Genomic DNA, 57,671 nt, shown 5'->3' with positions numbered 1-57,671 from the left:
GGCTTCATGCACGCTCATGTCGATCTCGCCGGCCAGGGCGACAGTGCAAACGGCGCCGTCACGGCTGACCATGCAACTCCAGATATCGTCGATGGTCATCGCCCTCCCTCCCGCTCATCGCAGCCCTCGGCCCATGATGGCACCACGACGAGCAAGCCGATATGGGTACGCGCCCGCCGTGTCACTCGTGTAAACCAGGCGAGTTGACGGCTGCGACATCCACCGGCGCTAAGCGAACAAAACGCGTCGGGTTCCCGGCTACCCGTACTGGTACGGGCGGGATGGCGGATTCCAGGTGGCGGCGATCCGGCTCGAGCGCAGTCGTTTCTTCTCCGCGTCGCCGGCCTACGAGCCGCTCAACGGATTCGCCATCGGGCTTCTCGTCCTGGCGGTCGCCCAGGCGACGCACGCCAACCTGTTCCTGGCCGCGTTCGCGGCCGGGATCACGGTGGCGACGTTCGGACCACGGCAGCGCGCGGCGTTCGAGCACTTCGGGGAAAACGTCGCCGAGCTGTTCGAACTGGCCGCGCTGCTGGTCTTCGGCGCACTGATCTCGCTGGAGTTCCTGGCCGACATCTCGTGGCAGGGCTGGTGTTCGCCTTCCTGGCCATTGTCGTAGCCCGTCCGGTGGCGTTGTGGCTGTCGTTCCTGCGCTCCGGCCTGGATCTGAAGGAACAGGCCGCGGCGATGTGGTTCGGCCCCAAAGGCTTCGCCTCGGTCGTCTACGGGCTGCTGGTGCTCGAATCCGGCATCACCGCCGCCGACGAGGTCTTCCACCTGGTCGCGCTCACGATCGTCCTGTCGATCGTGCTGCACTCCTCGACGGACGTGGTGGTCGCCCGCTTCTTCGACGACGAGGCGGACGTGCCGGCCTGGCACGGCGTGCTGCGCCGCACGATCCGCTCGGCGAAGTCGCGCTGAGGCCGGTCCGCGTATGGTGGATCACGTGCGAGGAGGCGCTTGTGCACGCTCGTGATGTGGCGGTTTCGATGAGCACCGTGGCCGAGGATCTGCCGGCCCGGGAGGCCGTGCGGGTGCTGGCCGCGCAGGATCTTCCAGGCCTGGTGGTGGTCGACGGCAAAGGGCGGCCGTTGACGGTGCTGGCCGGTACTCAGGTGTTGCGGATGGCGTTGCCGGCGTACTGCCAGGACGATCCGGCGCTGGCGCGGGTGATCGACGAGGCTGCCGCGGACGTCATCCTGGACGGTGTCGGCGACCGCACGGTGGCCGACCTGCTGCCGCGCAACCGGCCCGAGCTGCCGGCGGTGCGCGGGAGCGCCACGGTCCTGGAGGTGGCGTCGATGATGGCTCGATCGAACGTGCCGTTGGTCGCGGTGGTCGACGGGTCCGGTGTGATGACCGGGGTGATCACCCTCGATGGGCTGTTGGACCGGATGCTCGGCACTTAGAAGAACCTGAACCAGAGGTACGGCACGGCGAGCGCCACAGTGATGGCGGTGACGATGAGCCCGTACTTGGTGAAGCCCCAGAAGGTGATTTTGTGGCCGGCGCGGTCGGCGAGGCCGAGCACGACGACGTTGGCTGACGCGCCGACGGCGGTGGCGTTGCCGCCGAGGTCGGCGCCGATGGCCAGGGCCCACCAGAGCACCTGGGCGTGGTCGTTGCCGCCGGAGGCGTCGACGAGCTCGCTGACGATGGGGCTCATCGTGGCGACGTACGGGATGTTGTCGACGATCGCCGAGAGCCCGGCCGAGGCCCAGAGCAGCAGCAGGGTGGCGGGCCAGAGTTTTCCTTCGACGGCGCCGGTCGCGGCGTGGGCGAGTTCGTCGATGACTCCGGTGGTGACCAGGGCGCCGACCATGACGAACAGGCCGGCGAAGAAGATCAGCGTCGGCCATTCGACCTCGCGGGCCACCTCGGTCGCGTCGACCCGGGACAGGGCGAGCAGCAGCAGCCCGCCGAGCAGCGCGACGACGGACGGTTCCAGCCCGAGGACGGTGTGCAGGGTGAAGGCCACCAGCACGGCGCCGAGCACGCTGAGGCTGAGCACGGCCAGCCGGGGATCGCGGATGGCGTCGCGCTCGCGCAGGGCCATCACCTTGGCGGCGCGTTCGGCGTCGTACCGGAAGGCCTTGCGGAACATGATCCGGCACAGAACGACCAGCACGACCAGGACGAGGAGCACGAACGGTGCGAGCACGCTGAGGAAGTCGTTGAAGGTCAGCCCGGAGCGGCTGGCGATGATGATGTTCGGCGGGTCACCGACCAGTGTCCCGGCGCCGCCGATGTTGGAGGCGAAGACCTCAGCGATCAGGAACGGGACCGGTGGTACGCCGAGCCGGTCGCACACGAGCAGGGTGACCGGTGCGACCAGCAGGACGGTGGTGACGTTGTCCAGCGCGGCCGAGACCACGCCGGTGACGGCCACGAGGATCACCATGATCGGGAACGGGCGGGCCCGGGCCTTCTTGGCCGACCAGATGGCCACGAACTCGAACAGGCCGGTGCGTTTGAGCACGCCGACGATCAGCATCATGCCGAGCAGCAGGAAGATGACGTTCCAGTCGACGCCGGAATCTTCGGAGAAGAAGGCGTGCTCGGCGTCGGTGGCGCCCAGCGCCAGCATGATCGAGGCCCCGCCGAGCGCGACGGCGACCCGGTTGATCTTTTCGGTGGCGATCAGGACGTACGCTCCGGCGAACACCGCCACCGCGATCCAGGCGATCGTGCTCACGCGTGTCCTCCGGTTCCGCCCAGCCGTCATCGACCGCCGACCAGACTTCCCGGCACACCAGAGATCAACCTAGCAGTGGCGGCAACACCACGATCAGGTGCTCAGTCAACCGAGGGCTCAGTCCTTGGCCGCGCGGCGGGTCACGGGGCGAGGCGGGCGAGATCGACGGTGATGTCGGCTTTGATCGCGACGGTCGGTGGGAGGACCTCGGTTATCCGGTTGAACAGCTGGTCCCGCTGGGGAGGTGGCAGTTCCAGGTAGGCGGAGATGGTCGAGAGGTTGCCGACGTAGTCGTGGGTGGTCATGGTGAAACGGCGTTCGATCACGTGGTGCTGGAGGTCGGTGAAGCGGCCGGACGGGCTGACCCGCGTGTCGGCGCCCGGCAGGGGGACGTCGTCGTCCTCCAGGAACGGGGACCGGGCGGCTCGGACGGCGTCCTCCACCTCCGGGTCGGCCAGGTCGATCGGGCCTCCGAAGGCCGCGAAGACGCCGCCCGGGTTCAGCAGCGCGGCCATGCGTGACCAGCGGGTCTCGGGGCGGGTCCAGTGCAGGGAGGCCGCCGCGTAGACCAGGTCGTAGCGCTCGTCCAGCGGCAGGTCCTCGAAGGCGGCCTCGACGGTCTTTGTTTTCGGTGGTACGTGTTTGCGCAGCTCCGCCAACATGCCCGGGTCCGGTTCGGTGGCGGTGACCGTGATGCCGGGGCGGGCGAACAGGCGGGTCGCCTTGCCCGTGCCGGCGCCGATCTCGAGGGCGGTTCGGACGGGCTTCCCGGCGTACCCCGTCACCAGGTCGAACAGTTCGGGAGGGTAACCGGGGCGGAACCTCTCGTAGGCCTCCGCCACGGCGCCGAAGCTCAGGGCACGACTCGACATGGCGATCATCATGCCGGATAGGGTGAGACACGTGATCCCGGACGTCGACCTTGTGCTCGTGGGTGGTGGGGGAGCGGCGTCGCTGGTGCTGGCCGCCCTCGGGCGGGAGCGGCTTCCCGGCGTACGGCTGGCGATCGTCGATCCGGTACGCAAGCGCGGGCAGGACCGGACGTGGGCGTTCTGGGGAACGCCCGGCACCGCTTTCGACCAGCTGCTGAGCGCGAGCTGGGACCGGGTCGACGTGGTGACGCCGGAGCGGCGGCGGGTGCTCGAGCTTCAGCCTTTGCGGTACGCGATGTTGCGCTCGGCGCCCCTCTACGAGCTGGCCGCCGAGGTCGAACAGCGGCTCGGCGCCGTGCGGATCACCGCGCCGGCCGGGCGTGTGGCCGACGACGGTGATCGCGTCACCGTGCTGGACGCGGACGGGACGCCGTTGGTGCGGGCGGGCTTCGCGCTCGACTCGCGGCCCCGCAAGCCGGCGCGGCCGGGGCGGACCAACTGGCTTCAGCATTTTCGCGGGTGGTGGCTGGAAGCCGACCGGCCGGTCTTCGATCCGGAGTCCGCGGTGCTGATGGATTTCCGTACGCCGCAACCGGCCCGTGGTGTTTCCTTCGGTTACGTGCTGCCGGTCAGCGACCGGTTCGCCCTCGTCGAGTACACCGAGTTCTCGCCGGCCGTGCTGGACGGGGACGCCTACGACGCCGCTCTGCGCGGCTACGCCGATCTGACCGGCCTCGACCTGGGGGCGCTGCGGGTCCGTGAGGTCGAGGACGGCGTGATCCCGATGACCGACGGCGTCTTCGAGGCTCGGCCCAGTGCGCGGGTGGTACGTCTGGGGACCGCCGGCGGGGCGACGCGGCCGTCGACCGGGTTCACGTTCTCGGCGATGGTCCGGCAGGCCGATGAGGTGGCCCGCGCGGTGGCGGCCGGTCGTCCGCCCGTACCCAAGCCGGCTTATCCACTCCGCCACCGCTGGATGGACGCCGTGCAGTTGCGGGCCCTGGACCGCGGCCTGGTCGACGGGGTGGCCTTCTTCGACCGCCTCTTCGACCGCAACCCGCCCGACCGGGTCCTGCGGTTCCTCGACGGCACCACCTCGTGGGCCGAGGACCTGACTCTGATGGCGTCGAGCCCGCTGCTGCCGATGACGCGGGCCGCCGCCGGTGACGCCGCGGGCCGGCTCAGCGCGGGCAGGCGCCCACGTGGGTCGGCCCGTTCCGGACCAACAGGCGGGTAGCCAGCACCTCGGCCGCCACACCCCGGCCCGTGGACAGGCCGGCCTGATTGCTGAACTCGAAGTGCTGACCGCCGTACACCCGGGAACGCCCGGCCTCCGCGGCCGCGGCCGAGAAACCGGGGTAGGAACGGGCGGCACCGCCCGGCGCCGAATCTGTGACGTGGGTGAAGGCGATGCCGTCGTCGCAGAAGTAGCCGGCCAGCAGGGCCGCGCCGGCGCCGCTGTAGGAGCTGTGGCCGGACGTGTACTCGGGCGTGCCGCCGACGCTGCCGGCCCGGGCCGTCCACGCCGGATCGGTCGTCTCGCGGATCGCCGTGGTCGGGCGCCAGTGGCGGTAGCGGTATTTCGTGCCGACCGTGGCGACCGTCGTGTCGGCCAGGCCCATGCTCAGCAGCGCGGTCAGCCGGGCCTGCTCGGCCAGCGGCAGATGGCGGGCCGTGGCGACGCCCAGGCCGATCCGCAGCCACTCGCCGGGCGGCTGGTCCGAGCCGGCCGGCAGCGACCAGTACTGATAGGTGGCCAGCAGGTCGGCGTCGGGCCGGGCGGCATCGCCGAGCACCGCCACCTCGGCCCGGGCGGCGGCGTAGGGCACGCTGGTCAGCGCGGGTGGACCGGCCGGGATGTAGCGGCCCGGGTCGGCCACGGCGAACGGCCGCACGTTGCGGTACTGGGTGCCCGGCCAGGCGGCCCGGAAGACGCCCGGGCCCTCGCCGGCGGGCTGGGACTCGACGGGCGTGGAGCCGTCGTCGGCCCGCGCCGCGACGACGGCCTGCCCGACGTGCCGGCCCCAGGCGGCGCCGGACCCCGGGTGGGTGAGGCGGGCCAGGTCGGCCGTGAGCCGGGCGTCGTAGGTGGCCGCGCGGGCCGGGTCGAGGGCGACCAGCACCTCGTGCGCGGCGGACGCGGCGGCGGCCTGCGGGTCGGCGTGGCGCGGTCCCGGGCCGGGCACGAGGGCCGAGGTCCGGGACCGCCCGCCGGCCAGGCCGTTCACCGCGTCGTACATCGCGACATTCACCATCGCGTACATCCGGGCCGCGTCCGCGTCGGTGGCGCGGGTGACCCGTACGGCATCGAGGGCGAATCCGTTCCACACCCGGACACTGTCGATGTCCGCCGGCGCCTGAGCGCCCGCGAAGCCACCGACCAGACTCAGCGCGACCACGACCAGCGTCTTGTTCATCGACATACCCTCCACCCGGCAGCGATCCGGCGGCGTCGATGCGTCCTCGATCAGACTCGGCGGAGATTGTTGACAATGTTGTCAGCGGGGTGCGCCAGGCTGCGCTGATGCAGCCTGAGAAACGCCGAGGAACCGCGGCCGCGCAGGTCCGGGACCGGTTGCGTGAGGCGATTCTCCACGGCGAATACCTGCCCGGGGAGCGGCTTGTCGAGGCCCAGCTGATCGAGCGGTTCGCGGCCAGCCGCTTCAACGTCCGGGCCGCCCTGCGGGATCTCGCGGCCGAGGGCCTGGTCCGGATGGAGCGCAACCGCGGCGCCCATGTGCGCAAGGTGTCCATCGAGCAAGCCGTCGAGATCACCGAGGTACGCCATCTGGGCGGCCCGGCGTGACCGCGATCGCCGTGCTCGGTCCGGGTGGCTCGGGCCGGCCCCACCGGCTCGACGACCTAGCGCTGTAGCCGAACGGTCACGACCGTGCCGTGCGGCTCGTTCGCGGTGGCGGCCACCGTACCGCCGTGCTGGGTCGCGGTCTGGGCGACGATGGCCAGGCCCAGACCCGAGCCGGGCATGGCGCGGGCGGCCGGCGCCCGGTAGAACCGGTCGAACACGTGCGGAAGATCCTCGGCGGCGATACCGGGACCCTCGTCGGCCACGGTCAGCGCCCACCAGTGCGGCCCGTCCGCCCGCAGGGTGGTCGTCACCGTGGCGCCGGCCGGGCTCCACTTGGCCGCGTTGTCGAGGATGTTGACGACCATGCGCTCCAGCTCGCCCGGCCGCCCGTTCACGGTGCCGGGGGAGAGGTGGGTCGTGAAGACGACGCCGGGCGCCCGGGTCCGTACCCGATGGGCCGCCGCGGTGACCACGTCGGCCAGCTCGACCGGCTCGACCGCCTCCCGGGTCGTCTCCTCCCTCGCCAGCTCGACCAGTTCGGTGGTCAGCGTGGCCAGCTCGCGCACCTGAGAATCGAGGTCCTCCAGCAGCGACGCCCGTTCCTCGGGCGGCAGCCGGTGGGCCAGCTCCGGGCGGCGTTCGACCTCCAACAGCAGTTCCACGTTGGTACGGATGCTCGTGAGCGGCGTACGAAGCTCGTGCCCCGCGTCCTCGACCAGGGTGCGCTGCGCCCGCCGGGCCGCGTCGATGGCCGCCAGCATCGTGTTCACCGAACGCCCGAGCCGGGCGATCTCGTCGACCCCCGACACCTCGACCGGCCGGGTCAGGTCGGTGGTGACCGCCACCTGCTCGACCGACTCGGTCAGCTTCTCCACCGGCGCCAGCCCGGCCCGCGCCACCACCCGCCCGAGCCAGGCCGCGCCCGCGATCCCGAGCACACAGGCCGCGGCGAGCGCCCCCGCCAGCACCGTCAGCAGATTGCGGGTCCGCTCCTGATTGATGGCCACCTGCACGGCCCCGCCGCCGTACTTCACCGGCACGGTGAGCATCTGATGGTGATCGCCATCGATGATCACCTCCTCCTGGAGGGGCGGCCGCTTCCCGGCCGCGATCTCCCTGGCCGCGGCGGTCACGGGCAGCGTCCCGGCCGAGCCGCTGACGATCGCCCCCGACGTGTCCAGCAGCTGCCAGGTCGGCCCGAGCGGCTTGTGGTGGTCGTAGCCCTTCGGCGTGCCCTCCTGGATCTCCTGCCACTCGCCGGGCGCGGCCGCGATCGACCGGGCGTCGGAGGTGAGCGCCGCCTCCAGCTGATGCTCCTGCAGCGCGGCCACGGTGAGCAGGGCCGCCCCGGCCATGACGACGACGGCCGCGGCCACCGCACACGCCACCATCAACGACAGGCGGGTGTGCAACGTCCGCCGCCGCCACCATCCCGGCCGGTCGGTCACAGCGGATCCTCGCGCAGCACGAAACCCACCCCGCGCACGGTGTGCAGCAGCCGCGGCTCGCCCTCGGCCTCCAGCTTGCGGCGCAGGTAGCCGAGATAGACGTGGATGCTGTTCGACCCTTCGCCGAAGTCGTAACCCCACACCTGCTCGAAGAGCGCGGCCCGGGTCAGCACCTGCCGCGGATGCCGCAGAAAAGCCTCGAGAATCGTGAATTCGGTACGGGTGAGACGCAGCTGCCGATCGCCGCGCCACACCTCCCGCGTCACCTCGTCCAGCCGCACATCGGCGAAAACCAGCCGCTGCTCATCGGCGGGCGGGCCGCCGTTCAAAGCCGAGCGCCGCAGCAGGGCCCGGATCCGGGCCAGCAGCTCCTGAAGTGCGAACGGCTTCACCAGGTAGTCGTCGGCGCCCGCGTCGAGCCCGGCCACCCGGTCACCGACGCTGTCCCGCGCGGTCAGCATCAGAACCGGGAGCAGAAGCCCCTCGGCCCGCAGCCGGCGGCAGGCCTCGAGCCCGTCCAGGACCGGCATGCTGACATCCAGGATCATGGCGTCCGGCCCGGCCGACCGCGCCACGTCGATCGCCTGCGCGCCGTCGCCGGCCGTGTCCACCTGATAGCCCTCGAACCGCAGGGTCCGGGCCAGCGAGTCCCGCACCGCCGCGTCGTCATCCACCACGAGTATCCGCATCGTCCCTCGGTTCTACCCCTTCCGGCGACCCGGCGTGCGCCGGGGATCAGAACTGCGCGGCGTCCAGGGCCGCCTGCAAAGACTGCTTGTAGGCCTCGCTCGTGAAGGTCGCCCCCGACACCCCGTCGATCGAGGCGCTCTGTGCCGCCAGTACCTGCTCGCGCAGCTGAGGCAGCGCCCCGGCTGTCACGCCCGCGTCGGCCGGATTGTCGGCCGGCGACGTCGGCGCCGTGATCTCGGTGATCTTGCCTTCGGCGACCGTGATGTGGACCTGGAGCGGGCCCCACTGCGTCTGGACGGACGACCCGTCGTACTCCAGGGGACCGCTCTTCGACGTGCTCGCGGAGGCCGATCCGCTGGGGCCGGCCGACGGTGGGGTGCTGCCGGCCGCGCTCGGCTCCGAGAGCGGAGCCTCGGCCGCCGCCGGGGTGGCTGGAGTGTTCGTGCTCGTGCGGTAGCTGAACAGCAGCACGAGCGCGGCGACCGTGGAGAAGGCCCACAGGGTGATTCGGCGCATCAGGGGTCCTCGCTTACCAGGAGAAGAGTTCGGTGTGCAGGCGGGCGGCGGGCACCCCGGCGGCCCGGGCGGCGCTGTGCGCGGCCTCGGTCCAGGCGTCGGGGCCGCACAGGTAGACCTCGGCGTCCGCGATGGCCGGGGCCAGGCGGCGCAGGGCGTCGACGTCCGTGTCGCGGTGCCCGGACGGCAGCCACGAGCCGTCGGCCGCGCGCGGGCCGAACAGGTACTTCACGGTCACGCCACGCTGGACCGCGAACCATTCCAGCTCGGGCCGGAACGCGATCTCGGCCTCGCTGCGGGCCCGGTAGACGAGCGTCGCGTCTCCTTGGCCGTACGGCAGCTCACCCAGCAACGACAGCAGCGGGGTGATGCCGATGCCGCACGCGAGCAGCACGACCGGCCCGCCGTGGTACGACTCGCCGGTGAGCTTGCCGTAGGGACCCTCGACGAGGGCGCGCGTGCCGCGCTTGAGCGACGCCACGCGGGAGCTGCCGTCACCGGAGTCCTTGACCGTGATGCGCAGGTGGCCGCCGTCCGGCGCGGCCGACAGGGAGAACGGGTGCGACCTGGTCCAGCCCGGCCCGTCCAGGAAGCGCCATTGGAAGAACTGCCCGGCCCGTGCCGGCAGCCGATCGAGGTCACGCCCCGTGAGGTAGACCGAGGTCAGGCCCGGACCCTCGGTGACGACCCGGTCGACCACGAGCTGGTGCCGGCGGTTGCGCAGCAGCGGCAGGCCGAGCCGGAAGAGCAGCACCGAGGCGGCGGCCGCACCCCACAGCGTCCACCAGTAGGTGGCGGCCCAGGCCGAGCCGACGAAGTCGGAGCCCGACCAGAGCTGGTGGGGCAGGGCCAGACCGGCGCCCAGGTACGCGTACAGGTGCAGCAGATGCCACGACTCGTACCGCAATCGCCGCCTCGCGGCCCGGACCGACGTCACCACCACCATGATCAGGGCGACCGTGCCGGCCGCGGCCAGCAGCATCCCCGGGAAGTTCCAGATCATGGTCCAGAGCTGGGCGAACGGGTTGGTCCGGGCGGTGCCGGCGTAGCCGATGGTGATCAGCACGATGTGCGCGATCATCATCCAGAACGAGGTGAAGCCGGACCAGCGGTGCCAGCGGGCCAGCTTGTCCTGGCCGAAGGCGCGCTCCACCATCGGGATGCGGGCCATCGTCAGCACCTGCAGGAGCAGCAGGTCGGAGGCCCAGAGACCGACGAGGCGGCCGATCGAGGAGACCGCGCCGGGTCCACCGCCGGTCACGGACTGGAGTCCGCCGTGGCTCACCCAGAGTGCGGTCACCACGAGCAGGGTCGTGCCGGCGACGACGCCACCGGCGTCACCCCACCAGCGTGGCGTCGCGGAAGGCCCGGATCGGGGTGGCGCCTGTCGTCCGGCGCCGGGTCTGGCCGTGATCGTCATGATCCCACCATGACGCAGTTAGATGAAGGCTCAAGTAATCGAGACTAAGAGCTCTCTAAGAAGTGCCGCCGTCCGACTCCAGCACGGCCAGCAGCCGGCGCACCGCGGGAAGGGCCTGCCGCACGGCGTCCCGGTCGGCCGGGTCCAGTCGCTCCAGCGCCGCGGCCAGCACCGCGTCCTGGGTCTCACCCCACGAGGCCAGGTGTTTCTCACCCTGGCCGGTCAGGTTCAGCCGGGCGACACGACGGTCACCCTCGTCCCGTACGCGCGTGATCAGCCCCGCCGTCACGAGCTCACCGATGATGGTCGACACCGTGTTGGGCACCAGTTGCAGCTCTTCGGCCGTCGCTCGCGTGCCGATGCCCGGATGGGCCTCGACCGTCCGCAGCACCTCGACCTGGGCCATCGAGAGCCGGTCGACGGACGCGACCCGGCGGACGGCCCGCCGCAGCACCCGGCCCACCGCCCCGAAGACCGTCATCTGCCGGGCGAGATCGAGTGAGTCGTTCTGTGCCATCATCACTACCCTACGGCTCCGTGCAAATTGCATGCGGTTGACCTATTTGCAAGAGGTCTGGACTGATCTTCATGTGCCTGGCACACTGCGCCCTGTGACTAGATCACTGATTGTGCTGGGTTGCGAGCTTCCCCTGAGCTCGGGCGTGAAGTGCAATGTGGTGACGCATCGCCGATGCGCCGACTGCGGGCGGCGCATCTGCCGTTCCCACTCGGCGCTGATGGCCGATCAGCTCACCGTCGCCGCGCAGTGCAAGGAGTGCGCCGCCCGCCCCCGGATCCCGCGTAACCGGGGCTGGTTCCGCCGGCGAAGCTGACGCGCGTCCTCACATGGAACCTGCGGCGGCGCCTGGCGTGAGCGTGAGACCGTACAACCGTCGACTCGTGAACTCCCTCCGTCCGCGCCGGTCACCGGCGTAGGCTGCCGCCCATGATCCGAGGTCAGCATCTGGTGGCCGGCGACCTGGTCGCCCTGGTGTCGCCGTCCGGCGCCACCGACCCGGCGCGAACCGAGGCGGCGGCTCGCACCTTGCAGATGTGGGGCCTGCGCGTACAGGTCGGCGCCCACGCCCACGGCCGGCACGGCAACCTGGCCGGCACCGACGAGCAGCGCCTGGCCGACCTCAACGCCGCCCTGCGCGACCCTTCGGTCCGCGCCGTGCTCTTCTTGCGCGGCGGCTACGGCATGCAGCGCATCGTCGACGGCGTCGACTTCGGCGCCGTCCGCGCCGACCCCAAGCTGATCGCCGGCTTCTCCGACATCACCGCCCTCCACTTGGCTCTCTGGCGCGAGACCACCCTGGCCACCGTGCACGGCCCCACCGCGGGCCAGCTCGACCGTGGCCCCGGCACGCGCTCCGCGCAGGCCCTCCGTCACGCCCTCATGACGTCAGCCCCCGTCCAGGTGCGGGCCGACAGCTCCGAGGACACCTTTCCCGTGCGCGTCCCCGGCACCGCCGAGGGCACCTTGCTGGGCGGCAACCTCGCCATGCTCACCTCCACGATCGGCACCGCACACGCCCCTGACACGACCGGCGCCATCCTCCTGCTGGAGGACGTCAACGAGGAGCCCTACCGAGTGGACCGCATGCTGGTCCACCTCCGCCGAGCCGGCTGGCTCTCCTCCCTGGCCGGCGTGGCCGTAGGCCAGTTCACCGACTGCGTGGACCCCCACCCCAGCCCTCCCGTCATCGACTACCTGGCCGCCGAACTGGCCCACCTCGGCATCCCCGTCCTAGGCGGCCTCCCCATCGGCCACGGCCCCGAACAGATAGCCGTAGGCCTAGGCGTCCAGGCTCACCTGGACGCGACAGCAGGTCTCCTGACCGTCGCCGCTCCCGCCCTCTAGCCGCCACCCCAACCCCGCGCCGCGCCGCGCTTACTTCCCATGCCCTCAGCCTCCGTTCGGGGGAGCGATCCAGATCACTTGCTGACGTGTCAGCAAAGTTCTAAGTTTGCTGACGTGTCAGGAAGAATGACGGCCGCGGAGCGGCGTGTATGGCAGAACTTCATCGTTCTGGGCGAGGCCGTGCGCCGGGAGGTGGGCCGGGACCTGTGGGCGGACGCGCAGCTCTCGGAGGCCGACTTCACCGTGCTCGCCCAGCTCGCATCGGCACCCGACGGCACCATGCGTTCCACCGGATGCGCCCGCGCGCTCGGCTGGGACACGGGCCGCCTCTCCCATCAGCTGCGGCGCATGGAGGAGCGTGGTCTGGTCCGGCGCGGCCGCGGCGAGCCCGGCGACGGTCGCGCCGCCGTCGTCGCCCTGACCGACGAGGGCCGCACGGCCTACCGCAAGGCCCTCGGTCCCCACCTGCGCTCGGCCCAGAGCTGGTTCACCGACGCCCTCGACCCTGAGCAGCTCGAACATCTCGACACCACCCTGCAGATCCTGCTTGACCACGTGCAGAAGAAAGCTGAGCAGACCAAATGAGCACGACAACCGAGAAGCACACCCTTGAGGCACCGGCGTGGGCCTCACCCGGCACCGACCTCACCGGCAAGACCGTGCTGGTCATCGGCGGCGCCGGCGGTGTCGGCGAAGGCGTCACCCGGACCCTGCTGTCCAGGGGCGCCACCGTGGTCGTCACGTCACGGCGGCAGAGCACGCTCGACGACTTCGCCGCCCGTGTCGGCGACCCGCGGCTCCGCGGCGAGACCCTGGACCTCCTCGACCCGGCGCTGCGCGAGCGCGCGACGGAACTGAGCACCGCCCACGGACCGTTCGCCGGTGTCGTGCTCAGCGTCGCCGACTGGGGGCGGCAGGGCCGCAAGCCGCTGCTGACACTCACCGACGCCGAGTGGGACGAGCTGATCGGGCAGAACCAGACCACGATCTTCCGTGCCTACCGCGCGTTCCTCCCGACGCTCACACCCGACGGGATGATCGCGCAGCTGAACGGCCTCAGCGCCGACCTGCCGTTCCCCGGCGCCGGCGGCGTCGCGCTGACTGCCGCCGCCACCAAGTCGATGACCAGGACGATCGCCGCCGAGCTGGGCGGCCGCGGCCCGCGGGTCTACGAGGTGATCCTCGGCGTGATCCGCACCCGTGCCCGCCAGTTGGCCGGTGTCGACGACGAGCGCTGGATTCCGGCCACTCACGTCGGCACGCACATCGCCGAACTGGTGGCCGGCATCAGCCCGCTCACCGGCGACGACCTGCACTACTTCGTGGACCTGACCGAGGGCCCGCGCCCAGCTTGAGCCGCCATCCGGCGGTTCCGTTCGAGGAGCTTTTCGATGCTTGAAGTTGTGCGGCCCGGCGACCGGCTCTATCGCGCCGTCCGGGATGTCTACACGGCCACCGGCCGACCGGCCGCCGTGGCTCGTCCGGCCTCCACGCCCGAGGTCGTCGAGGCGTTGCGGTTCGCTCGCGACGCCGGTGGCCCACTGTCGGTGCGCAGCGGCGGCCACGGGATCAGCAGCGTCGCGACCAACGTGGAGGGCACGGTCATCGACCTGGGCCTCCTGAACAGTGTCGAACGGATCGGCGACGACCTGGTTCGGATCGGCCCCGGCGCTCGATGGGGCGACGTCGCGGCGGCGCTGCATCCGTGGGGCCTGGCGATCAGCTCGGGCGACTCCGGCGACGTCGGCGTCGGCGGGCTCGCGACCACCGGCGGAGTCGGCCTGATGGGCCGGGCGCACGGGCTCACCATCGATCACCTGGTCGCGGCCGAGGTCGTCACCGCCGACGGCACGGTGCGGCGGGTCGACGCCGAGCAGGACCCGGACCTCTTCTGGGCGATCCGTGGCGCCGGAGCGAACGTCGGCATCGTCACGTCGTTCGACTTCCGGGCCGATCGGGTGCCGGTGGTCGGCCGGGCCACTCTGCAGTACCGGGTGGACGACGTGGCCCGGTTCCTGCGCGCCTGGGGCGAGACCGTCGAGGCCGCGCCCAGGGAGATCTCCGCCTTCCTGTATCTGATGGGCGGCGAATTCGCGCTCGCCACCATCGTCTACGCCGGCGACGACCCGCAGGGAGCCGGCCGTGCCTTCGGGCCCTTCACCGCCGTCGCGCCGGTACTCGGTCAGCAGGCGCAACTCGTGCCCTACGCCGGGGTGGTCACGGCCACCCACGCCCCGCATCGAGGACAACAGGGCGCGACCACGCACACCGGGCTCGCCGTCCATCTGGACGAGCCGATCACCGCCCGCCTGGCCGACCTCGCCGGAAGCGGCGCCGTGGAGATGCTTCAGATCCGCTCGACCGGCGGCGCGATCAACGACGTTGCCCGAGACGCCACCGCGTACGCGCACCGCCATCAGAACTTCTCGGTGACCGCCGTCTCCAGCATGCCCTTCGACGAGGCGTGGGAACGGGTGTGGCCGATGATGGACGGGCTGTACCTGAGCTTCGAGACGAGCTTTTCCACCGAACTGCTCGAAGCTGCCTTCCCGCCCGCGACACTCAGCCGCCTCCGCGACATCAAGCGCCGCGTCGACCCGGACGACGTCTTCAACCAGAACTTTCCGGTGGCGACCCCGGTCAGCCGCTGACGACCTGCCTCTGACAGATTGTCGCTCCAGCTGCCGGAAGGCGAGGCAGAGGCCGACAAGAACCGCGGCGAAGGCCGGCAGCCACCCCAGCCGGGCGAGGACCCAGCCGGTACCGTCCGGCGTGGTGTGCAGGCCGGGCACAAGCCGGCCGGTAGTCAGGGCCACCGCGGTCACGGCGATCAGAGCGGTCTGGTGCCAGAGGAAGACAGTCATGGCATGCAGGTTGGCCACGGCCACCGGCATCCAGGCCGCCGGGCGTGAGAGCAGCCGGCGCAACGGATTCAGCAGAAGGCCGGCGGCCCCGCACTGGGCCAGGCCGAAGGTGACGGCCGCGAGGCTGGGCGGATCGAGATTGGAGAAGCCGTCGCCGGGCACGCCGACCATCGAGGCGGGATAACCGCACCAGCGAACGAGAGCGATGGTCGCGGCGGTGCCGCCGAGGAGCAGCATCCACAACGTGGCGCGGTCTCGAAGCCGGCCTCGCGCCCACGCCATGCCGAGCGTGAACGGCACGGCCCAGCCGGCGGCCACGTTGATCCAGCCGAGCGCGGCGGGCCCGTCCAGGCCGAGTCGCACCAGGTCGACCATCGCGACAGTGGCTAGAGGCCAGGCCGGATGCAGACGGCGGAGCAGCGGCGCGGTGGCCGTCAACGCGGCGAACACCAACAGGAACCACAGCGGACTCGTCACCAGCCGTACCGGCGATCCAGGCGCGAGAAGCGCGATGAGGCTCCATACGCCCACTAGCGCGGCGACCGGACGGAACAGCCTGGACAGGCGAGCTGAGATCCATGGGCCGTACCGCGGGCCGGGCCGAGTGACCAGCCCGCCCACCAGAAAGAAGACCGCGAGGGTCTGGAACAGCCAGCTCACCGGAACCAGGTGAGGCTGGTAGTGCAGTGGGCTCGCTATATGAAAGGTGCTGTCGAGTGCGGTGACCAGCCAGTGACCGAGAACCACGCCGAGCACGGCGACCGCCCGTAAGCCGTCGATGCCACGATCGCGGCCGGGCGGCGTCGCCGCGGAAATCCGCTGAACCAATGCCTTCATCGTCGCCCCTCGTGCCGGGAAGGTGTTGCCGACGAAGGTACGGAGCGGGGCCGGAGATGTCGTCAAACCACGGTATGACCGACCTCGGTATGACGACACCCGAGCCGTGAGGTGTGAAGCTTCTGGGGCAACGAAGACGGACCGGCAGGAGGCAGAGCTATGACGACCGCGGGAGAGGTACGACAAGCGGCGTACCAGTGGCCGGGTCCGGAACGACCAGAGCCGCCAGCCCGAACACGTCAGCCAGCAGCTCCACCGTGAAGACCGACTCGGGGGAGCCCTGCGCCACGACGCGACCGTCCTTCATGGCCACCACGTGGTGGGCGTACCGGGCCGCGAGATTGAGGTCGTGCAGCACCATGACGATGGTGCGGCCCCGCTCGCGGTGGAGGCGGGCCACCAGATCCAGCACATCGATCTGGTGGCTCAGGTCCAGATATGTCGTGGGCTCGTCCAGCAGCAGGACCTCGGTGCCCTGAGCCAGGGCCATGGAGATCCAGGCGCGCTGACGCTGGCCTCCGGAGAGGGCGTCCACCGGGCGCTCGGCCAGGTCACGCATGTCCGTCCACTCGAGGGCTTCGGTGACGACGCTCTGGTCGGTCGGCGACCACTGGCGGAACCAGTTCTGGTGCGGGTGCCGGCCCCGCATGACCAGGTCCGCGACCGTCAGGCCGTCGGGCGCGACCGGGCTCTGGGGCAGCATGCCGATGATGCGGGCGACCTCGCGGGTGGGCATCTTGTCGATGCGCCGGCCGTCGAGGAGCACCTCGCCGTCACGGGGACGCAGCAGACGGCCAAGGGCGCGCAGCAGCGTCGACTTGCCGCAGCCGTTCGGCCCGACCACCGCGGTGATCGCGCCGTCCGGGATGTCGAGGTCCAGCCCGTCCACGACGATGTCCTCGCCGTAGCCGAGCCGGAGCCCTCGCGCCCGCAGCCGCGGTGCCGGCTTGGGGGTGTCGGCGGCGGGGGAAGCAGCTGTGGGCGAAGCAGGGGAAGCAGCGGGGGAGGAAACAGCGACGGGGGAAACCGCGGCGTCGGAGGCGATAGGGGCGCCTTGACCGTCGGTGAAGGGCGCGTCGTGGGCCGCGGTCATCGGTGGCGCTCCTCGGTCGTCGGGACGGTCATGCGGAAACCCTTCGATTGACGCGGACGAGCAACCACAACAGATAGGGGGCGCCGACGATCGCTGTCACCAGGCCTACGGGCAGTTCGCGGTCGGGCAGGACCGTTCGGGCCGCCAGGTCCGCGGCGACGACCAGCAGGGCGCCGAGGATCGCGGAGACCGCCAACGGGGGACGGGAGCCTCCGCAGAGACGGAGGGCGACCTGGGGGACCAGGAAAGCGACGAACTCGATCGGGCCGGCCGCCGCTACCGCCGCCGCGGCCAGGGCGACCGCGGTGAGGACGACCGCCAGGCGGGCCAGTTGCAGGCGAATGCCGAGGGCCTGGGCGACGTCGTCGTCGAACTGCATCGCCTGGAGGGTGAAGGCGGTGGCTGTCGCGAGGGGGAGGAGGACCACCAGTGCCAGGGAGAGTGGACGGACCTGGGTCCACTCGGCGCCGGCGACCGAGCCGTTGAGCCAGATCGTGGCCCGGGTGGCGTCGACTATCTCGGCCCGGACCAGGAACCAGGAGACGCCGGCGGTCAGGATCTCGCCGACGCCTATGCCGACGAGTACCAGGCGGAAGCCGTCTATGCCGCGGCGCCAGGCGAGTACGTACACGAGCACGGCGGTGACCAGAGCCCCAGCCAGCGCGGCGAAGGGCACCGCGGAGGAGGAGTAGCCCAGGACGATGACGGCCACCGCGCCCAGGGATGCCCCGTGGGTCACGCCCAGAACGTCGGGGCTGGCCAGGGGGTTGCGGGCGAAGGTTTGGGTCAGCGCGCCCGAGACGGCCAGGGCGGCGCCGACCAGGAGCGCGACGAGAACGCGGGGGAGGCGCAGGTCGAGCACGATCAGTTTTTGGGCCGCGGTGCCGCCGCCCAGCAGGACCTGGACTACGTCGCCGGGGGCGATCGTGAAGCTGCCGTGGCCGATGCTGACGACGGCGATCGCCAGGGCTGCCACCAGGCCGGCGGTGCCGACCGCGACCGTGCGCGGTGACACCGTGCCCGAGACGGGGCCCGCCTGGACGACGCGGCGGCCGGCGGGCGTGACGGGTGCTTGTGTCATGGGCCTTCCGTCCCGCGATCAGCAGTGAGAACAGGGGTCAAAGCTTCACCACTCCGCGGCGGCGGCGAACGAGGGCTATGAAGAAGGGGGCGCCTATGACGGCCAGGACGATGCCGGTTTGAAGCTCGCCGGGGCTCACCACGACGCGGCCCAGGACGTCGGCCAGCAGGAGCAGGGCCGCGCCGGCCAGGGCGGAACAGGGAATCAGCCAGCGGTGGTCGGGGCCGGTGAACGTGCGGGCCACGTGGGGGACGATCAGGCCCAGGAAGCCGATCGGGCCGCAGGCGGCGGTGGCGGCGCCGGCCAGCAGGACTATGGCGGCCACGCCTACGACTCTGGCCGTCGTCACGCGCTGGCCCAGGGCGCGGGCTATGTCCTCGCCCAGGCCCAGGGCGTTGAGGGCCGGCGCGTTCACGACGGCCAGCAGGAGGCCGAGCAGGATGAACGGGAGCACCTGCACTGCCACGTCGGCGTCGCGGCCGGACAGGGAGCCGACGACCCAGAAGCGGAAGACGTTCAGGCTGGCGTCGTCCGAGAGGAGCAGGGACTGGGTGAACGAGGACAGCAGGGCGCTGATCGCCATGCCGGCCAGGGCCAGCGTCACGGGGGTGGGGCCGCCTCGGCGGCCGGAGGCGATGCCGAAGACGGCCACGCTGGCGGCCAGGGCGCCGGCGAAGGCGAACCAGATGTAGCCGGTGAGTTGGGCCGTGCCCCACTGGATGCCGATCACCACGGCGAACGACGCGCCGGCTGAGATGCCGAGCAGGCCCGGGTCGGCCAGCGGGTTGCGGGTGTGGCCCTGGATCAGGGCGCCCGCCGCGCCCAGGGCCAGTCCGACCAGGACGCCCAGGACGGTGCGGGGCAGGCGCAGCTCGCGGACGATCGCCGTGGCCGGTGCGGCCGGATCCGGGTTGGTCACCGCCTGCCAGACCGCGGCCGGGCTGAGCCACTGGGCGCCGATCGCCAGGCTCAGCACCACTGCCACGGCAACCGCCGCGAGCAGTGTGGCCAGCACCCACAACCTCCGGGATGGACCGGCACGCCGGAGCTCGACCGCCGTCATGACCCTCCCATCAGAAATCGAACCGAACGAGGGCCAAAGCCAAGTCCGTGCCAACTAGTGGGGGACAGTCTCGTGCAAAGCGTCGATGGAAGGTTAGCCTTACCGAAACTCTCACACGGCCTTGCCCCCACGAACCGGCGTCGCTTAGCTTAGGCAAACCTAACTTGCGAACGTGAGGTCCGAGATGTCCTTAGCCAGACGTGTCTTCGCGGCGGGAATCGCCGCCACCGCCGGGCTTGCCCTGCTCAGTGGGTGTGGAGGCGACGACGCCGATCAGGTGGCGGCGCCGGGGGCGTCCACCGCCGCGGCCGCCAGCTTTCCGGTTTCGCTGACCCATAAGCTCGGCACGGCCGAGGTCAAGGCCGCTCCTCAGCGGATCGTGGCCCTCTCCGACGCCGATCTGGACGCTCTGCTCATGCTCGGCGTGCAGCCCGTCGGCGTGGCCGAGTCGTCCGGGCCGGACGGTGTCACCGCGTGGGCCAAGCCGCTGCTCACCTCCAAGCCGGCCGTGCTCACCGCCGGCGACACCGGCTTCGACGTCGAGAAGATCGCGGCGCTGGCGCCCGACCTGATCCTGGCCGGTGGGGACTACTACATCGACGACGAGTACGCCAAGCTCAGCAAGCTCGCGCCGACCACCGCGTACGAGACCACCGGCGCCTTCGAGGATCCGTGGCAGACCACGCTCAAGCAGGTCGCCAAGGCCATCGGCCAGGACGCCAAGGCCGCCCCGATCATCGCCGACGTCGAGGGCAAGATCGCCAAGGCGAAGGCCGATCACCCGGAGCTGGCCGGCAAACAGTTCTCGCTCAGCCAGATGTGGGAGGCCGGCTCGATCGGCGTGCTGCGCTCCGACAAGGACGCCGGCGTCAAGATGCTCAACGACTTCGGCATGAAGCTCGCCCCGGCTGTCGCCGCGCTCAAGGGTGACGACTTCGCCGTGCAGCTCAGTCTCGAAAAGGTGGGTGTGCTCGACGCCGACACCACACTCGTCTACTACGCCGAGCCGTCGCTGCAGCCCACGCTCGAGGGCAACACCCTGTTCAAGAACCTGGGCTCCGTCAAGCGCAAGTCCTACGTCGCCCTGACCGGTCCGCAGTTCAGCTCGCTGCGCACCCCGACGCCGCTGTCGGTGCAGTACATCATCACCGACGTCCTGCCGACGATCGCCACCGCGGCCAAGGCGGCTTCCTGAGTGTCCACCCGTGAGGTGACGGCTGGTCTCGCCGCGGCCGTGGTCGCGGCGGGGCCGCCCCCGGCGCCCGTCCTGGCGCCGCCCTGGTCCCATCGCCTGCTGTCCCCGGACGGCCCGGATCCCGAGCTTGTCAGCCGCTGGATGAACGAGCCGCACGTCGAGCTCTTCTGGGATCAGGCGTGGTCGCCGCGGCGGTGGGCCGGCGCCATCGCCGAGCAGCTCCAGGGCGACTTCTCCCGGCCCTACATCATCGAGTACGAGGGTGAGCCGCTCGCGTACGTCGAGATCTACCGGACGCCACGCGACGTCGTCGGGCAGGTGTACGACGCCGGCCCGTACGACCTCGGAATCCACCTGGCCATCGGCGACAAGGCGCGGACTGGGCGCGGGCTCGGGCGGGCCATGGTGCGAGCGATCGCCAACGGCCTCACCGAAAAAGACCCCCGTACGCGGAAGGTCCTGGCCGATCCGGACGAGCGGCACACGGTGGCCCGGCGCATGTTCGAGGGCGCGGGTTTTCAGTTCCTGGGTGTTCGAGATCTTGGACACAAGCGAGCTGCCCTGCACATCTACGACTTATCCGTAGAAAGAGGCAGATGAATCCTTTACTCACTCGAAATCATCAGGTAAGCCTTACCTAACAAACCACCGAAGGAAGAGCGCTGATGACCGCATCCCTGAGCCTCGAACGTCTGCGCGGCGACGTCGCCGAGGTGCTCGCCGAGGAGCCCGGCACGTTCGCCGACGACGACAACCTCATCGACCGCGGCCTCGACTCGATCCGGCTCATGAGCCTCGCGACCCGGTGGCGTGAGGCCGGCTTCGAGGCCGGCTACCTCGATCTGGCGCAGGAGCCCACCGTGAAGGCCTGGTACAACCTAGTGACGGCGCAGCGAACCGAGGCTCAGCGATGAGCCCGGTCGTCGAGAACGTCGACGTCGTCGTGGTGGGCGGCGGCCCCGGCGGATCCACCGTCTCGACCCTGCTCGCCAAGCGCGGCCACAGCGTGGTCCTGCTGGAGAAGGAGAAGTTCCCGCGCTACCAGATCGGCGAGTCGCTTCTGCCGTCCACAGTGCACGGTATCGGCCGCCTGCTCGGCGTCACCGAGGAGCTGGAGAAGGCCGCGTTCATGGTCAAGCGCGGCGGCAGCTTCCGCTGGGGCACCAACCCCGTGCCGTGGAACTTCCTGTTCGCCGTCGCCCCCGAGCTCTCCGGGCCCACCTCGTACGCGTACCAGGTCGAGCGCCTGAAGTTCGACGAGATCCTGCTGCGCAACGCCGCCGCCAAGGGCGTCGACGTGCGCGAGGAGAGCCCGGTCACCGAGGTCGTCGCCGACGACGAGCGGGTTCGCGGGGTCCGGTACACCGGCGCGGACGGCGTACAGCACGAGATCCGGGCGTCCTTCGTGGTCGACGCCTCCGGCAACCGCAGCCGGATCCACCAGAACGTGCGCGGCGAGCGGATCTACTCCGACTTTTTCAAGAACATCGCCGTCTTCGGCTACTTCGAGGGCGGCAAGCGCCTGCCCGCCCCCGACTCCGGCAACATCCTGTGCGCCGCGTTCGACGAGGGCTGGATCTGGTACATCCCGCTCTCCGACACGCTCACCAGCGTCGGCGCCGTCATCTCGCGCGAGCACGCCGCCAAGCTCCAGGGCGACCAGGAGAAGTCGCTGCGCGGCTTCATCGACCGCTGCGAGATCGTCAAGGGCTTCCTGTCCGACGCGACCCGGGTCACCGAGGGTACGTACGGCGAGATCCGCACCCGCAAGGACTACTCGTACACCAACAGCTCGTTCCACCGGCCCGGCATGGTGCTGGTCGGCGACGCCGCCTGCTTCATCGACCCGGTCTTCTCCACCGGCGTGCACCTGTCGACGTACGCCGGGCTGCTGGCCGCCCGGTCGATCAACAGCGTGCTGGCCGGCGACATCAGCGAGGACCGCGCCTTCGAGGAGTTCGAGGGCCGCTACCGCCGCGAGTTCCGGGTCTTCTACGAGTTCCTGTCGGCCTTCTACGACATGCAGAGCAACGAGGACTCGTACTTCTGGAAGGCCCGCAAGGTGACGAACTTCGAGGCGACCGACCTCGAGGCGTTCGTGACCCTCGTCGGTGGCGTGCACTCCGGCGAGCAGGCCTTCACCAACGCCGACGCGATGGTCGAGGAGTTCCAGAAGTCGTCGGCCGGGCTGGCCGACGCGGTCGAGCGCACCGGCAGCATGCAGACCGAGTCCGGCGAGCGCATGCATCACCTGTTCGGCACGCCGGTGGTGCGCGAGGTGATGACCGAGATGAACAACATCCAGGTCCGCGGCGTGCGCGGCGCGGACGCGTTCGAGGCCCCGCTGCTCAGCGACGGCCTGGTGCCCAGCCCGGACGGTCTGGCGTGGACGGAGGAGGCCAAGTGACGACGAACCCCTTCGAGGACGAGGACGGCCGCTATCTGGTGCTCGTCAACGACGAGAACCAGCACTCGCTGTGGCCGGTCTTCGCCGAGGTCCCGGCCGGCTGGCGGATCGTGTTCGGCGAGGACAGCCGGGCCGCCTGCCTCGAGTACGTCGAGAAGAACTGGACCGATCTGCGCCCCAAGAGCCTGATCGACCGTATGGACGCCGCCTAAACCGACGCCCTGCCCCGCGGACCGCCGCGCCGATCCCGGCGCGGCGGGCTCCGCCCTGCGCTCAGCACCACAAGGAGCCACGACCGTGCCCGATCCCCTCGAACTCTCCGCCGCCCAGGCGGGTGTCTGGTACGCACAGCACCTCGACCCGGGACCGGCCTTCACCACCGCCGCGGCCGTCGACATCGACGGCGACGTCGACCCCTCGCTCTTCGAGCGGTCCCTGCGGTGGGTGCTCGGCGAGGCCGAGGCGCTGCGCGCCCGATTCGTGGGTACGGCGGAGGAACCGCGCCAGGAGATCGTGGCCGCACCGGACTGGCGCCTTCAGGTGCTCGATCTCGCCGGCGCGGACGCCGACCGCTGGATGCGGGCGGACCTCGCCACCCCTATCGATCTGGCACGCGGGCCGGTGTTCGCGGAGGCGCTGATCCGCCGGGGACCGGGGCGCTGGACCTGGTACCAGCGCTGCCACCACATCGTCATGGACGCCTACACCTCGGCCCTGGTGGCGCAACGGCTGGCCGCCGTCTACACCGCGCTGTCCCGCGGCGAGGAGCCGTCGCCCAACCCGTTCCGGTCGCTCGCCGACGTGGTGGCCGAGGACCGGGCGTACCGGGAATCGCCGAAACGCCTGGCCGACCGGGACTTCTGGCGGAATCGGCTCGCCGGCCTGGAGGTGCCCGATCTGGCCGCCGGCCCGGCCCGGCCCAGCCCCACGTTCCGGCGCCGCCGCGTCGTGCTCTCCGGCCTCGCCGGCCTCGACCGGCTGGGCGCGACCCGGGTCGAGGCGATCCTGGCCGCCACCGCTCTCTACGTGCACCGGCTCACCGGCGCCGACGAGGTCGTGCTGGGCCTGCCCATGATGGGCCGGCTCGGTTCGGTGGCGGCCCGGGTGCCGGTCACCGCGGTCAACGTGGTGCCGCTGCGGATCCCGGTCAGCCCGGCCCGCAGCGTCGGCGACCTGGTGCGCCGGGTGGCCGACGAGGTCAAGGCGATCCGGCCGCACCAGCGGTACCGGGGCGAGGACATCCGCCGCGATCTCGGCCTGGTCGGCGGCGAGCGGCGGCTCGTCGGGCCGTGGGTGAACATCAAGCCGTTCGGTGCTTCGCTGAGCTTCGCCGGGATGCGGGGCACGCCGCGCTACATCGCGGCCGGGCCGGTCGACGACCTGTCCATCACCGTCGACGACCGGGGCGGGAACGTCCTCGAGGTCGTCCTCGACGCCAATCCGGCCCGGTATTCCGAGGCCGACCTGGACGCGCACGCGGACCGGTTCGCCGCGCTGCTCACCACCCTCGCGTCCATCGATCCGGCCGTTCCGAGCGGCCGGGTCGGGCTGGCGGGTGCTCCGGCGATCGACGACACCGTTCACGCGCTGCCGGACGAGAGCTTCGATTCCCTGTGGCGCAACCAGCTTTCCCGTACGCCGTCGGCCGTGGCCGTGACGACACCGGACGGGACGGCGCTGACCTACGCCGAGCTCGACGTGCGGGTCGGTGAGCTCGCGCGCCGGCTGGCCGGGCTCGGGGCGCGGCCGGGCCGGATCGTCGCGATCCGGTTGCCGCGCACGGCCGAGCTGCTGGTCGCCCTGCTCGCGGTGCAGCGGACCGGGGCCGCCTACCTGCCCCTCGACCCGTCCTTCCCCGAGGAACGGCTCGCCTGGATGCTGACCGACAGCGCGCCCGCCCTGCTGGTCGACGGGGACGGCGTCACCCCGTTGGAGCGGCCGGGATCCGTCAGCGCGGACGCGGCGTACGTCCTGTACACCTCGGGCTCGACCGGCCGGCCCAAGGGCGTGGTGGTCACCCGGCGCAACCTCGTCAACTTCCTGCTGGCGATGCGGTCGCTGATCCCGCTGACGGCCGGGGACCGGCTCCTGGCTGTCACCACGGTCAGCTTCGACATCTCCGCCCTGGAGCTCTACCTGCCGCTGCTGAGCGGGGCCGCGGTCGTGGTCGCGGCCAAGGAATCGGTTCAGGACCCGGCCGTTCTCGCCGCCCTGGTCGCCTCGACCGGCGCCACCGTCGTGCAGGCGACTCCGACGCTGTGGCGGGCGCTGACCGACGTGCCGGGCGGAACGTCGGCCGTGGCCGGGCTGCGCGTGCTGGTCGGCGGCGAGGCCCTGCCGCCGGACCTGGCCGCCGCACTGCGCGCGAGCGCCGCCTCGGTCACCAACCTCTACGGGCCGACCGAGACGACGATCTGGTCCACCGCCGCCTCCGTCGACGGTGCGGAAGTCACCGTCGGCCGTCCTGTCTGGAACACTCGCGCCTACGTCCTGGACGCGGCGCTGCGGCCGGTGCCGGACGGGTTCCCGGGCGAGCTCTACCTGGCCGGCGAAGGCGTGGCGCTCGGCTACCTCAACCGGCCCTCGTTGACGGCTTCCCGTTTCGTGGCCGACCCGTTCGTGCCGGGCGAGCGCATGTACCGCACCGGCGACCTGGCCCGGCGGCGCACCACCGGTGAGTTCGACGTTCTCGGCCGCGTGGACCATCAGGTGAAGCTCCGCGGTTTCCGGATCGAGCTCGGCGAGGTCGAGGCCGCGCTCGCGGCGGCCGACGGCGTCCAGCGGGCTGTCGCCCTGATCCGTGAGGACCGGCCGGGGGACCGGCGTCTCGTCGCCTACTTCGTGGGCGGCGCGGCACCGGCCGATCTGCGCCGGCTGCTCGCCTCCGAACTGCCCGACTACATGGTTCCGGCGGCCTTCGTGCCGCTGGACGAGCTGCCGCAGACGCCCAACGGCAAGCTCGACCGCAACGCCCTGCCCGAGCCGGACCTGTCCGGCGGCGGGGCCGAGGAGGCGCCGCGCACCCCGCAGGAGGAGATGCTCGCCGGCGTCTTCGCCGAGGTGCTCGGGGTGCCCGGGGTCGGCCGCCGCGACGACTTCTTCGCGCTGGGCGGCCATTCGCTGCTGGCGGCCCGGGTGGCGTCCCGGGCCCGCACCCTGTTCGGCGCGGATCTGTCCCTGCGCGACGTGTTCGACGCGCCGACCGTCGCCGGCCTGGCCGCCCGCGCCGGCACGGTCCGCCCCGCGTCCACCATCACCCGGGGCGCCGGCACGGAGATGTCCTCCGCCCAGCGGCGCCTGTGGTTCCTGTCCCGCCTGGACGGGCCCAACCCGACGTACAACCTGCCCTTGGCTCTGGAACTGAGCGGCGACCTCGACACCGGGGCTCTGCAAGCGGCCCTGGTCGACGTGGTGGAACGGCACGAGCCGTTGCGCACGGTCTTCGCCGACCGCGACGGCGAGCCGTATCCGGTCGTGCGGGGCGCCGAGATCGGGCTGCGGACCGGGACGTCGATCGCCGGCGCCGTCCGCGAGCCGTTCGACATCACCGCCGAGATCCCGATCCGGGCCGTCCTCGCCGGCGACGTCCTGCTGCTCGTCGTGCACCACATCGCGGGCGACGAGTGGTCGCTCACGCCCCTGCTCGACGACCTGGCCACCGCGTACGCGGCCCGGCGGCGCGGCGAGGCGCCCGCGTGGACGCCGCTGCCGGTCCGCTACGCCGACTACGCCGCCTGGCACAACGGCCTCGACCTCTCCGCCCAGGTGGACTTCTGGCGGACGGCCCTGGACGGCGCGCCCGCCACGCTGCGCCTGCCCACCGACCGGCCCCGGCCGGCCCACCCCGGTGAGCACGGCGGCACGGTCACCTTCCCGGTCGACCCCTCGGTGCGCGAGCTGGCCCGGCGGCACGGCGTCACGCTGTTCATGACCGTGCAGGCCGCGGTGGCCGCCCTGCTGCACCGGATGGGCGCCGGCGACGACATCCCGCTCGGCACGCCGGTCGCGGGTCGCGGCGACGACGCGCTCGAACGGCTCGTCGGCTTCTTCGTCAACACCGTCGTTCTCCGGACGGACGTCGGCGGCGATCCCTGCTTCGCCGAACTGCTCCGGCGGGTCCGGGACACCGATCTGGCCGCCCTGGCCCATCAGGATCTGCCGTTCGAGCGGCTGGTCGAGGAGCTCAACCCGGCCCGGTCCCTGGCCCACCACCCGCTGTTCCAGGTGATGGTCTCCTATCAGGCCGCGCTGCCCGAGGTGGCCGGCTTCCCCGGCCTGACCGTCACGCCACGGCTCATCGACACGGGTACGGCGAAGTTCGACCTCACCTTCGACGTCGCGGAACGGCCCGAAGGCCTGATCGGCACTCTGGAATACCGGTCCGACCTGTTCGACCGGGAAACCGTGGTGGCCCTCGCCGCGCGGTTCACCCGGCTACTGGCCGCGGTCACGGCGGCGCCGGACCGCCCGATCGCCGACATCGACCTGCTCAGCGACGACGAGCGCCGGGCGATCATGTCCGATTGGCAGGGGGTACGCCGGGAGGTCGCACCTCGCGGCCTGGCCCAGCTCTTCGCCGAGCAGGTGGCCGCGAGGCCGGACGCCGTGGCCGTGGAGGACGGCGAGCGCACGCTGACCTATCGCGAGCTGAACTCCCGGGCCAACCGCCTGGCCCACCGGCTGATCGCGGCCGGGGCGGCCCCGGAGCGGGTCGTGGCCGTACGGATGCCGCGCTCGGCCGACCTCCTGGTGGCCCTGCTCGCGGTCACGAAGACCGGCGCGACTTATCTGCCGCTCGACGTGCATCACCCGGCCGAGCGGATCGCCCACCAGATCACCGACGCCGCACCGGTTCTCACCGTCGAATCCCTCGGCTCCCTGGCCGATCTCAGCGACGAGGATCCGGCTGTCGTGGTCGACCCGGCCACCGCGGCGTACCTCATCTACACCTCGGGATCGACCGGCCGCCCGAAGGGCGTCATCGTCCCGCACGCCGGTCTCGCCACGCTGGTGGAGTCGGTCCGGTCGGTCTTCGGCGCGGGACCCGGGAGCCGGGTCGCCCAGTTCGTCTCGCCGGCCGTGGACGTGGCCTTCAGCGAACTGGCCGCCTCGATCCTGTCCGGCGGCACCCTCGTCATCGTGCCCGACGACGCCCGGCTCGGCGCCGCCCTGGGCGAGTTCGTCACCGACCGCCGGCTGACCCACGCCGACCTCCCGCCGGCGCTGCTGGCCGCCCTGCCCACCAGCGCGATCCCGGCCGGTGTCACCCTGACCGTGGGCGGCGAGGCGACCACCCCCGACGAGGTGCGGCGGTGGCGCGCCGGCCGCAAGCTCGTCAACGCGTACGGCCCGACCGAGGCCACCGTCACCGCCACCACCTGGGAAGCGGCCGACGGCCCCGTCCTGATCGGCCGGCCCGACCTCAACCGCACCGCCCACGTCCTCGACGCCCGCCTGCGCCCGGTCCCGCCCGGCGTCCCCGGCGAGCTCTATCTCGGCGGCGACGGCCTGGCCCGCGGCTACCTGAACAGTCCCGCGCTGACGGCGGCCCGCTTCGTGGCCGGCCCCTCCGGCAGCCGCCTCTACCGCACCGGCGACCTGGTCCAGCGCACGGCGACCGGCGAACTGGAGTTCCTGGGCCGCACCGACGACCAGGTCCAGATCCGCGGCTTCCGCGTCGAGCCGGCCGAGGTCGAGGCCGTCCTGGCCGGCCATCCCGCCGTCGCGCAGGTGGCCGTGGTGCCGCGCGAGGGCCACCTCGCCGCGTTCGCCGTCACGCGGGACGCCGTCTCGGCCGAGGAACTGCGCGACCACGCGGCCGCGACCCTGCCCGGGCCGCTCGTGCCGGTGGTCGTGCTGCTCGACGCGCTGCCCGTCACGGCGAGCGGCAAGGTGGACAAGCGGTCACTGCCTCCGGTTACGGCCACGGCCGCGACCAGCGAACCGCCCGTGGGCCCGGTCGAGACCGCGCTGGCCGGCATCGTCGAGGGGCTTCTCGGGCTGCCGGTCGGCCGGCACGACGGGTTCTTCGCGCTCGGCGGCGACAGCATCCTCTCCATCCAGCTGGTGTCGCGGGCCCGGGCGGCCGGGCTGAGAATCGCGCCGCGCCAGGTGTTCGAGCACCAGAGCGTCGCGGAACTGGCCCGGGTCGCCGAGGCCGTCGAGACGTCCCCGGTCGCGGAATCCGGGGCCGGAACCGTCCCCGAGACCCCGATCATCGCCTGGCTCCGGGAACTGGCCGCGCCGGTGGACCGCTACTCGCAGGCACTGCTGGTCCGTACGCCCGCCGGGGTGGATGTCGCCCAGGTGGTGCGCGAGGCGCTGGCGCCGCACGACCTGTTGCGGGCCCGCCTCGTTCCCGGTGCGCAGCGGTGGACTCTGGAGGTCCCGGAGGGACCGCTCGATCTGACCGTACGGGTCGTCGACGCGCGCGGCCGGGAACTGGCCGGGCTGGTCGCGGCCGAGCGGGAAGCCGCCGCCGACCGGCTCGATCCGGCCGGCGGCGTGATGGTGCGGGCCGTCTGGTTCGACCGGGGGAGTGAGCCGGGACGGCTGCTCCTCGTCGCCCATCACCTCGTCGTGGACGGCGTTTCCTGGCGAATCATCGCCGAGGATCTGGCCGCCGTGTCCCGTGGCGAGCGGGTCGCCGCCGTCGGCACGCCGTTCCGGGCCTGGGCGCTCGGCCTCAACGCCGCCGTCTCCTCGCGGGCGGCCGAGGCGGACCGGTGGCGCGCCATCCTGGACGGTCCGGTCGCCCAGCTCGGCGGGCGGCCGCTCGACCCGGCCCGGGACACCGCCGGAACCCTGCGCCAGGTCACCGTCACCGTTGACGCCTCCATCACCACACCGCTGCTGACCACGGTGCCCGAGACCTTCCGGGCCAGTGTGCAGGACGTGCTGCTGGCCGGTCTGGCCCTGGCCCTGGCGCGGCGCACCGGCCCGGCCGCCGAGCCGCTGATCGGCCTGGAGGGCCACGGCCGCGAGGAGCAGGTCGTCCCCGGCGCCGACCTCGTCCGTACGGTCGGCTGGTTCACCAGCGAATACCCGGTACGCCTGCCCGCCGCGGCCGGTGGACCGGCCGCCGTCGTGCGGGGCGTCAAACAGCGGCTGCGCGCGATCCCGGACGGCGGCGTCGGCTACGGTCTGCTGCGCTACCTCGGCGGCTTCGAACCGGCGAACGAGCCCGAGGTGCTGTTCAACTACCTCGGGCGCTTCGGGAACGCGGCGACGGCCGACTGGGCGCCGGCTCCCGAGCTCCCGGCCGCGCACGCGGTCGCCGAGCCGGAGATGCCCGTACGGCACCGGATCGCGGTCAACGTGGCCGCCGTGGACACGCCGGACGGGCCGGTGCTGCGGGCCTCGTTCGGCTATCCCGGCCGGGCGGTCGACGAGGACGATGTACGCCGGCTGGCCGACGACTGGCTGGCCGCGCTCGTCGCGGTACGGGCGGCGGCCAACGAACCCGGGGCCGGCGCCCTCACCCCGGCCGACGTGCTCCTGCCCGGCATCAGCGACCGGGAGCTGGCCGAGCGGTGGCCCACAGCGGTCGACGTGCTGCCGCTCTCGCCCCTGCAGGAAGGGCTCCACTACCTCGCCGGGCTCGACGACCAGACCGACGTCTACACCGTGCAGCAGGTCTTCACCCTCACCGGGCCGGTCGATCCGGACCGGTTGCGGTACGCGGCGGCGAGGCTCCTCGACCGCTATCCGAACCTGCGCGGGGCCTTCGACCGCACCGAGGACGGCCGGCCGGTCCAGGTCGTCCCCGGTGCGGTCGAGGTGCCGTTCGAGGTGACCGACGCCGGTGACCTGGACGCGCTGCTGCGCCGCGAGCGGGCCCGGCGCTTCGACCTGGCCACGCCGCCGCTGCTGCGGTTCGTGCTGGCCCGCGTCGGCGCCGGCGACCACCGGCTGATCCTCACCCAGCACCACCTGCTCATGGACGGCTGGTCGGGCCCGCTGGCCGTACGGGACCTGTTCGCCTTCTACGCGGGCACCGCCACCGAAGCGCCGCGCCCGTACCGCGACCACCTGGCCTGGCTGGCGCAGCAGGACCCGGCGGCCACCGAGGCCGCCTGGCGGGACGCGTTGCGCGGCCTCGAGGAGCCGACCCTGGTCGCCCCCGGCGCCCCGGCGGTCGCCGCGCTGCCCGAGGTGGCCGAGATCGTCCTGGACGAGACCGAGACGGCCGCCCTCTCCGCGGCGGCCCGAGGACACGGGCTGACCCTCAACACCGTCGTCCAGGGCGCCTGGGCGCTCCTGCTGGCCGAGGTGACCGGGCGTACGGACGTCGTCTTCGGCGCCACCGTCTCCGGCCGGCCCGCCGCGCTGGCCGGCGTCGAGGACATGGTCGGCCTGTTCATCAACACCGTGCCGGTCCGGGTCCGGCTGCGGCCCGAGGAGAGCTGGCCCGAGCTGCTGCGCCGGGTGCAGGCCGAGCAGGCCGCCCTGCTGGATCACCAGCACGCGAGCCTGGCCGGGATCCAGCGGCGGGCCGGGCTCGGCGACCTCTTCGACACGCTCACCGTCTTCGAGAGCTACCCGGCCGGAACGGCCGTGCCCGACGCGGGCGACCTGCGGATCGGTGGCGGCATCCCGGTCGACGCCACGCACTACCCCCTGAGCCTGGTCGTCGTGCCGCAAAGCCGGCTGCGCCTGCGCCTCGAGCACCGGCCCGATCTGTACGACGCGGCCGCCGCCGGCCGCCTCCTGAGCCGCTTCCGGGCGCTGCTCGGCGCTTTCGTCTCCGCCCCCGCGACGACGATGGCGAGGCTGCCGATCAGCGGACGGAAAGCCGAGACGACCCTCGCAGTGCCGCCGACCCTGTTGCTGGACGAGTTCGACGCGACGGTCCGGCAGACCCCGGATGCGGTTGCTCTGCGTTTCGGTTCCGTGTCTTTGACGTACGCCGAGTTGCGGGCGCGTGTGGAGCGTCTGGCTCGTGTTCTGGTGGCCCACGGTGCCGGTCCGGAGAAGGTCGTGGCGGTGTTGTTGCCGCGGACCGACGACGCGATCGTGGCCTGGTTGGCGGCGTTGAGGTCGGGCGGCGTGTATCTGCCGATCGATGTGGACTACCCGCGCGAGCGCATCGACTATCTGCTGGCGGACGCGGCGCCGGCGGTGGTGGTGACACCGTCTTTGCTGGCGGAGACAGCCGACGTGGCGCTGCCTGCCATCGATCCGCGCTCGGGTGCCTATCTCATCTACACCTCCGGTTCGACCGGGCGTCCCAAGGGCGTTGTTGTGGAGCATGCCAGCCTGGCGAATCTGTTCCATCATCACCGGGCGCGGGTGTTCGCGGTGCAGCGGCGTCTTGCGGTGGCCCTGTCGGCGGCGCTGGTCTTCGACACGTCGTGGGAGGGGCTGCTCGGGCTCGTCGCCGGGCATGAGCTGCACCTGCTCGACGACGAGACCCGGCGCGACCCGGCGCTGTTCGCCGGTTACGTCGACGCGCACGGGATCGACTTCCTCGACGTCACCCCGTCGCTCGCCGGGCCCCTGGTCACCGCCGGCCTGCTCGCCGCCGGACGCCATCACCCGGCCGTGGTCGCGCTCGGTGGCGAGGCCGCCGACCCGCACATCTGGGCCGCCCTGCGGGAGGCGCCGGACACCAGGGGCATCAACCTGTACGGCCCGACCGAGTGCACCGTGGACACGCTGATGGCCGACGTGGCCGACAGCGAGACGCCGCTCGTCGGCCGCCCGATCGGCAACACCCGGGCGTACGTCCTGGACGACTGGCTCCGACCGGCCGAGACCGGCGAGCTCTACCTCTCGGGCGCTCAGCTCGGCCGCGGTTACAAGGACCGCGCCGGGCTGACCGCCGCCCGCTTCGTGGCCGACCCCTGGGCGCCGGGGGAGCGGATGTACCGCACCGGCGACGTGGTCCGCTGGAGGGCCGACGACCGGCTGGAATACGTGGGCCGGGCCGACGACCAGGTGAAGATCCGGGGCTTCCGGGTCGAGCCGGGTGAGGTGGCGGCGCTGCTGAGCGAGCACCCCGCGGTCTCGCAGGCCGTTGTCGTCGCGGTCGAGGGGCGCCTGGTGGCGTACGTCGTGGGCGAGACCGAGGGGCTGCGGGAGTGGGCCGCCGACCGGATGCCCGGCCACCTGGTTCCGGCGGCCGTCGTCGGGCTCGAGGCCCTTCCGGTCACGGTGGCCGGCAAGGTGGACAAGCGGGCGCTGCCGGTGCCCGACTTCGGCGCGCTGGCCGGTGACGACACCCCGCGCACGCCGGCCGAGGAGATCCTGTGCGGGCTGTTCGCCGAGGTTCTCGGCCTGCCGAGCGTCGGCACCCACGACGACTTCTTCGCACTGGGCGGTCATTCGCTGACCGTCACCGCGCTCGCCGCCCGCGTCCGGGCCGCGTTCGGGGTCCCGCTGGCCGTGCGCACCGTGTTCGACGCGCCCACGGTGGCCGCGCTCGCCGCCCACGTGGAGCGCGGTGGCCCGCAGGCCGGACTGCCGGAACTCGTCGTGGCCGAGCGGCCCGACCCGCTGCCGGTCTCACCCGCGCAGCACCGGCTCTGGCTGCACCAGCAGCTCAACGGCCCCGGCCCGGCCTACAACGTGGCGTTCGCGCTGCGGCTCGACGGCCGGCTCGACACGCCCGCGCTGCGCGCCGCCCTGGACGACGTGCTGGCCCGCCACGAGAGCCTGCGCACGGTCTTCCCGGCCGTCGACGGGCGGCCCGTGCAGCGGATCCGGGCCGAGGCCCGGCCGTCGTGGCGGCAGGTCGAGGTGGAGCGCGAGGACGAGCTGCCGGAGCTGCTGGCGGAGGCCGCGCGCTACGGGTTCGACCTCGGCGCCGAACTTCTGGTCCGCCCGCATCTGTTCGTCCTCGGCCCGGACCGGCACGTCCTGCTGCTCCTGCTGCACCACATCGTGACCGACGAGTGGTCCGAGGGGCGTCTCGTGGCCGACCTCGGCGCCGCCTACGCGGCCCGGGCCCGTGGGGCGGCGCCGGACTGGGCGCCGCTGCCGGTCCAGTACGCCGATTACGCGCTCTGGCACCACGAACTGCTCGACTACGTGCGGGAGCGTCAGCTCGACTTCTGGCGGACCGCCCTGGCCGGCGTGCCGGCCGAGCTGGAGCTGCCCACCGACCGGCCCCGCCCGGCGGTGGCCTCGCACGGCGGTGGCATCGTCCCGTTCGAGGTCGCGGCCGACGGCCATCGGCGCCTTCGGGAGCTGGCCCGCCGTACCGGAACCACGCCTTTCATGGTGGTCCAGGCCGGATTGGCGGCGCTGCTCAGCCGGCTCGGCGCGGGCACCGACATCCCGCTCGGCAGCCCGGTCGCCGGCCGGGCCGACCAGCGCCTCGACCAGCTCGCCGGATTCTTCGTCAACACGCTGGTGCTGCGGGCCGACGTGAGCGGTGACCCCACCTTCGGCGAGCTGCTGCGCCGGGTGCGGGCGACCGACCTGGCCGCGTTCGGCCACGCCGACGTGCCGTTCGAGCGGGTCGTCGAGGCGGTCAACCCGGAGCGGTCGCTCGGCCGCAACCCGCTGTTCCAGGTGATGGTCGCCTTCCAGCACGTGCCGGCCGAGGAGCCCGGCCTGCCGGGCCTGGCCACCTCGCCGCTGCCCGTCGACACCGGGGTGGCCCAGTTCGACCTCGGCGTCGTCGTCACCGAGCGGCACGGGGTGGACGGGCTGCAGGGCATCATCGAATACAGCACCGACCTGTTCGACCGGGAGACCGCGGCCACCCTGGCCGAGCGGCTGGCCCGGCTGCTGACCGGCGCGGTCGCCGGCCCGGACCGCCGAGTGTCCGAGTTGGACATCCTCTCGGCCGCCGAGCACGAGGCGCTGGCCACGGGATGGCAGGGCGCCCGCGCGCCCACCCCGGAATCGACGCTGCCCGGCCTGTTCGCCGCCCAGGTGAGCCGGACCCCGGACGCCACGGCGATCGAGGACGGCGACCACACGCTGACCTACGCCGAGCTCGACGCGGTCACCAACCGGCTCGCCAGGCGCCTTCAGGACCACGGGGTGGGCCCGGACCGGATCGTGATGGTGCTGCTGCCGCGCTCGGCCGGCCTGTTCGTGGCCGAGCTGGCCGTGGCCAAGGCGGGCGGCGCCTATCTGCCGGTCGACCCGTCCTATCCGGCCGAGCGGGTGGCCGCCCTGGCCGAGGACGCCACGCCGGTGCTCGTCATCGCCGCCCCGGACGCGACCACCGTGCCCCCGGGCATGCCGGTCCTGCACCCGGACGACATGGGGGACGACTCCGCGGTGGTCTGCCCCGGCCTGCGGCCGGCTCACGCGGCGTACGTCATCTACACCTCCGGCTCCACCGGCAAGCCCAAGGGCGTGGTCGTGCCGCACGCCGGGCTGGCCGACCTGTCCGAGACGTTCGCCGAGTTGTGGCGGGTGGGCGAGGGCAGCCGCGTCGCCCAGTTCGCCTCGCCCAGCTTCGACGTCACCGTGGCCGAGCTGGCGGTGTCGCTGCTGCGCGGCGCCACCCTCGTCATCACCCCGGAGGCCGACCGGCTCGGCGCGCCGTTCGCCGCCTTCGTCCGGGAGCGGAGGATCACCAACTTCGCGCTGCCGCCGGCCGCTCTGGGCGCTCTCCCCGAGGGCTCCCTGCCGGCCGGGGTGACCGTGGTGACCGGCGCCGACCGCTGCCCGCCCGAGCTCGTCCGCCGCTGGACGGCCACCCATCGGATGCTCAACGCGTACGGGCCGACCGAAGCGACGGTGAACTCGACCTATTGGGAGTGCGCCCCGGACGGCCCGGTGCTCATCGGGCGCCCGGACCGCAACAAGAGCGCGTACGTCCTCGACGCCGCGCTTCAGCCGGTCGCGCCGGGCGTCGCGGGCGAGCTGTACCTGGCCGGGGCCGGCCTCGCCCGCGGCTACCTCGGGCGCCCGGCGCTGACCGCCGAGCGGTTCGTGGCCGACCCGTTCGGCGCTCCCGGCACCGCCATGTACCGCACCGGCGACCTGGTCCGGCGCACCCGCGACGGGCAGCTCGAGTTCCTGGGCCGGGCCGACGACCAGGTGAAGATCCGGGGCTTCCGGATCGAGCCGGGGGAGGTCGCCTCCGTTCTCGTCGAACACCCGGGCGTGCGGTACGCCGTCGTGGTCGCCCGCGAGGGCCGCCTCATCGGCTACGTGGAGGGGGAGGCGGCCGGCGACGAGCTGCGAACCTGGCTCGCGGGAAGGCTTCCCGACTATCTGGTGCCCGCCGTTGTGGTCGTGCTCGACGCGCTGCCCCGTACGGCCGCGGGAAAGATCGACCGGACCCGCCTGCCCGAACCGGTCCTGGAACGGGCCGTGGAACGGCCGGTGACCGTGGTGCAGGAACTGCTCGCCACGCTCGTGGCCGACGTGCTCGGTCTCGACGAGGTCGGCGTCCAGGAGGGCTTCTTCGCGCTCGGCGGCGACAGCATCGTGGCGCTGCAACTGGTCGCCCGGGCCCGCGCGGCCGGTCTCGAACTGACCGCCCGGCAGGTCTTCGAACACCAGACCGTGGCCGCGATGGCCGAGGTGACCGAGGTGGCCGAGGGCGAGGCCGAACCGGCGGCGGTGGCCGTGGGCGAGGTGCCGCCGACCCCGATCATGGCCTGGCTGCGCGAGCTGGACACGCCGATCGACACGTTCAGCCAGTCGGTGCTGCTGCGGGTTCCGGCCTCGCTGACCCGGGAGGCGCTTCGCGGTGCCCTGCAAGCGATCCTGGACCGGCACGACGCGCTCCGGGCCCGCTGGACCGGCGACGGCCTGGTGGTGCCCGCGGTGGGCTCGGTGACCGCTTCGGTGCGGGTCGCCGAGGAAGGCCCGCACGAGGAGCACGCGGCGGCGGTCCGCCGGTTGCGGCCGGCCGAGGGGCGGATGCTCGAGGCGGTCTGGTTCCCCGGCGAGGCGCGACTGTTGCTGGTCGCCCACCATCTCGTCGTCGACGGTGTCTCCTGGCGGGTGCTGGCCGAGGACCTGGCGGTCGCGGCCGACGGCAAGACCCTCTCCCGGTCCGGTACGTCGGTCCGGGCCTGGGCCAGGGGACTCGCGGCCGCGGCCCGGGACCGGGCGGCCGACCTGCCGTACTGGCTCGACGTGGTCGACGGGCCGGTGGCCGCCATCGGCGCCCGCCCGGTCGTCCGGGGCGACACGGTCGCGCGGCTGCGCCACCACACCGTACGTCTCACCGCCGAGCAGACCGGGCCGCTGCTGACGGCCGTGCCCGAGGCCTTCCACGCCGGGGTGCAGGACGTGCTGCTCACCGGCCTGGCCCTGGCCGTCCGCGCGTGGCGGCCGGCCACCGCCGAGCACGGCGTCCTGCTGCGCCTCGAAGGCCACGGGCGCGAGGAGCAGCTGGTGCCGGGCAGCGACCTAACCCGGACCGTCGGCTGGTTCACCACCGAGTTCCCGGTCCGGCTCGACCCGGGCGGCGACGACCCGGCCGCCGCCCTCAAACGCGTCAAGGAACAGCTGCGGGCCGTGCCCGACAGCGGCGCGAGCTACGGGCTGCTGCGCTATCTGCACCCGGGCGCGGCCGAGGCGCTGCGTGGCCGTCCGGCGCCGGAGATCCTGTTCAACTACCTCGGCCGGATGGCCGCCGACGACGGCGACTGGGTCGCGGCCACCGAGAACGGCACCCTCGGCGACGGCCTCGACCCGGCCTTCCCGGCCGGGCAGGCCCTGGAGATCAACGCCGCCACGGCCGATCTGCCCTCCGGGCCGGAGCTCGACATCCGCCTCTCCTACCTGGACGGCGTACTCACCGAGGCGGACGTGACCGCCCTCGGCGAGCGATGGCTGGCCGCCCTTCAGAGTCTGCGCGACGCCGCGCGGGCCGGCGGCGGGCACACCCCCTCCGACCTCCTGGTCACCCTCAGCCAGGACGAGATCGACGAATTCGAGGACGAGTGGAGGCTTCTGTGACCAGCCCGGGCGGACTGCAGGACATCCTGCCGCTGTCGCCGCTGCAGGAGGGTCTCTACTTCCTGTCCACCTACGCGGCCGGCGGACCGGACGTGTACGTCGTGCAGCAGGTGCTGACCCTGGACGGCGAGCTCGACCCGGGCCGCCTGCGCGCGGCCGCCCAGGCCGTGCAGGACCGGCACGCCAACCTGCGGGCGGCGTTCCGCCCCCGCAAGGCGGGTCAGCCCGTGCAGCTGATCCCGGCCGCCCTGCCGGTCGAGTTCACCGAGGCCGAGCCGGGCGCGAGCGTCGACGAGGTCGCCGCGGCGGAACGGAACCGGCCGTTCGATCTGGCGCGGCCGCCGCTGCTGCGGTGGACGCTGGTCCGGCTCGGTGACCGGCGGCACGCGCTGGTGCTGACCGCACACCACATCCTGCTCGACGGCTGGTCGGCGCCGCTGCTCGTCCGCGACCTGCTCACCTTGTACGCGGGCGGGAAGCCGCCGGCCGTCCGCCCCTACAAGGACTATCTGGCCTGGGTCGCCCGGCAGGACCGGGGCGCGGCCGAGCGGGCGTGGCGCGACGCCCTGGCCGGCGTCGAGGAAGCGACGCTCATCGCACCCGGCACCGAACGCGCCATAGCCGAGCCGTCGGCGATCGAGCGGCACGTGGACGTCGTCCGCGTGGCCGAGGTGGCCCGGGCGCGCGGGCTGACTCTCAACACCGTGGTGCAGGGCGCCTTCGCGCTCGTGCTGGCCGAGCTGACCGGACGGGACGACCTCGTGTTCGGGGCGACCGTGTCGGGACGGCCGGGCGCGCTGGCCGGCGTCGAGGACATGGTCGGGCTGTTCATCAACACCGTTCCGGTCCGGGTCCGGCCCCGCCCCACCGACACCTGGGCCGGATATCTGGCACGGGTCCAGGCGGAGCAGGCCACGCTGCTCGACCACCAGCACGTCGGGCTCGCCGCCGTCCAGCGGCAGGCGGGCGCCGGGGCGCTCTTCGACACGCTCCTGGTCTTCGAGAGCTACCCGCTGGACGAGGACGGGCTGCGCACCTTGCAGGACACGGCCGGGCTCCGACTGGCCTCGGTCACCGGGAAGGACGCCACGCACTACCCGCTCACCCTGACCGTCGTGCCCGGGACCGCGCAGATCACGCTGGGCGCCGAGTACCGGGCGGACGCCGTCGACCGCGCCACCGCCTCGCGGGTCCTGGACCGCCTCGCCGAGTTGCTGGCGGCGTTCGCCGGGGAACCGGACGGCCGTCTCGCCGCGATCCGGTCCGGCGACCTCGTAGCGACGGATTCGGCGCTTTCCGTGCCGCCGACCCTGTTGCTGGACGAGTTCGACGCGACGGTCCGGCAGACCCCGGATGCGGTTGCTCTGCGTTTCGGTTCCGTGTCTTTGACGTACGCCGAATTGCAAGCGCGCGTGGAGCGTCTGGCTCGCGTTCTGGTGGCCCACGGTGCCGGTCCGGAGAAGGTCGTCGCGGTGTTGTTGCCGCGGACCGACGACGCGATCGTGGCCTGGTTGGCGGCGTTGAGGTCGGGCGGCATTTACCTGCCGATCGATGTGGACTACCCGCGCGAGCGCATCGACTATCTGCTCGAGGACGCGGCCCCGGCGGTGGTGGTGACACCGTCTTTGCTTGCGGAGACAGCCGACGTGGCGCTGCCTGCCATCGATCCGCGCTCGGGTGCCTATCTCATCTACACCTCCGGTTCGACCGGGCGTCCCAAGGGCGTCGTGGTCGAACACGCCAGCCTCGCGAACCTGTTCCACCATCACCGGGCGCGGGTGTTCACAGTGCAGCGGCGTCTTGCGGTGGCCCTGTCGGCGGCGCTGGTCTTCGACACGTCGTGGGAGGGGTTGCTCGGGCTCGTCGCCGGGCATGAGCTGCACCTGCTCGACGACGAGACCCGCCGCGACGCCGACCTGTTCGTCGACTACGTTCGCCGCCACCGGATCGCATCGCTCGACGTGGCGCCGTCGCTCGGCCAGGAGCTCGTCAACGCCGGTCTGCTGAACGGCGAGCACACGCCCGCCCTGGTGTTGCTCGGCGGCGAAGCGGCCGGGCCCGTCCTGTGGAACGCCCTCCGGGACGCCCCGGGCACAGCCGGCGTGAACCTCTACGGCCCGACCGAATGCACTGTGGACACCTTGATGGCCGACGTGGCCGACAGCGAGACGCCGCTCGTCGGCCGCCCGATCGGCAACACCCGGGCGTACGTTCTCGACGGGTGGCTCCGGCCGGCCCGGACCGGCGAGCTCTACCTGTCCGGCGCCCAGCTCGGCCGTGGATACAACGACCGCGCCGGTCTCACCGCGACGCGCTTCGTGGCCGACCCCTGGGCGCCGGGGGAGCGGATGTACCGCACCGGCGACGTGGTCCGCTGGACGGCCGACGACCGGCTGGAGTTCGTGGGCCGGGCCGACGACCAGGTGAAGATCCGGGGCTTCCGGGTCGAGCCGGGTGAGGTGGCGGCGCTGCTGAGCGAGCACCCCGCCGTGTCCCAGGCGGTCGTCCTCGCGGTCGAGGGCCGGCTGGTGGCGTACGTCGTGGGCGAGACCGAGGGGCTGCGGGAGTGGGCCGCCACGCGGATGCCCGGCCATCTCGTGCCCGCGGCGGTCGTGGGGTTGGAGCGGCTGCCGGTCACGGTGGCCGGCAAGGTGGACAAGCGGGCGCTGCCGGCGCCGGACTTCGGGGCGCTCAGCGGCGGCGCGGCCCCGCGCACCCCGGCCGAGCAGACCCTCTGCGGCCTCTTCGCCGAGGTGCTGGGGCTGCCGTCGGTCGGCGTCGAGGACAGCTTCTTCACGCTCGGCGGCGACAGCATCGTCTCGCTTCAGCTCGTCGCCCGGGCCCGGACGGCGGGGCTGCGCATCACGCCGCGGCAGATCTTCGAACTGCGGACGGTGGCGGCCCTCGCCGCCGTCGCCGCGCCGGCCACGGCGGCCCCGGTGGCGGACTCCGGGGCGGCGCTGGGCGAGGTCCCGCTGACCCCGATGCTCGCGTGGCTGCGGGACAACGGCCCGGCCACGCGGTACAGCCAGTCGATGGTGCTGCGGGCGCCGGCCGAACTGACCGCCGCGCGGCTCGAGGCCATCGTGCAGGCGCTGCTCGACCGGCACGATCTGCTCCGCGCGCGCTGGGACCCGGCAACCGGGTTGTTCGTGCCACCGCCCGGTTCGCTGTCCGCCTCGACGGTCATCGGCGCCGACCGGCTCCGGCCGGAGGAGGGCGTCCCGCTGCGGGTGACGTGGACGCCGGGACGGGTCGAGTTCGTCATCCACCACACCGTCGTCGACGGCGTCTCGTGGCGGATCCTGCTGGCCGACATCGCCGCCGCCTGGGCCGGCCTGCTCGCCGGGCGGCCGATCGCGCTGCCGCCGGCCGGCACCTCCTTCCGGGAATGGGCCCGGTCCCTGAAGCCCGACCCGGCCGAACTGCCCTACTGGCGCGATGTGCTCGACGTCGACGAGCCGCTGCTCGGCTCCCGGCCGGTCCACGACACCGTCGCGAGCGCGCGGACGGTCGTCGTGGAATGGGACGCCACCCTTGTCGACAAGGTCCCGGCCGCGTTCCACACCGGGATGACCGAGGTGCTGCTGGCCGGGCTGGCCGTGGCCCTCGGCGGACGGGACGTCCTGGTCGAGCTGGAAAGTCACGGGCGCGACGGCACCGACGCCGACCTGTCGCGCACGGTCGGCTGGTTCACCACCGAGTACCCGGTGCGCCTGAGCCCCGGCGGCACCGATCCGGCCGCCGCGCTCAAGCGCGTCAAGGAACAGCTGCGGGCCGTACCCGGCAACGGCGCCGGGTACGGTCCGCTGCGCACCCGGCTGGCCGGCCGGGCCGAGCCGCAGATCCTGTTCAACTACCTCGGCCGGTTCGACACCGGGGAGTCCGGCGCGGACTGGGCACCGATCGGCGGGCTGGGCGGCGACGCCGACCCGGAGATGCCGCTGCGCCGGGCGCTGGACATCAACGCGTCGGTGCTGGACGGCCGGCTGACGGTGGCGCTGAGCTATCCCGACGGCGTGCTCACCGAGGAAGCCGTGCGCGCGCTGGCCGATTCCTGGTTCACCGCGCTGGCCGCGCTGGCGAGCGCGAAGGGCAGCCGGACCCCGTCCGATCTGCTCCTGCCCGGCGTCACTCAGGAGGAGATCGACGCCCTCGACCCGGAGGACGTGTGGCCGCTGTCGCCGCTGCAGGAGGGCCTCGTCTTCCTGGCCGCGCTGGCCGACACCGTCGACCCGTACGTCGTGCAACAGGTCCTCGATCTGTCCGGCCCGGTCGACCCCGGCCGGATGCGGGCCGCCGGGCAGGCGCTCCTCGACCGGCATCCCTCGCTCCGGGCGTCCTTCGTGGACGGTCCCGAGGGCACGCTGCGCCAGGTCGTCGCCGCACGGGCGGCGCTGCCCTGGCAGTTCCTCGACCTGACCGACGAGGAGTTCGAGCGGTTCGCCGCCGTCGATCGGGCGCGCCCGTTCGACCTCGCGACACCACCGCTGCTGCGGCTCACCCTCGTGCGCCTCTCCGACCAGCGGCACCGGCTCGTGCTCACCAACCACCACGTGCTCCTCGACGGCTGGTCCACGCCACTCGCCGTACGGGAACTGTTCGACCTGTACGCCGGACGGGCGCTGCCCGCCCCGCGCCCCTACCGCGACTACCTGCGCTGGCTGCTCGGCACCGACCGGGCCGCCGCCGAGGCCGCGTGGCGCGCGTCCTTGGACGGCCTGGAGCAGCCCACGCTCGTCGCGCCGGGCGCCGGCGCCGTCCTCGACAGCCGCCCCGGCAAGCTCGAGAGCGAACTGCCGCGCGAGCTCACCGACCGGCTCACCGCGCTCGCCCGCGAGCGGCAGGTCACCCTCAACACCATCGTCCAGGCGGCCTGGGCGGTCCTGCTGGTGCAGCTCACCGGCCGTACCGACGTCGTCTTCGGCACCACCGTCTCGGGCCGGCCGCCCCAGGTGCCCGGCGTCGACGAGATGATCGGCTTCTTCATCAACACCCTTCCCGTACGGACGGCGCTCGACCCCGCGGAAAGCTGGACGTCCCTGCTCGGCCGCCTCCAGGCCGCGCAGTCGAGGCTGCTGGAACACCAGCACCTGCCACTGACCGACATCCAGCGGATCGCCGGGCTGGGCGAACTCTTCGACACGCTCACCATCTTCGAGAGCTACCCGCTCGACACCGGGGCCCTGCACGACTCGACCGGCTCGGCCGGCCTGCGGATGACCGACGTGACCGGCGACGACGCCCCGCACTACCCGCTCACCCTGGCCGTCGCGCCGGGCGAGCGCCTGCGACTGGGGCTGGCCTACCGCTCCGACGTCTTCACCGCCGAGCGGGCCTCGGACCTCCTCGACCGGTACGCGGCTCTGCTGGCCGACCTGGCCGCCGGCCCGCACCGGCCGGTCGGGCGAGCGCTGCCCGAGCGCGCTGCCGCCGCGCCGGTCGCCGTGCCCGACACCACGCTGCCGCAGCTGTTCGCCGCGTCCGTGCGGGACCACCCGTCCCGGATCGCGGTCGTGTACGAGGGCAGGACGCTCACTTACGCCGCCCTCGACGAGCGGGTGGCCGCCCTGGCCGGCTGGCTGCGGTCGCGGGGCGCCGGCCCGGAAACGGTCGTCGCGGTCGCGATCCCGCGGTCGCTCGACCTCATCGTGGCCCTCTACGCGGTCCACCGCGTGGGAGCGGCCTACCTTCCGCTCGACCCGTCGCACCCCAGGGACCGCAACGACTACCTGCTCGCCGACTCCGGCGCGAGCATCGTGCTGACCTCGGCCGACCACGCGGGCCCGCCCGTGACCGAAGCTCCCGAACTGCCGGGCGACACGGCCGCGTACGTCATCTACACCTCCGGCTCGACCGGCAAACCCAAGGGCGCCACGGTCTCCCACCGGTCGATCGTCAACCGGCTCCTCTGGATGCAGGACCGATACGGCCTGCGACCCGGCGAGCGCGTCCTGCAGAAGACCCCGGCCGGCTTCGACGTGTCCGTGTGGGAGTTCTTCTGGCCGCTGTTCACCGGAGCCACCCTCGTCGTCGCCCGCCCCGGCGGGCACCGGGACCCGGCCTACCTGGCCGAGGTCATCACCGGCAACGACGTCTCGACCGTGCACTTCGTCCCGTCGATGCTGCGGGCGTTCCTGGCCGCCGCCCCCGAGGTGGCCCCGCTGCGCCGCGTCGTCTGCAGCGGCGAGGCCCTGCCCGGCGATCTGGCCCGCCGCTTCGGCGAGGTCCTGCCCGGCGTGGAGCTGCACAACCTGTACGGACCCACCGAAGCGGCCGTCGACGTCACCTTCCACCAGGTCGACACCGCGGCCGACGGCCCCGTCCCCCTCGGCCGCCCGGTCTGGAACACGTCGGTCCACGTGCTCGACCCGTGGCTGCGCCCGGTGCCGGACGGCGTGACCGGCGAGCTCTACCTCGGCGGCGTCCAGCTGGCCCGCGGCTACCTGGGCCGGCCGGCCCTGACCGCCCAGCGCTTCGTGGCCGACCCGTTCGGCGCCCCCGGCGACCGCCTCTACCGCACCGGCGACCTGGCCCGCCGCACCGAGTCCGGCGCCCTCGAATACGCCGGCCGCACCGACGACCAGGTGAAGATCCGCGGTTTGCGGGTCGAGCCGGGCGAGATCGAGGCCGCCCTGACCGCCCTGCCCGGCGTCGGCGCCGCCGCCGTGGTCGCCCGCGACGACGGCCCGGCCCGCCGCCTGGTCGCCTACGTCGTCGCCGATCGGGCCGCGCCCGCCGACCTGGGCGCCGCCCTGGCCGCAACGCTGCCGGAGCACCTGGTGCCCGCGACCTTCGTCAGCCTGCCCGAGCTGCCGCTGAGCCCGAACGGCAAGCTGGACCGCCGGCGCCTGCCCGCACCGGACTTCGCCGCCCGGACCGGCGACGACGAGCCGCGCACCCCGGCCGAGGAACTGTTCGCCGGTCTGGTCGCGGCCGTGCTCGGCCTGGACCGCGTCGGGGTCCGCGACAGCTTCTTCACCCTCGGCGGCGACAGCATCCTCGCCCTGCAGCTGACCGCCCGGGCCCGCGCCGCCGGCTGGCGCCTCTCGGCCCGGGACGTCTTCGCCCGCCCCACGGTCGAGGGCCTGGCCACCGTGGCGGTGCCGCTGGAGGCTCCGCGATCGGAGGCGGTCGCTTCCTTCGGCGAGGTTCCGCTGACCCCGTTCATGCGAACCCTCGACCAGCCCGCCGACCCGCACCTGACCCAGTCCATGGTGATCCGTACGCCGCCCGGCCTCACTCGGGAGGAACTGGCCGACCGCCTGCAGAGGCTCATCGACCACCACGACATGCTCCGCGCCCGCTGGACCGGAACCGCCCTGCGCGTTCCCCCACCCGGCGCGGTCACCGCGTCCGGCCTGATCGGCTCCGGCGTGGCGCCGTCCGAGGGCCGGATGCTGAGCGCCGAACCGCTGGACGGCGACCGGCTGCGGCTGACCATCCACCACCTGGCCGTCGACGCCGTCTCGTGGCCCATCCTGCTGGCCGACCTGGCGGCCGACGGCCCGCTGCCACCGGTCGGGACGTCGTTCCGGGCGTGGGCGCTGGCCCTGGAAGCGGTCGACCGCCAGGAGGAGACCGACCACTGGGACGCGGTCCTCGCCGGACCTCCCGCCTATCTCGCCGACATCGACCTCGACCCGTCGGTGGACACCCTCGGCACGCTCGACCAGGTCACCGCCCGGATCCCCGTCGGGGGCCTGACCACCGCCATCCCGGCCGCTTACCGCGCCAACGCGCAGGATGTACTGCTGACGGCGTTGGCCGTCGCCGCCGGCCGTGACGTCCTCGTCGAGCTGGAGGGCCACGGCCGCGAGGAACAGATCGTCCCGGGTGCCGACCTGTCCCGCACGGTCGGCTGGTTCACCACCGCCCACCCCGTACGCCTCAGCGCGGGGGAGGGCCCGGACCCCCTCAAACGCGTGAAGGAGCAGCTGCGCGCCGCCCCGGACGGCGGCATCGGCTACGGCCTCCTCCGCCGCGGCGATCCCCGCCCCCCGATCCTGTTCAACTACCTCGGCCGAGCCGAGGGAGAGCAGCCAAGCCGCGATGGGCAGCCCTGGCAGCCGGTCGAGGGTCTGCGGGGGGACGCGGGGGACGAGCTGCCCGCCCGGCATGTCCTCAGCATCGAGGCGACCGTCGCCGGGGACGAGATCGTGCTGTCGGTGGCCTTTCCGCGTGAGGCGGTGGCGGCGGAGACCGTCCGCGGGCTGCTCTCGGCCTGGACGACGGCTTTGGCCGAGCTTGACGCGGCGCCGGGGCGCGGTGGGCTGACACCGTCCGATGTGCTGGCACCGGTGAATCAGGCGGCGCTGGACGAGCTGGGTGAGCGCTATCCGGATCTGGTCGACGTACTGCCGCTGACGCCGTTGCAGGAAGGGCTTTTCTATCTGCACGCGCTCGACGGGGCGGGCGACGTCTATCTCGTACAGCAGCAGCTCGAGCTCGACGGGGCGCTGGACGCCGCGCGCCTGCGCAAGGCCGCCGCCACCCTTCTCGACCGTCACCCCAATCTGCGGGCCGCCTTCACGACCACGGCGGCCGGGCTGCCGGTCCAGGTCGTGCCGGCCCGGGTGGAGCCGGACTGGCGGGAAGTCACCGCGGCCACCCGCCACGAGGCCGAGCTTCTGGCCGACGCCGAGCGGGGCCGGCCCTTCGTGCTGGCCGAGGCGCCGCTCCTCCGGTTCCTGCTCGTCCGGCTCGGCGCCGACCGGCATCGGCTCGTTGTGACCCAGCACCACGTCGTCGTTGACGGCTGGTCGGGGCCGCTGATCGCCCGGGAGCTGCTTTCCGCGTACGCCGGGAAAGCTCCGGGAAAAGCGCGGCCCTACCGGGACTTTCTCGCGTGGCTGGCCGCGGCCGACCGTGACACGGCGCGGCGGGCCTGGGGTGACGCGCTCCGCGGCGTCACCGAGCCGACCCTGGTCGCCCCGGGCCTGACCCGGCGCGAGGCCCGGCTGCCGGGTGAGGTGACCGCTCAGCTGCCGCAGCGCGTCGTCGACGTCGCGCGGGGGCTGGGTGTCACGCCCAACACCTTCGTGCAGGCACTGTGGTCGGTGCTTCTGGGGCGGCTCACCGGGCGCGACGACGTCGTGTTCGGGGCGACCGTCTCGGGACGGCCGCCGGAGCTGACCGGGGCCGAGGAGACGATCGGGCTGTTCATCAACACCGTGCCCGTGCGGGCGACGCTGCCGGCCGGTGAGCGCTGGGACGCGTTCCTTACGCGACTGCAGGGGGAGCAGGCCGGCCTGCTCGCCCATCAGCACCTCGGCCTGGCGCCGATTCAGCAGCTGACCGGCGTGGGGGAGCTGTTCGACACGCTCGTGGTGTTCGAGAGCTATCCGGTGGACGGGGACCGTCTCGACGAGAGCCAGCGCGACGCCGGCCTGAAGCTGGCCGGAGTCACCGGCCGGGACGCCACGCACTACCCGCTGACGCTCGTCGCGGCCGAGGACGACGGACTGCATCTGGCCCTCGAACACCGGGACGACGTCTTCGGCGGGGACACCGCGCGGCTGCTGCTCGACCGGTTCGTGGCGCTCGCCGAGGAGGTGGCGGCGAATCCGCGCATGACGGTGGACCGGTCCGACGCCCTCACCGCCGCCGAGCGCCACCGCGTCCTGGTCGAGTGGAGTGGCACCTCGCTTCCGGTCACGCCGGAGACGCTGCCGAATCTGGTGCGGCGCTGGGCCGGGCCGGCGCTGGTCGTCGGCGACCGGCGGTGGAGCTACGCCGATCTGGTGGCCGAGATGGACGCGCTCGCCTCGGCGCTGGCCGGCCGTGGCGCCGGGCCGGGCCGGATCGTGGCGCTCCTGCTGCCACGAGGCGAGCACATCGTCCCGGCGATCTTCGGGGCGATGGCCTCCGGCGCGGCCTACCTGCCGATCGATCCGGACTATCCGCCGGCCCGGATCGCGGCGATGCTCGAGGACGCGCGGCCGGTCGTGACGCTCGCTGTCCGGTCCACTGTCGACCTGCTCCCGGCCGGTACGGCGACTCTGGTGCTCGACGAACCGTACGAGAAGGGAACCGGGACTCCGCAGCCGATCAGCCCCGACCACCCGGCGTACGTCATCTACACCTCCGGCTCGACCGGGCGTCCCAAGGGTGTGCTGGTGCCGCACCGCACGGTGGCCACCCTGCTGGCCAGCCACACCGAACGGATCCTGGGTCCGGCGGCGGAGCGGCTGGGGCGGCCGCTGCGGGTCGCGCACAACTGGTCGTTCGCCTTCGACGCCTCGTGGCAGCCGCTGCTCGCCCTGCTCGGCGGCAACGAGCTGCACCTGGTCACCGAGGGGCCGCGCCGCGACCCGCAATTGCTCGCCCAGCTGTTGCGGGACAACGGGATCGACATGATCGAGGTGGCGCCGTCGCACCTCGGCCAGCTGCTCGCGGCCGGCTTCGACGCCGCCGGGCTGGCCGTCCTCGGCGTCGGCGGGGAGGCGGTGCCCGACCCGCTGTGGGCCGGGATGGCGGCGCTTCCCGGCACCGAGTCGTACAACTTCTACGGCCCGACCGAGTGCACGGTCGACACGATCGTCCAGCGGGTCAAGGAGGTGCCGCGGGCACTGATCGGGCGGCCGGTCGCCAACACCACGCTCTACGTGCTCGACGGGCGGCTGCGGCCGGTGCCGCCGGGCGTCGCCGGGGAGCTCTACATCGGCGGGGCGCAGCTCGCCCTCGGATATCTGCACCAGCCGGGGCTCACGGCGGCCAGATTCGTTCCGGACCCGTTCGGTACGACGCCGGGGCAGCGCATGTACCGGACCGGTGACGTGGTCCGGTGGACGGCCGACGGCCGCATCGACTATCTGGGCCGCTCCGACGACCAGGTGAAGATTCGGGGCTACCGCGTCGAACTGGGCGAGGTCGCCACCGTTCTGTCGCGGCATCCGTCGGTGGGGCAGGCGGTGGTCGTCGCCGAGGCGGGGCGCCTCATCGCGTACGTCGCCGGGAAAGCCGCCGACCTTCGGGCCTGGGCGGCGGAACGGCTGCCGGACTACCTCGTGCCGGCGGCCGTCGTCGAGGTGGACGCCTTGCCGCTGACCGTCAACGGCAAGCTCGACCGCGCCGCGCTGCCCGCCGTCGCATACGTCTCGGAAACCAGGGCGCCGCACGGCGAGCGGGAGGAAAGGCTGGCCGCGCTCTTCACCGACGTGCTCGGTGTCGCCGTCGGGGCCGAGGACAGCTTCTTCGACGTGGGCGGCGACAGCATCGCGGCCATGCGGCTGACGAGCCTCGCCCGCACCCGGGGAATCGAGGTGCGCCTGGCCGATCTGGTCGCGCTGAAGACCGTGGCGGCCCTGGCCGAGGTGACCCGATGAGCCCGTCCGTTCTGCTGCGCTGGGCCCTGCGCGACTCCGCCCGCGGCGTCACCGCCTCCTGGATCGGCGGTCTCGGCTACCAGGCCGGGCTGATCCTGCTGCCGTGGTGCCTCGGCCAGGCCCTCGACGAGGGCATCACGCCGGGCGATCGCAGCCCGCTGCTCTCCTGGGCCGCGGCCACCCTGGCCGTCTCGGTCGCGCTGACCGGCGCCGAGTTCGCGATGCGCTGGTGGGCGACGCTGGCCGGCGTGCGCACCGGCAACCGCCTGCTGCTGCGGCTCAGCGAGCGGGTGCTCGGCTGGGATGCGGTCACCGCGCACCGGTTCTCGGCCGGTGACCTCGTCACCCGGGGCACCCGCGACGTCGAGCAGATCACCATCTGGATCTCCACCGTGCCGTCGCTCGCCAGCGGCGTGCTGGGCTTGTTCACCGTGCTGGTCGTGGTGGCGACACTCGACCCGATGCTGGCGGTGGTCGGGCTCGGCACGGTGCCGCTGCTGATCGCGGTCAACCTCTGGTATCCGCGCCGCTACGAGGCCGCCAACGCCGCTCTCTCGGCGGCGCACGGGGCACGGGCCGACGCGGTGGAGGACCTTCTCTCGGCGAGTACGGCCGTACGCGGTCTCGGCGGTGAACAGGTGCTCGTCGAGCGCCACCACGAGGCCAGCGCCACGGTCCACGACCGCACCCTGGCGCTGGCCCGGATCGCCGCCGGCTGGGCCGCGAACGCGCCGTTCGTGCCGTGGCTGGCGACCGCGGCCGGGCTGGCGTTCGGCGGCCTGGCCGTGCTGGACGGCCGGTTCTCGGTCGGCGGCCTGGTCTCCTTCGCGAGCTGGATGACCCTGCTGGGGCGGCAGGTGATGATGCTGACGTTCCGCTTCGGCCAGCTCGGCGACGCGTGGACCGCCGCCGGCCGGATCGAGGCGGTCCTCAGCGCTGAATCGGAAATGTACGACAAGGCGACTTCGCTGTTGCCGGCGGGAGCGCTGGCCACCGACGGCGTGTCGGTGGAGTTGCCAGAACGAGAGCCTTTGCGGCTGCCCGATCTGAGCGTCGGCCCCGGCGAGTTCGTCGCGGTGGTGGGCCCGGTCGGCACGGGCAAGACGACGCTGCTGCGCCTGCTGGCCCGGCTGGCCGATCCCTCCACCGGCGCCATCCGGTACGGGGGAACGGATCTGCGCGACGCGGCGATCGCCGACGTCCGCGACACCATCACCATCGTCGGCCAGCGCCCGCTGCTGCTGTCCGGGACCATCGCCGAGAACCTTCGCCTGGGCCGTACGGAACTCACCGACGGCCAATTGCGCGAGGCGTGCCGGATCGCCGGCATCCTCGAGCACATCGAGTCGCTGCCGGAGGGCTTCGCCACCGAGGTCGGCGAGCGGGGCAGCACCGTGTCCGGCGGCCAGCTCCAGCGCCTCGCGCTGGCCCGGGGGCTGCTGCGCGGCGCCCGGGTGCTGCTGCTCGACGACGTCACCTCGGCCGTGGACGCCCGCACCGAGCAGCGCATCCTCGACGGACTGCGGGAACTCGACGTGACGATCGTGTTCGCCACCTCCCGTACGGCGGTCCGGGACCGCGCCGACCGCGTCGTCGACCTCGGCGTCCACGACGGAGAGCTGGTGTCGCATGGCTGACGTCCGCCTGCTGACCGAGGAGCCCGACCAGCGGCACGTGCTGCGCCGCGCCTGGCCGCATCTGCGCGCGCACCGCCGCGCGATGGCCGCTGCGATCGTGGTCAACCTGCTGTCCACGCTGTCGCTCACTCTGGTCCCGCTGATGATCGGCCGGGCGGTGGACGAACTCCTGGACGGCGACCGTACGGGGCTGCTGGTGACCGCCGGTGTCGTGCTCGGCCTGGTGGTCGCCCGGACGGTGCTGCTGCGCTGGTCCGAGCTGCTGCTCACCCGCGTGGGGGAGAAGGTCGTGCACAGCCTGCGCGACCTGGTGGTGGAACGGCTCGGCCGCACGTCGCTGCGCTTCCTCGAGGCGCACCGGGGCGGCGACCTGCTCCAGCGGGCCACCGTCGAGATCGCGGAGCTGGCCACGTTCGTCCGGAGTCAGCTCCCGGACCTCATCTCGCTCGGCGGCTACCTGCTGTTCAGCGTGGTCGTGCTGCTCTCCTCCTCGTGGCAGCTGTTCGGTCTGCTGGTGCTGGTCTTCGGGCCGCCGATGTGGTTCATCTCGAAGCGGTTCCGGCGGGCGGCGGCGAGCGCGTACCCGGCCGAGGCGGCGGCCCAGGCGACGCTGGCCGCCACCTTCTCGGAGAGCCTGCTGGCGCGTGAGCAGTTGCAGATCGACGGCGCGACCGGGACCTGGCTCGGCCGCCTGTCCACCGACGCCGACGCCTACCTGGGGACGGCACGCGCCGCCCAGCGCGGCGCCACCTGGATCGACGCGACCTGGATCGTGCAGGGCCTCACCAGCGCCGCCCTGCTGATCGCGGGCGGCCTGCTGGCGAGCGAGAACGTGGTCACCGTCGGCGTCGTCGTCACCTTCGTGCTGGCCAGCCGCGACCTGTTCAGCTCCATCGACGACTTCACCCTGGTCGCCGGCGAGATGCTGGAGTCCCGTGTCGGCCTGGCCCGCCTGCTCGACCTCCTCGAAGCCACCGCGCCCGCGAGGTCCGCGGCCGCGACGGTGACCACGGCCGGTGCGGGCGGGCTGACCGCCGAGGCCGTCACCTACAGCTACCGGCCGGGCGAACCCGTGCTGCACGGGGTCAGCGTTCACTTCGCGCCGGGGGAACACGCGGGCCTCGTAGGGGAGACCGGGTCGGGGAAGACCACGCTGGCCAAGCTGCTCTGTGGGCTCTATCTGCCTGATTCCGGGGCGGTGCGGCTCGGCGGCGCCGACCTCGGCGGGCTCGCCGCCGCCGAGGTGCGGCGGCGGCTCGTGCTGATTCCGCAGCAGGTTCACATGATCGCCGGGACCTTCGCCGACAATCTGGCGCTCACGCCGGGACGGCCGGGGCCCGAGGACTTCGCCCGGGCGGCCGAGCGGCTCGGGCTCGACGGGTGGGTCGCCGGGCTTCCCGGCGGGTTCGGCGCCGAGCTCGGGCGGCGCGGGGAACGGTTCTCGGCCGGGGAACGTCAGCTCGTGGGGCTGCTGCGGGCCGCCATGACCGAGCCCGAGGTGCTCATCCTCGACGAGGCCACCGCCGACCTCGACCCGGCCACCGCGCACCGCATCGAACAGGCCCTGGCCCGCCTGCGGCGCGACCGGACCGTGCTGGTCATCGCACATCGGCCGTCCACCATCGACCGCCTTCCCCGCGTCGTGCGCCTGCACGCCGGGCGGATCACATCCCCGGAGGACTGACAGATGCCCGTCATCGACGGCCTGCACTACGCCGAGGCCGGCCGCGGCCCCGGTGTGCTGCTGCTCGCCGGGAACGGCGCGCGAGGGCGCACCTGGCACCTCTACCAGGTGCCCGCGCTCGTGGCGGCCGGCTACCGCGTCGTCACCTACGACGCCCGGGGGCTGCCGCCCAGCGACACCCCCGAGGTGGTCACCATGGCCGACCTCGTGGCCGACGCCGCCACCCTCATCGAGACCCTGGGTCTGGGCCCGTGCCGGATCGCCGGATCCTCCATGGGGGCCCGGGTGGCCGCCGAGCTCTGCCTGGAACGGCCCGAGCTGGTCGACCGGGCGGTGCTGATGGCCACCTTCGGGCGCCGCAGCGCCTACCAGGCCGCCATGACCGCCGCCGAGCGCAGCCTTCGGGCGGCCGGGATCGAGCTTCCGGACGCCTACCTCGCCGTGGTGCGCGCGGCCGTCAACCTCTCGCCGCGCACCCTGGCCGACGACCGGCAGGCCCAGGACTGGCTCGACGTCTTCCAGATGCCGCTGCCGGGCGCCGCCGGGACCCCGAGCCGGCAGGAGGCCGGCGCCGAAGAGGACCGGCTGAAGGCGTACGGGGAAATCGAACGCCCCTGTCTTGTCGTGGGTTTCGCCGACGACCTCATCGCGCCGGCCACCGGCGGGCGCGAGGTCGCCCGGGCCATACCCGGGTCCCGGTACGCCGAGATCCCCGACGCCGGCCACTACGGCTACCTGGAACAGCCCGAGCGGCTCAACGCCGAGCTGATCACGTTCTTCGATGGAGAGACCGCATGAGCACCCTGGCCCGCGAGGTCGAACTCGTCTGGCACGACCTCACCCCCCGGCTGCTGGAGGTGGTACGCGTCCAACGGCTCACCCCGGGCATGGCCCGCGTCACGCTCGGCGGCGAGGAGCTCGACGGCTTCAAATACGGCGCGCCCGACGACCACGTGAAGGTCTTCTTCCCGGCGCCGGGCGCCGAACTGCCCGTCATGCCGACGCTCGGCGAGGAGGGCCTGGAGCCGCCGCCGCCCGGATCGCCGCTGCCCATCTACCGCGACTACACCATCCGCTACCTTCGGCCCGAGAAACGCGAACTCGACATCGACTTCGTGTTGCACCAGCACGGCCCTGGCGGCTCGTGGGCGGCCACGGCGCAGCCGGGCCAGCGCGTCGGCATCCTCGGCCCGCGCGGGTCGAACCTGGTCCCGTACACCTTCGACTGGTATCTGCTCGGCGCCGACGAGACCGCCCTGCCCGCGCTCGCCGCCTGGCTCGAGCAGCTGCCCGCCGGCGCCACCGTGCTGGCCTTCGCCGAGGTGGCCGGCGAGGCCGAGAGGCACGAGCTGGACCACGTCCAGTGGCTCTTCCGGGATCGCGGCGAGACGCTGGCCGCCGCCATCGAGCGGCAGACGTTGCCCGAGGGCGACGGCTACGTGTGGATCGCCGGTGAGGCCACGGGACTGAAGCCGATCCGGCGTGAGCTGCGAGGCCGGGGCCTCAACCGCAAGTGGATGGAGATCGACGGCTACTGGAAGAGGGGCGTCGAGAACCTGGACCACCACGAGGACGACGATGAGTAGCCCGCTGCCCGGTCTCGCTCCGCACACCCTGCTGGTCTTCCTGCTCCAGGTGTCGCTGCTGCTGATGGTCGCGCTGGCCCTCGGCCGGCTGGCCACCCGGCTCGGCCTGCCCGCGCTCGTCGGCGAGCTGCTGACCGGTGTCGTCCTCGGCCCGTCGCTGCTGGGCGCGCTGGCCCCCGGCGCCTTCGCCTGGGTGCTCCCGGCCGACGCCGGCCAGCTCCACCTGGTCGACGCGGTGGGCCAGTTCGGCGTGCTCCTGCTGGTCGGGGTGACCGGCGTCCAACTGGACACCGCGATGCTCCGCACGCGCGGCGTCACCGGCGTCAAAGTCAGCCTCGCCGGCCTCCTGCTGCCCTTGGCGCTCGGCGTCGCCGCCGGCTTCCTGGTGCCGGCCGCGCTGCTGACCGAGACCAGCGACCGGGGCACCTTCGCGCTGTTCCTGGGCGTGGCCATGTGCGTGACGGCCATCCCGGTCATCGCCAAGACGCTGTCCGACATGGGCCTGCTGCATCGCGACATCGGCCAGCTGACGCTGGCCGCCGGCATGGTGGACGACGCCGTCGGCTGGTTCCTGCTGTCGGTGGTCTCGGCCGCGGCCACGACCGGGGTACGGGCCGGGGCCGTCACGCTGTCGGTGGTCTACCTGATCGGCTTCGTGGTGGCCGCGCTCGTGATCGGCCGTCCGCTCGTGCGCCGGGTGCTCGACCTGGCCGGCAGGGCCGGTGACGGTGGCCCCCGGGTCACCGCGTCGGTGGTGCTGATCCTGCTGGGCGCGGCGGCCACCCACGCGATGGGCATGGAGGCGCTGTTCGGCGCGTTCGTGGCGGGCATCCTCATCGGCCAGGCCCGCGCCGCCGAGAAACCCGATCCACGACCGGGCCGCTCGATCTGGCGCGACCTGTCGCCGCTGCGCACGATCGTGCTGTCGGTGCTGGCGCCGATCTTCATGGCCACGGCCGGCCTGCGGATGGACCTCACCGCGCTGGCCGACCCGAAAGTGCTGCTGGCCGGCGTCGCGCTGCTGCTGGTGGCGATCGTGGGCAAGTTCGCCGGCGCCTACATCGGCGCGCGGGCCAGCCGGCTGTCGCACTGGGAGTCGATCGCGCTGGGCGCCGGCATGAACTCGCGCGGGATCGTCGAGGTCGTCGTGGCCACCACCGGCCTGCGCCTGGGCGTGCTGTCCATCGCCACGTACACGGTCGTGGTGCTCATCGCCGTCGTCACCTCGGTGATGGGGCCGCCGATCCTGCGCTGGTCGATGTCGAAGGTACGGATCACCGAGCGCGAGGAAGAACGAGCCCTCGCCTTCTCCGGACAGGGGTCACCCGCATGAGTGGAATCGCACTGGTCACCGGCGCCGGGCAGGGCATCGGCCGGGCGGTCGCGCTCGCCTTCGCCGAGGCCGGCACCCGGGTGGCCGCGGTCGACCGGGAGGCTGAGGGGGTCGAGCGGCTGGCCGCCGGGCACGACGGCATCACGGCGTACGTCGCCGATGTGTCCCGCTCGTCCGAGGTCGACGGCGTGGTCGAGGCGGTCGAGCTCGGCCTCGGGCCGATCGCGGTGCTGGCCAACGTGGCCGGCGTGCTGCGCACCGGCGCCGTCGTCGGCTTCTCCGACGACGACTGGGCGGTGCTGTTCGACGTCAACGCCGGCGGGGTCTTCCGGGCCAGCCGGGCCGTGGCCCGCCGGATGACGGCCCGCCGGGCCGGGGTGATCGTCACGGTCTCGTCCAACGCGGCCGGGATCCCGCGCTCCGGCATGGCCGCCTACGCCGCGTCCAAGGCCGCCTCGACCGCGTTCACCAAGAGCCTCGGGCTCGAACTGGCCCCGTACGGCATCCGCTGCAACGTGGTGGCCCCCGGCTCCACCGACACCCCGATGCAGCGCTCGCTCTGGGACGAGACCGGCCCCGGCCCGGTGATCGCCGGTGATCCCGCCACCTTCCGTACCGGCATCCCGCTGGGCCGGCTCGCCGAGCCCGAGGACGTCGCCGACGCGGTGCTGTTCCTCGCCTCCGACCGCGCCCGGCACATCACCATGCACGACCTGTACGTCGACGGCGGCGCGACGCTCCGGGCCTGAGCCCGAGCCTGACAAGGAGAACCATCGAAGTGACTACCGTCTCCGCCGCGACCACCGCGGCCGAGCTGCTGGCGGGCTACCGCCCGGGCCGCTCGTCGCTGTTCGCCTCACCGAGCGGCACCCTGCTCGCCGAGGACACCTATTTCGCGGTTCCGCCGTCGGGCCGCCGGGACGGGCTGGCCGACCTGGCCCACCGGGTCGACGCCGTCCTGGCCGTCGCCGAGGCGGCCGGCCACGAGGTCCGCGCCGTCGTGGGCGCGGTCCCGTTCGCCCCCGGCGCCGACGCCCACCTGGTCGTGCCGATGCGGCTGCGGCGTGGGGGCCCGCCGGCCCCCGGGGTGATCGACCTCAAGAGCCCGGTCACCCGGGTCCGGCCCGTGCCGGAGCCGGAGAAGTACGCCGCGGCGGTCGCCGACGCGGTCCGGCAGATCAACGCCGGCCGCTACACCAAGGTGGTGCTGGCCCGGTCGCTGCGGGCCGACGCCCCCGGCTTCGACCCGGCGCCGGTGGTGCGGGCGCTGGCCGGCCGCGACCCGAGCGGCTACACGTTCGGCGTCGACCTCGGCGGCGGCCGCACCCTGTTCGGCGCCAGCCCCGAGCTGCTGGTGTCCCGCCGGGGCCGGCGGGTCACGGCCAACCCGCTGGCCGGCTCGGCCGCGCGCAGCGGCGACCCGGCCGAGGACGCCCGCCGGGCCGAGGCGCTGCTGCGGTCGGAGAAGGACCGGCACGAGCACGCGGTGGTCGCGTCCGCGGTCGCCGACGGGCTCCGCCCGTACTGCGCGAGCCTGACCGTGCCCGCCGAGCCGTCGCTGGTGCGCACGGCGACCATGTGGCACCTGTCCACCCTCATCACCGGAACCGTCGCCGACCCGGCCGTCTCGGCCCTGCGGCTGGCGACCGCGCTGCACCCGACCCCGGCCGTGTGCGGCACGCCGACCGCCGCCGCCCGGGCCGCCATCGGCGAGCTGGAGCCGTTCGACCGCGGTTTCTACACCGGCATGGTCGGCTGGGTGGACGCCTCGGGCGACGGGGAGTGGGCGGTCACCATCCGCTGCGCCACCGCCGACGAGGACGGCCTGGACCTGTTCGCCGGGGCCGGCGTGGTGGCCGGCTCGGATCCGCAGGCGGAGCTGGCCGAGACCACGGCCAAGCTCGGCACCATGCTCGCCGCGCTGGGATTGGAGCTTTCCGATGTCCGTTGAGGACCTGTACCGGGAACGCGGGTACTGGATCGGCCAGACGTTCGACGATCTGCTCCGCGCCGCCGCGGAAAAGCACGGGAGCCGCGTCGCCGTCGTCGACGGCGACCGTGAGATCACCTACGCCCAGCTGCGGGACCGCGCCCTGCGCCTCGCCGCGGGCTTGCACGGCCTGGGAATCGGCAAGGGCGACCGGGTCGTCGTGCAACTGCCCAACACGGCCGAGTACTTCGAGGTCATCTTCGCGCTGTTCCGGCTGGGCGCCCTGCCCGTCTTCGCGCTGCCCGCGCACCGGGCGGCCGAGATCGGCTACTTCTGCTCGCACACGTCGGCGGTCGCCTTCGTGACGACCGGGGTGCACGAGGGCTTCGACCACCGGACCCTCGCGGCGGCCGCCGGCGGCGCCCGGCTGATCGTGGACG

34 protein-coding genes and 2 pseudogenes (2 of these 36 only partly in view) are annotated in these 57,671 nt (G+C 72.9%); 23 read left to right on the top strand and 13 right to left on the bottom strand.

Features of this window, described 5'->3' with window-relative positions:
• Positions 1–99, bottom strand: the 5' end (the start) of a protein-coding gene (locus AB0C26_RS38950) for an STAS domain-containing protein (protein WP_360258200.1). Its footprint begins 243 nt before the window's first position; 99 of the gene's 342 nt are visible here — the first part of the coding sequence; it begins with the start codon at positions 97–99; the stop codon falls past the left edge of the window.
• Between the two features lie 202 nt (positions 100–301).
• Here AB0C26_RS38950 and AB0C26_RS38945 point away from each other — a divergent pair.
• Positions 302–921 (top strand): annotated as a pseudogene (locus tag AB0C26_RS38945) (cation:proton antiporter); the annotation flags it as partial.
• A gap of 41 nt (positions 922–962) precedes the next feature.
• Positions 963–1,409 (top strand): CBS domain-containing protein, encoded by a 447-nt coding sequence (locus tag AB0C26_RS38940; protein WP_360258198.1) that lies wholly within the window; start codon positions 963–965, stop codon positions 1,407–1,409.
• On the opposite strand, the gene AB0C26_RS38935 is transcribed toward AB0C26_RS38940, so the two are convergent.
• Together AB0C26_RS38935 and AB0C26_RS38930 are read right to left on the bottom strand one after the other, a co-directional pair.
• On the bottom strand, positions 1,406–2,695 hold the full coding sequence (locus AB0C26_RS38935) for an ArsB/NhaD family transporter (RefSeq protein WP_360258195.1): 1,290 nt from the start codon (positions 2,693–2,695) through the stop codon (positions 1,406–1,408). The genes AB0C26_RS38940 and AB0C26_RS38935 overlap by 4 nt on opposite strands.
• Positions 2,696–2,835: 140 nt before the next feature.
• The gene (locus tag AB0C26_RS38930) at positions 2,836–3,567 is read right to left on the bottom strand and encodes a class I SAM-dependent methyltransferase (RefSeq protein ID WP_360258193.1); all 732 of its coding nucleotides are present in this window, start codon (positions 3,565–3,567) and stop codon (positions 2,836–2,838) included.
• Between the two features lie 22 nt (positions 3,568–3,589).
• Here AB0C26_RS38930 and AB0C26_RS38925 point away from each other — a divergent pair, with 22 nt between their 5' ends.
• Positions 3,590–4,804, top strand: a complete 1,215-nt coding sequence (locus AB0C26_RS38925; protein ID WP_360258191.1) for a lycopene cyclase family protein — start codon at positions 3,590–3,592, stop codon at positions 4,802–4,804.
• Here the strand turns inward: AB0C26_RS38925 and AB0C26_RS38920 are convergent.
• Positions 4,749–5,984, bottom strand: coding sequence for a vanadium-dependent haloperoxidase (locus tag AB0C26_RS38920; protein WP_360258189.1), 1,236 nt, complete (start codon positions 5,982–5,984; stop codon positions 4,749–4,751). The two genes, AB0C26_RS38925 and AB0C26_RS38920, sit on opposite strands and share 56 nt — an antisense overlap.
• A gap of 107 nt (positions 5,985–6,091) precedes the next feature.
• Here AB0C26_RS38920 and AB0C26_RS38915 point away from each other — a divergent pair, with 107 nt between their 5' ends.
• Entirely contained in the window at positions 6,092–6,373 is a 282-nt protein-coding gene (locus AB0C26_RS38915) for a GntR family transcriptional regulator (protein WP_360258187.1), read from the top strand.
• A 56-nt stretch (positions 6,374–6,429) separates the two neighbouring features.
• Here the strand turns inward: AB0C26_RS38915 and AB0C26_RS38910 are convergent, their stop codons facing one another.
• From AB0C26_RS38910 to AB0C26_RS38890, 5 genes are read right to left on the bottom strand one after another with little or no spacing between them, the layout of a single operon-like run.
• Positions 6,430–7,821 carry a HAMP domain-containing sensor histidine kinase gene (locus tag AB0C26_RS38910; protein WP_360258185.1) on the bottom strand — a complete coding sequence of 464 codons (1,392 nt, stop codon included), beginning with the start codon at positions 7,819–7,821 and terminating at the stop codon, positions 6,430–6,432.
• Positions 7,818–8,510 (bottom strand): response regulator transcription factor, encoded by a 693-nt coding sequence (locus AB0C26_RS38905; protein WP_360258183.1) that lies wholly within the window; start codon positions 8,508–8,510, stop codon positions 7,818–7,820. Before AB0C26_RS38905 ends, AB0C26_RS38910 begins: the two co-directional genes overlap by 4 nt.
• A 46-nt stretch (positions 8,511–8,556) precedes the next feature.
• Positions 8,557–9,027 carry an FMN-binding protein gene (locus AB0C26_RS38900; RefSeq protein WP_360258181.1) on the bottom strand — a complete coding sequence of 157 codons (471 nt, stop codon included), beginning with the start codon at positions 9,025–9,027 and terminating at the stop codon, positions 8,557–8,559.
• Positions 9,028–9,040: 13 nt separating this feature from the next.
• Complete coding sequence (locus tag AB0C26_RS38895) at positions 9,041–10,447, bottom strand: ferric reductase-like transmembrane domain-containing protein (protein WP_360258179.1); 1,407 nt, start codon at positions 10,445–10,447, stop codon at positions 9,041–9,043.
• Between the two features lie 55 nt (positions 10,448–10,502).
• A complete protein-coding gene (locus AB0C26_RS38890) occupies positions 10,503–10,964 on the bottom strand; it encodes a MarR family transcriptional regulator (RefSeq protein ID WP_360258176.1) in 462 nt (153 codons plus the stop codon).
• A 429-nt stretch (positions 10,965–11,393) separates the two neighbouring features.
• Between AB0C26_RS38890 and AB0C26_RS38885 the strand changes: the two genes are divergently transcribed.
• The 4 genes from AB0C26_RS38885 to AB0C26_RS38870 all read left to right on the top strand — a co-directional run bounded on the left by AB0C26_RS38885 (position 11,394) and on the right by AB0C26_RS38870 (position 14,962).
• On the top strand, positions 11,394–12,311 hold the full coding sequence (locus AB0C26_RS38885; RefSeq protein WP_360258173.1) for an LD-carboxypeptidase: 918 nt from the start codon (positions 11,394–11,396) through the stop codon (positions 12,309–12,311).
• Between the two features lie 114 nt (positions 12,312–12,425).
• The gene (locus AB0C26_RS38880) at positions 12,426–12,896 is read left to right on the top strand and encodes a MarR family winged helix-turn-helix transcriptional regulator (RefSeq protein WP_360258171.1); all 471 of its coding nucleotides are present in this window, start codon (positions 12,426–12,428) and stop codon (positions 12,894–12,896) included.
• Entirely contained in the window at positions 12,893–13,666 is a 774-nt protein-coding gene (locus AB0C26_RS38875) for an SDR family oxidoreductase (RefSeq protein ID WP_360258169.1), read from the top strand. Before AB0C26_RS38880 ends, AB0C26_RS38875 begins: the two co-directional genes overlap by 4 nt.
• Before the next feature lie 36 nt (positions 13,667–13,702).
• Positions 13,703–14,962: an FAD-binding oxidoreductase gene (locus tag AB0C26_RS38870; RefSeq protein ID WP_360258166.1), complete on the top strand. Its 1,260-nt coding sequence runs from the start codon at positions 13,703–13,705 to the stop codon at positions 14,960–14,962.
• 54 nt (positions 14,963–15,016) lie between these two features.
• On the opposite strand, the pseudogene AB0C26_RS38865 reads toward AB0C26_RS38870, so the two are convergent.
• The 4 genes and pseudogenes from AB0C26_RS38865 to AB0C26_RS38850 form a co-directional block, all read right to left on the bottom strand.
• A pseudogene (locus tag AB0C26_RS38865) lies at positions 15,017–16,012 on the bottom strand (acyltransferase); the annotation flags it as partial.
• A gap of 157 nt (positions 16,013–16,169) precedes the next feature.
• Entirely contained in the window at positions 16,170–17,105 is a 936-nt protein-coding gene (locus tag AB0C26_RS38860; RefSeq protein WP_360258164.1) for an ABC transporter ATP-binding protein, read from the bottom strand.
• A gap of 28 nt (positions 17,106–17,133) precedes the next feature.
• Positions 17,134–18,186 carry an iron ABC transporter permease gene (locus AB0C26_RS38855; RefSeq protein ID WP_360258162.1) on the bottom strand — a complete coding sequence of 351 codons (1,053 nt, stop codon included), beginning with the start codon at positions 18,184–18,186 and terminating at the stop codon, positions 17,134–17,136.
• Between the two features lie 37 nt (positions 18,187–18,223).
• Positions 18,224–19,249: an iron ABC transporter permease gene (locus AB0C26_RS38850; RefSeq protein WP_360258159.1), complete on the bottom strand. Its 1,026-nt coding sequence runs from the start codon at positions 19,247–19,249 to the stop codon at positions 18,224–18,226.
• Between the two features lie 184 nt (positions 19,250–19,433).
• On the opposite strand from AB0C26_RS38850, the gene AB0C26_RS38845 reads away from it, so the two are divergent.
• The 15 genes from AB0C26_RS38845 to AB0C26_RS38775 all read left to right on the top strand — a co-directional run.
• Complete coding sequence (locus tag AB0C26_RS38845) at positions 19,434–20,444, top strand: ABC transporter substrate-binding protein (RefSeq protein WP_360258157.1); 1,011 nt, start codon at positions 19,434–19,436, stop codon at positions 20,442–20,444.
• Positions 20,445–21,044, top strand: coding sequence for a GNAT family N-acetyltransferase (locus tag AB0C26_RS38840; protein WP_360258154.1), 600 nt, complete (start codon positions 20,445–20,447; stop codon positions 21,042–21,044).
• 65 nt (positions 21,045–21,109) lie between these two features.
• Positions 21,110–21,358, top strand: coding sequence for a phosphopantetheine-binding protein (locus AB0C26_RS38835; RefSeq protein ID WP_360258151.1), 249 nt, complete (start codon positions 21,110–21,112; stop codon positions 21,356–21,358).
• Positions 21,355–22,851: a tryptophan 7-halogenase gene (locus tag AB0C26_RS38830; RefSeq protein WP_360258149.1), complete on the top strand. Its 1,497-nt coding sequence runs from the start codon at positions 21,355–21,357 to the stop codon at positions 22,849–22,851. Before AB0C26_RS38835 ends, AB0C26_RS38830 begins: the two co-directional genes overlap by 4 nt.
• Positions 22,848–23,063, top strand: a complete 216-nt coding sequence (locus tag AB0C26_RS38825; RefSeq protein WP_360258146.1) for an MbtH family protein — start codon at positions 22,848–22,850, stop codon at positions 23,061–23,063. The genes AB0C26_RS38830 and AB0C26_RS38825 overlap by 4 nt, the downstream gene beginning before the upstream one ends.
• Before the next feature lie 85 nt (positions 23,064–23,148).
• Complete coding sequence (locus AB0C26_RS38820) at positions 23,149–37,734, top strand: amino acid adenylation domain-containing protein (protein WP_360258144.1); 14,586 nt, start codon at positions 23,149–23,151, stop codon at positions 37,732–37,734.
• Positions 37,731–49,061 carry an amino acid adenylation domain-containing protein gene (locus tag AB0C26_RS38815; RefSeq protein ID WP_360258141.1) on the top strand — a complete coding sequence of 3,777 codons (11,331 nt, stop codon included), beginning with the start codon at positions 37,731–37,733 and terminating at the stop codon, positions 49,059–49,061. The genes AB0C26_RS38820 and AB0C26_RS38815 overlap by 4 nt, the downstream gene beginning before the upstream one ends.
• Positions 49,058–50,698: an ABC transporter ATP-binding protein gene (locus AB0C26_RS38810; protein ID WP_360258139.1), complete on the top strand. Its 1,641-nt coding sequence runs from the start codon at positions 49,058–49,060 to the stop codon at positions 50,696–50,698. Before AB0C26_RS38815 ends, AB0C26_RS38810 begins: the two co-directional genes overlap by 4 nt.
• Complete coding sequence (locus tag AB0C26_RS38805) at positions 50,691–52,382, top strand: ABC transporter ATP-binding protein (protein WP_360258136.1); 1,692 nt, start codon at positions 50,691–50,693, stop codon at positions 52,380–52,382. Before AB0C26_RS38810 ends, AB0C26_RS38805 begins: the two co-directional genes overlap by 8 nt.
• Positions 52,383–52,385: 3 nt before the next feature.
• The gene (locus AB0C26_RS38800) at positions 52,386–53,180 is read left to right on the top strand and encodes an alpha/beta fold hydrolase (RefSeq protein ID WP_360258133.1); all 795 of its coding nucleotides are present in this window, start codon (positions 52,386–52,388) and stop codon (positions 53,178–53,180) included.
• Positions 53,177–53,968, top strand: coding sequence for a siderophore-interacting protein (locus AB0C26_RS38795; protein ID WP_360258131.1), 792 nt, complete (start codon positions 53,177–53,179; stop codon positions 53,966–53,968). Before AB0C26_RS38800 ends, AB0C26_RS38795 begins: the two co-directional genes overlap by 4 nt.
• Positions 53,961–55,301, top strand: coding sequence for a cation:proton antiporter (locus AB0C26_RS38790; protein WP_360258129.1), 1,341 nt, complete (start codon positions 53,961–53,963; stop codon positions 55,299–55,301). The genes AB0C26_RS38795 and AB0C26_RS38790 overlap by 8 nt, the downstream gene beginning before the upstream one ends.
• Complete coding sequence (locus AB0C26_RS38785) at positions 55,298–56,050, top strand: 2,3-dihydro-2,3-dihydroxybenzoate dehydrogenase (RefSeq protein ID WP_360258127.1); 753 nt, start codon at positions 55,298–55,300, stop codon at positions 56,048–56,050. Before AB0C26_RS38790 ends, AB0C26_RS38785 begins: the two co-directional genes overlap by 4 nt.
• A 29-nt stretch (positions 56,051–56,079) precedes the next feature.
• Positions 56,080–57,252: an isochorismate synthase gene (locus tag AB0C26_RS38780; RefSeq protein WP_360258124.1), complete on the top strand. Its 1,173-nt coding sequence runs from the start codon at positions 56,080–56,082 to the stop codon at positions 57,250–57,252.
• A protein-coding gene (locus tag AB0C26_RS38775; protein ID WP_360258122.1) for an AMP-binding protein crosses the window boundary here: on the top strand, positions 57,242–57,671 show its 5' end (the start). The gene runs 1,130 nt beyond the window's last position; only the first 430 of its 1,560 coding nucleotides appear in the window; it begins with the start codon at positions 57,242–57,244; the stop codon falls past the right edge of the window. The genes AB0C26_RS38780 and AB0C26_RS38775 overlap by 11 nt, the downstream gene beginning before the upstream one ends.

Origin of the sequence: Actinoplanes sp. NPDC048796, assembly GCF_040650035.1 — a bacterium.
Classification (GTDB): domain Bacteria; phylum Actinomycetota; class Actinomycetes; order Mycobacteriales; family Micromonosporaceae; genus Actinoplanes.
Note: the sequence above shows the minus strand (reverse complement) of the source record. Positions and strands in the feature narration are given on the sequence as shown.

Excerpts from the sequence above, each read along its gene's own strand:
- AB0C26_RS38800 (WP_360258133.1), top strand. The coding sequence starts at position 52,386 with ATGCCCGTCATCGACGGCCTGCACTACGCCGAGGCCGGCCGCGGCCCC.
- AB0C26_RS38860 (WP_360258164.1), bottom strand. The coding sequence starts at position 17,105 with ATGACCGCGGCCCACGACGCGCCCTTCACCGACGGTCAAGGCGCCCCT.
- AB0C26_RS38795 (WP_360258131.1), top strand. The coding sequence starts at position 53,177 with ATGAGCACCCTGGCCCGCGAGGTCGAACTCGTCTGGCACGACCTCACC.
- AB0C26_RS38845 (WP_360258157.1), top strand. The coding sequence starts at position 19,434 with ATGTCCTTAGCCAGACGTGTCTTCGCGGCGGGAATCGCCGCCACCGCC.
- AB0C26_RS38930 (WP_360258193.1), bottom strand. The coding sequence starts at position 3,567 with ATGTCGAGTCGTGCCCTGAGCTTCGGCGCCGTGGCGGAGGCCTACGAG.
- AB0C26_RS38810 (WP_360258139.1), top strand. The coding sequence starts at position 49,058 with ATGAGCCCGTCCGTTCTGCTGCGCTGGGCCCTGCGCGACTCCGCCCGC.
- AB0C26_RS38850 (WP_360258159.1), bottom strand. The coding sequence starts at position 19,249 with ATGACGGCGGTCGAGCTCCGGCGTGCCGGTCCATCCCGGAGGTTGTGG.
- AB0C26_RS38855 (WP_360258162.1), bottom strand. The coding sequence starts at position 18,186 with ATGACACAAGCACCCGTCACGCCCGCCGGCCGCCGCGTCGTCCAGGCG.
- AB0C26_RS38835 (WP_360258151.1), top strand. The coding sequence starts at position 21,110 with ATGACCGCATCCCTGAGCCTCGAACGTCTGCGCGGCGACGTCGCCGAG.
- AB0C26_RS38905 (WP_360258183.1), bottom strand. The coding sequence starts at position 8,510 with ATGCGGATACTCGTGGTGGATGACGACGCGGCGGTGCGGGACTCGCTG.
- AB0C26_RS38830 (WP_360258149.1), top strand. The coding sequence starts at position 21,355 with ATGAGCCCGGTCGTCGAGAACGTCGACGTCGTCGTGGTGGGCGGCGGC.
- AB0C26_RS38805 (WP_360258136.1), top strand. The coding sequence starts at position 50,691 with ATGGCTGACGTCCGCCTGCTGACCGAGGAGCCCGACCAGCGGCACGTG.
- AB0C26_RS38870 (WP_360258166.1), top strand. The coding sequence starts at position 13,703 with ATGCTTGAAGTTGTGCGGCCCGGCGACCGGCTCTATCGCGCCGTCCGG.
- AB0C26_RS38895 (WP_360258179.1), bottom strand. The coding sequence starts at position 10,447 with ATGACGATCACGGCCAGACCCGGCGCCGGACGACAGGCGCCACCCCGA.
- AB0C26_RS38920 (WP_360258189.1), bottom strand. The coding sequence starts at position 5,984 with ATGAACAAGACGCTGGTCGTGGTCGCGCTGAGTCTGGTCGGTGGCTTC.
- AB0C26_RS38900 (WP_360258181.1), bottom strand. The coding sequence starts at position 9,027 with ATGCGCCGAATCACCCTGTGGGCCTTCTCCACGGTCGCCGCGCTCGTG.
- AB0C26_RS38885 (WP_360258173.1), top strand. The coding sequence starts at position 11,394 with ATGATCCGAGGTCAGCATCTGGTGGCCGGCGACCTGGTCGCCCTGGTG.
- AB0C26_RS38790 (WP_360258129.1), top strand. The coding sequence starts at position 53,961 with ATGAGTAGCCCGCTGCCCGGTCTCGCTCCGCACACCCTGCTGGTCTTC.
- AB0C26_RS38875 (WP_360258169.1), top strand. The coding sequence starts at position 12,893 with ATGAGCACGACAACCGAGAAGCACACCCTTGAGGCACCGGCGTGGGCC.
- AB0C26_RS38890 (WP_360258176.1), bottom strand. The coding sequence starts at position 10,964 with ATGGCACAGAACGACTCACTCGATCTCGCCCGGCAGATGACGGTCTTC.
- AB0C26_RS38785 (WP_360258127.1), top strand. The coding sequence starts at position 55,298 with ATGAGTGGAATCGCACTGGTCACCGGCGCCGGGCAGGGCATCGGCCGG.
- AB0C26_RS38915 (WP_360258187.1), top strand. The coding sequence starts at position 6,092 with ATGCAGCCTGAGAAACGCCGAGGAACCGCGGCCGCGCAGGTCCGGGAC.